This window comes from Actinacidiphila sp. bgisy167, from assembly GCF_057707665.1.
In genome coordinates, this window is sequence record NZ_JBYIQP010000023.1 from 1 (window position 1) to 57483 (window position 57483).

The window sequence follows — 57483 nt, forward strand, 5'->3', positions numbered from 1 at the left end:
GGGCGATCCACTCCTCCAGGTGCGGAGCCTCTTCGCCGATGGTGGTGCTGTCGCCGTGGCCCGTGCGCACGACCGTATCCGGCGGCAGGGTCAGCAGCCGGTCGCGGATGGAGTCGATGATGGTCGGGAAATGCGAGAAGGACCGCCCCGTGGCGCCCGGGCCGCCCTGGAAGAGGGTGTCGCCGGTGAAGACGGTGCCGAGGGCGGGCGCGTACAGGCAGACCGCTCCCGGAGCGTGGCCCGGGGTGTGCAGCACGGTGAGCTCGGTGCCCGCCACCGAGATGGCCTGCCCGTCCGTCAGCTCTCCGTCCGGAGCGTGTTCGGGGTGGGTCTGCTTCCACAGCGGCAGGTCGGCGCCGTGCAGCAGGATCGGCGCGCCGGTGCGCGCCGCGAGCGCGGGCGCGGCGTCGATGTGGTCGTTGTGGGCGTGGGTGCTGACGATCGCGACGAGGCGGCGGCCGCCGAGCGCGTCGGCGATGGCGTCGGCGTCGTGCGCCGCGTCGATGACGATCGCCTCGGTCTCGTCGCCCACGATCCACACGTTGTTGTCGACGTCCCAGGTGCCGCCGTCCAGCGAGAAGGTCCCCGAGGTGACGAGGTGGTCGATCCGGGCGGCCATCAGAACACCACCACCGAGCGCAGCACGTCGCCGTGGTGCATCCGCTCGAACGCCTTCTCCACCTCGTCCAGGGCGATGGTCTCGGTGACGAAGGTGTCCAGGTCCAGCCGGCCCTGCAGGTGGAGGTCGATGAGCATGGGGAAGTCGCGGGAGGGGAGGCAGTCGCCGTACCAGGAGGACTTCAGCGCGCCGCCGCGCCCGAACACGTCCAGCAGCGGCAGCTCCAGCTTCATCTCGGGAGTGGGCACACCGACCAGGACGACGGTGCCGGCCAGGTCGCGGGCGTAGAACGCCTGCTTGTACGTCTCGGGCCGGCCGACCGCGTCGATGACGACATCGGCGCCGAAGCCGCCGGTCAGCTCGCGGACCGCCTCGACCGGGTCGGTCTCCTTGGAGTTGACGGTGTGCGTGGCGCCCAGCTTCTTCGCCGTCTCCAGCTTCCGCGGGTCGATGTCCACCGCGATGATCTTCGCGGCGCCGGCCAGCCGGGCGCCGGCGATCGCGGCGTCGCCGACCCCGCCGCAGCCGATCACGGCGACGGAGTCGCCGCGGCCGACGTTGCCGGTGTTGATGGCCGCGCCGATGCCCGCCATGACGCCGCAGCCGAGCAGCCCGGCGACGGCCGGACTCACGGACGGGTCCACCTTGGTGCACTGCCCGGCGTGGACGAGGGTCTTCTCGGCGAAGGCCCCGATACCGAGGGCCGGGGAGAGCTCGGTGCCGTCCAGCAGGGTCATCTTCTGCTCGGCGTTGTGGGTGTTGAAGCAGTACCAGGGGCGTCCGCGCAGGCAGGCACGGCACTGACCGCACACGGCGCGCCAGTTGAGGATGACGAAGTCGCCGGGGGCCACGTCGGTGACGCCCTCGCCGACCGACTCCACGATGCCGGCGGCCTCGTGGCCGAGCAGGAAGGGGAAGTCGTCGTTGATGCCGCCCTCGCGGTAGTGCAGGTCGGTGTGGCAGACCCCGCAGGCCTGGATCCGTACCAGCGCCTCCCCCGGCCCGGGGTCGGGCACGACGATCGTTTCCAGACTGACGGGGGAACCCTTCTCCCGGGCGACGACGGCGCGGACCTGGTGGGCCATGGGTACTCCTCGGCTGGTGCGGATCTCTGAGGCGGGTACGTCTCATTACGGCACATTCCACACATGCCGTAACGCAAGCATCGGCGACGGCCGACGACACGGTCAAGGACCGCGCGGCCGGTCCGGCCTGCCTCATTCTTACCGATGATCACGCCCGCGACTCCGCCCTGCGGCGGGGGTGCCGGCGCAGCTCCTTCACGGCGTGTTGAGCAGCATCCGCGGATCGCGCCCTCGCCGCACGGGACGCCGGCACGACCACGAGTCGGTCGAACAGCCGACCGGAGGCCGAGGCCCCACCTCGACGCCCACCGCCGCAGCAGCCAGGACGACCGCCAGGACGACCAGGCCCACACCGGCGACACGACCGCCACCCCCGCCGCCGAGTCAGACCCGCAGCCGGGCAGGCCCGCGGGCGCGTGAACGCGCACACCGCATCCGACGGCCGCGCAGCCTGCGCCCCGAGCTCACGGCGCGTTGAGCAGCATCCGCGGATTGCGGTCCCCCGCGGCACGCGACGCCGGCACGACCGATGCGGCCACCGCCACCGCCACGCACGCACCCACGATCAGGAGGAGCACACCCGTCGGCGGGGACTGCGCGATACCCGCACCGACACCGCTGGACATCCCCTGCAGATCGATCAGCCAGTCGGAGGCGAACACCCCCGCGGTGACCCCCACCGCCGCCGCGGCAAGGACGACCAGACCGACACCGGTGACCACGGTCGCCACGCTCTGCTGCGGGGTCAGGCCCAGGGCACGGTAGGCGCGCATGTCGCGCGCGTGGTCGCGGATGCCGCTGCCGACGGCCGTCGACACCTCGGCCAGGGCGATCAGCGCGAGTACGGTGACCAGTCCGATGATCACCCCGCGCACCGGGGAGACTTCGGCGCCGGGTCCGGTGACCTCGCGCACCTCCAGCGCCCCGCGCGAGGCGTCGGTGAGGGCGCCGTGCACCGCCGCGCGGTCGGCGCCGGGACGCAGCACCAGGCTGTAGTACGAGGGCCTGACGGACGCGTCCTGGGCCTGCAGGACGTCCAGCGGGGCCGAGATGACACGTCCGCCGTGTCCCGTCTCGATGCTGCGGCCGACGATGTGCAGGATGTGCGGGGTGCCGCCGACGGTGACCCGGACCCACTGGCCGACCTCGGCGTGGAGCGCGTCGAGCAGGCCCTGTCCGGCGAGCGCCTCGTCGGGCCCGGAGGGACGCCGGCCCTCCGCTACGGCGAAGGGGTAGGGGTCGGCGGTGCCGCCGATCCCCCGCAGCGTGACGGACTGCGACTGGCCGGGGGCGAGTGCGGCGAGTTCGACTCCCGGGTGGATCGCGGCGATCTCGGGCCGCCCGGCGAGGAGTCGCCGGACGGCGTCGTCGGTGAGGCCGTTGGGGCGGGCTGTGAGCGCGCCCGCCTGGCCGAGTTGCTCCGGGTGGTCCTCGAAGCGGTCGAGGGTGGCCCAGGTCCCCAGCGCCACAGTGATCATGAGGATCGGCAGCGCGAGCCGGGCCACCGCTGCCACCGAACGGGCGGGCCGGTGGAGCACGCCGCGGCAGCCGAGCACCAGGGCGGGCGGGGTGCGCAGACGCAGGGCGGCCCGGGCCGCGCCGGACATCCTGCGGCGTCCCGCTACGCCTCCCCGGGCTGCCGGGATCGGCGGCACCCGGCCGGCCCGCCAGGCGGCGAGCACCGTGGCCACGGCGATGACCAGCACGGTCGCCGCGGCCGTGCCGGGCAGGGCCCAGGTGTGCTGCGGCAGTTGCCGCCACAGCCCCACGGCGTCCCCCATGGGCCCGGGGATGCCCGGCGCGAGCGTCTCCGCGGCCACCGCGCCGAGCAGCACCCCGGCGGTGGCCAGCACGGCGTGCTGCACGAGGAACATCCGGACCACCTGGGCCGGGGTGAAGCCGACCGCCTTCAGGATCGCGATGTCACGCACATACGCCAGGACGCGGGTGGCGATGCCCCCGGTCACCGCGATCGCGGCGGCCAGGAGCGCGGCCAGCCCGAACAGGCCGAGCAGCAGCCCGAGTACATGGTTGTCGCCCTCGGCGTCGGCGCGGGCCTCGCGCCAGGTGGCGACGCTGGTGACCCGGTCCGATCCGATGGCGGTGACGGCGCGCTGGACGACGAAGGCAGTGTCCGCAGGGTCCCTCAACCGCAGTCCCACGGTCTGCCCCGGCCCCGTGCGGCCCTCGGCGAGGCCGTTCACCAGCGCGGGCGACGCCCAGGCGACGCCGGGGTTGTCCCCCGGGGCGTAGCGGGGTTCGGCGGTCCCCGCGACGCCCACCACCCGGACGGTGCCGTGCCGTCCGCCACGGGTCACGCTGATCTCGTCACCCGGCTCGGCCCACAGCGCAGACGCCACCGACCGCTCCAGCACGATGCCGTCGCCGGCCCCGCCGTCCAGCCAACTCCCGCGGTCCATCAGCGGCCGGCCCACCGCGGGCGGGGTCGGGCCCGCCGCCCGCAGATCGAGGGCGGCCTTCTCCTGGCCGTGCTGAGCGGTGACGGTGAGGGTGCGGAAGGGGCCGGAGACGGCGGTGACGCCGTCGATGCGGGACAGGGCCGCGGTGTCGGCGCCGCCGTCGGCGCGCAGCCACACGTGGGCGCCCTCGGTGGCGGTGAACATGCGCTGCCAGGGGTTGGCCGCGTAGACCAGGAGGGCGGCGGAGAGCAGCAGGGCCGCGGTGATGCCCGCGGTGGCCAGGACGATGGACAGGGCCTGGCTTCGGTGCGTGCGCAGGTCGGCGAGGGCCCAGCGGACGGTGGCGCGCACGGCGGTCAGCCCTGCAGCTTCACGACGTCGGCGGCGGCACGGGAGGGGCGTGAGGCGTACGGCGCGGCGTCGAGGCTGACGTCGTCGACGACGGTCCCGTCGAAGAGGCTGATCACCCGGTCCGCCGCGCTGGCCACCTTGGCGTCGTGCGTGACGAGCAGGATGGTCTGGCCGCGTTCGTGGCAGCGGGTCAGCAACCGCAGCACCTCGCGGCTGCCCTTGCTGTCGAGGCTGCCGGTGGGCTCGTCGGCCAGCAGCAGGGCGGGGCGGTTGACCAGGGCCCGGGCGAGGGCGACCCGCTGCTGCTCTCCGCCCGACAGGTCCGCGGGGGTGCTGTCCTCCTTGCCCGTCAGTCCGAGTTCGGCCAGCAGTTCTTGGCGGGTGGCGCGCACCTGGCGGGGGGAGCGGCCGGCCAGCAGGGCGGGCAGTTCGATGTTGTCCGCGACGGTGAGGGTGGAGACGAGGTTGAAGAACTGGAAGACGATGCCGACGTCGCGCCGCCGCAGCACCGCCCAGCGTGCCTCGCTGAGCTGGTCGACCCGCTGACCGTTCAGCCATATCCTTCCCCGGTCGGGGCGTTCGAGGCCGCCGAGCAGGTGCAGCAGGGTCGACTTGCCGGCACCGGACGGGCCGGTGACGGCGACGAACTCGCCGGGTCGCACCTCGAGGTCGACCCCGCGTACGGCCCGGACCTCGCCGCCGTCCACGCGGTGCGTCTTGACCAGGCCCTCGACCCGGAGCATGTGCGGCGCCGCGAGGGGCGGCTCGGCCCTTCTCATTCCAGCTCCTCCTGGCAGCGTTCCAGCCAGTCGAGGTCCGCCTGCAGGTGCAGCGTCGCGCCCTCGATCAGCAGCTGCGCGATGGTGTCGTCCCGGTCCTCGCCGGCGGCGAGCCGGGACATGGCGCGCATGAGGTTGAGGTAGTGGCGGCGCTGCTTGTTGATCAGGGAGACCTGGTCGGCCATGCCGGTGGCCGGGGCGAGGGCGAGCTTCATGAAGAACTCGTCGCGCACCCGCGGCTCACTGGACGGCTCCTCGAACCAGGCGGCGACCGCCTCCCGCCCGGCGTCGGTGAGTTCGTAGATCCGCTTGTTGGGCCGGCCTGACTGCGTCACGTCCTCGCCCCGGATCAGTCCCGACTTCTCCAGGCGCGCCAGCGTCACATAGATCTGGCCGATGTTCGGCTGAGGATAAGCAGCGCCGAAGAGCTTCTCAAGGGCCGTCTTCAGTTCGTAACCGTGGGCGGGCCCCTTAGCGAGGAGTGCCATGAGAGGAAGGCGCACGCTCGTCCTTCCTCCTCCTCGGTCGCCTGCCGGTCAGGGGTCGCTCGCCAGTCCGGTCGTCCGTGGGCAGGCCGTCCTGCACCGATGGCTAGTATCCCGCATGTCCACCAGGTATACAGGTCCCTCCGGACGACGCCGCCGTCGCCGGGCGGGAGACCTGGAGGATCATATGCGCTGGGCTCGGGCCGCGGGCCGGACCCTGCTCGTCGCTGCCCTGCTGCTGGCCGGACACGCCTCCGCGGGCACCCGCCCCGCCGGCGGCCCGCCCGGCACGACGGGCCGGGGCCCGGTGACCCTGGCGACCGGGCGTGATCTGACCGGCTACCTCCAGCACGTGCTGGACGGCTGGAACCGTGCCCACCCCCAGGAGAAGGCGACGCTCGTCGAACTGCCCGAGGCGGCCGACGAGGTGCGCGCGCAGATGGCCGACAGCCTGCGCTCGGGCAGCGACCGCTTCGACGTGCTCAACATCGACGTGGCCTGGACCTCCGAGTTCGCCGGCGCGGGCTGGATCGCGCCGGTCGACCCGCGCGGCCTGCCGCTGGACCGGCTGCTGACGTCGGTGCAGGAGACCGCCACCTTCCGCGGACGGCTGTACGCGGTCCCCTATGTCACCAACGCCGGGCTGCTCTACTACCGCAAGGACATCCTCGACCGGGAGCACCTGGACCCGCCGCGCACCTGGGCGGAGCTGGAGCGGCAGGCGCGGACCCTCGCCCCGAAGTACCGGATCGGCGGCTACGCGGGGCAGTTCCTGCCCTACGAGGGCCTGACGGTCAATGTCACCGAGGCGGTGCAGTCGGCCGGCGGCGGTTTCCTCGGCGAGGAGGGCAGCCGGGTCACCGTGGACTCGGCCGCGGCCCGGGAGGGGCTGGGCTTCCTGGTGCGCGGGGTGCGCGCGGGCTGGATCCCGCGCGAGGCGCTGAGCTTCAAGGAGGAGGAGTCGCGGCGGGCCTTCGAGAACGGCCGACTGCTCTTCCTGCGCAACTGGCCCTACGTGTACGAGTCCGCCTCGGCTCCCGGCTCGCGGATCGCGGGCCGCTTCGGCGTGGTGCCGCTGCCCGGCCCCGACGGGCCGGGCGCGAGCGTGCTGGGCGGGTCCAACCTCGCGGTCAACGCCCATTCACGGCATCCCCGGACGGCCGCCGACCTCATGGCCTACATGACGGGTGAGGCCGTGCAGCGGCAGGTGCTCACGGAGGGCTCGCTGCCGCCGGTGTGGGCCGACCTCTACCGGGATCCGGCGCTGGTGCGCCGCTACCCGTATCTGCCGGTGCTGGAGCAGAGCCTCAGGGCGGCCAGACCGCGCCCCAAGAGCGCCCGTTACGAGCAGGTGAGCCTGGCGGTGGCGGCGGTGAGCCGGAACGCGCTGGCGCTGCACACCCCGCCGGATCAGGCCGTCGCGCGACTGGACCGCGAGTTGCGGGAGATCGTGCAGGACCGCTGACCCAGCGGATTCACCGTGAGCACGAAACCCTGCATACATAGATGCATGTTAGGTAGACGCATCGCTCATTGCCTACCGCTCGCTGACTTCACCTGGGAACATACCTCTGCAAAAGGCCGCAAAAGGGCGGCATTTCTACTGGATTCTTGCCAACTTCATTGACACCTCCCTGACATCGCTACTTAACATGCATGCATAACGAGCCACCAGCGTTGCCGGTGCAGAGTCATGCCGAGGCACGCCCGCAGTCAGGAATGGTGACGGGTGTTCACAGCCCCTCTGGAGGACGGTTCCTCCACCGCCGCCGCCCCCTCCCCCCTACTCGCCGCCGTACGCCCCTGGTGGCGCGACGCGGTGGTCTACCAGGTCTATGTGCGCAGCTTCCTGGACAGCACCGGCGACGGTGTCGGGGACCTGGCCGGCGTCCGGGCCGGCCTGCCCTATCTGCGCAGGCTGGGCGTCGACGGGCTCTGGCTGAGCCCCTTCTACCCGTCGCCGCAGCACGACCACGGCTACGACGTGGCCGACTACACGGCCGTCGACCCCCTCTACGGCGACCTCGCCGAGTTCGACCGCCTCGTCGCCGACGCGCGCCGGCTGGGGCTGCGCACCGTCGTCGACATCGTGCCCAACCACTGCTCCAGCGCCCATCCGTGGTTCCGCGAGGCGCTGGCGGAGGGCCCGGGCGGCTCCTCCCGGTCGCTGTTCCACTTCGCCGACGGACGCGGCGAGCACGGCGAACTGCCGCCCAACAACTGGCGGGCGATGTTCGGCGGCCCCGCCTGGTCCCGGGTGACCGAACCGGACGGCACCCCGGGACAGTGGTATCTGCACCTGTTCACCCCGGAGCAGCCCGACCTCAACTGGCGCGATCCGCGGGTGGGCGACCACTTCGAGCACGTGCTGCGCTTCTGGCTGGACCGAGGAGTCGACGGCTTCCGCATCGACGTGGCTGCCGGCCTGTTCAAGCACCCCGCCCTGCCCGACTCCCCCGACCCCGCGGCCGACGAGCGGACCCGTGACTCCGTCAACCCGCTGGCCTGGAACCGTCCCGAGGTGCACGGGGTGTGGCGGCGGTGGCGCGCGATCTGCGAGGAGTACACCGCCCGCGACGGACGCGAACGCCTGCTGGTCGGCGAGGTCTCCGTCCCCACCCCGGCCGAACAAGCCCGCTACGTCCGGCCCGACGAGCTCCACCAGGCCTTCTTCTTCCACCTGTTGAGCGCGCCCTGGAGCGCGACGGCGTTCCGCACGGCCATCGCCGAGGCGCTGCGCGACATCGCCGGGACGGGGTCCACCGTCACCTGGGTGCTCAACAACCACGACCAGGTCAGGACCGTCACCCGTTACGCGGGCGGCTCCGCCGGGCACTTCGGCGCCGCCCGGGCGCGCGCCGCGGCGCTGCTGATGCTGGCGCTGCCCGGGGCCGCGTACATCTACCAGGGCGAGGAGCTGGGGCTGCCCGAGGTCGTCGACCTGCCGGACGAGGTCCTCACCGACCCCATCTTCCGCCGCACCGGCAGCCGCCGATTCGTCCGGGACGGCTGCCGGGTGCCGCTGCCCTGGTCCGGTCACTCCTCGCCGTTCGGCTTCACCGCCGCGGGCAGCACGGCCCGGCCGTGGCTGCCGCAGCCGGAGTGGTTCGCCGAGCACAGCGCCGACCGCGCGCTGCTGGACACCGGTTCCTTCTGGCACCTGTACCGGGAGGCGCTCGACCTGCGGGCCCGGCTGCCGCAGCTGGGCGAGGGGACGCTGCGCTGGCTGGAGGCGCCGCCCGGGGTGCTCGCCTTCGTCCGCGGAGAGGGCCTGGTCTGCGCCGTGAACTTCGGCGACGAACCGGTCCCCTCCCCCGTGCCGGGAGCGCCGCTGCTGTCCAGCGCCCCCTGCCCACCCGGGGTCCTCCCCGGCAACGCCGCCGCCTGGTGGGTCCACGAGCCCACGCACATCTGACCCGTCCGACAGCCCTCGTACCGCCTCGATGAAGCGCACCACCAGAAAGGACACGACCTTGATGAAACGCACCCTTGTCGCGGTCACCGCCATATGCGGTCTGGCCCTCGCGACCACCGCCTGCGGCGGTGACACCAAGACGGCCTCCGACTCCGCCCCGGCGGCCGGCGGCCAGAAGCTCAAGGGCCAGACGGTGACCGTCGCGGCCGTCTGGACCGGCGTCGAGCAGCAGAACTTCCAGAAGGTCCTGGACGGCTTCACCGCCAAGACCGGGGCGAAGGTGGCCTACATCTCCACCGGCGACAACTTCGCGACCGTTCTGGGCAGCAAGATCGAGGGCGGCGACTCGCCCGACGTCGCGATGGTGCCGCAGCCGGGAGTGCTCAAGGAGTTCGCGGGCAAGGGCTGGCTCCAGCCCCTGTCGCAGGACGTGAAGAGTGCCGCGGAGAAGAACTACGCCAAGATCTGGCAGACCTTCGGCACCGTCGACGGCACCTACTACGGCCTGTACTTCAAGACGTCCGACAAGTCGACGGTCTGGTACAGCCCGAAGGCGCTGGAGACGGCCGGTGTGCAGCCGCCGAAGACCTTCGCGGAGATGCTGGACGTCGCCCGCGCCGTGTCCGACTCGGGCCTGCCCGCCTTCGCCGTAGGCGGCTCGGACGGCTGGACGCTCACCGACTGGTTCGAGAACGTCTACCTCTCCCAGGCGGGCCCCGAGAACTACGACAAGCTGACCCGGCACGAGATCCCCTGGAGCGACCCCACCGTCGTCAAGGCGCTCAGCACCCTGTCCCAGCTGTTCGGCGAGGACGACCTGCTCGCCGGCGGCCGCAAGGGCGCCCTGGCCACCAGCTTCCCGGACTCCGTGGCGCACGTCTTCGGCAAGACCCCCAAGGCCGGCCTGGTCTACGAGGGCGACTTCGTCGGCGGGGTCATCTCGGGCGACCTGGGCGGCAAGGTCGGCGAGGACGCGAAGTTCTTCCCCTTCCCCTCGGTCGACGGAGGCCCGGCACCGGTGGTCGGCGGCGGCGAGGCCGCCGTGGCGCTGAAGTCCGGCAAGAACAGCAAGGCCGCCATGGAGCTGATCGCCTACCTGGCCACCCCGGAGGCGGCGGAGATCTGGGCGAAGGCGGGGGGCTTCCTCTCCCCCAACACCAAGCTCGACCCGGCCTCCTACGCGGACGACACCCTGCGCACCGCCGCCAAGTCCCTGGTCGACGCGGGCGACACGGTGCGCTTCGACATGTCCGACCAGACCCCGCCCGCCTTCGGCGGCACGCCCGGCAAGGGCGAGTGGAAGATCCTCCAGGACTTCCTGCGCGACCCGTCGAACCCGAAGGCCACCGCGGCGAAGCTCGAGGCCGCGGCTGCCAAGGCCTACAAGGGCTGAGGCCGGGACATGTCCGCCACCAACCGCAAGGCGCCGTCCGCTCCGGCGGGCGGCGCCGCCCCGGCCGCCGTCCTGCGGCGTTCACGCCGGCCCCGGATCACGGCGATCGCGTTCGCGCTCCCGGCGCTCGTCCTGCTCGGCGCCCTCGTCGGCTACCCCATCCTCTACTCGATCGGCCGCAGCCTGTTCGACGCGAGCGGCGACCGCTTCGTGGGCCTGGACAACTACCAGGAGATGTTCAGCGACCCGGCCACCCTGAAGGCCGTCCGCAACACCGCGATCTGGGTCGTGGCCGCGCCGGCCCTGCTCACCGGCGTCGGCCTGGTGCTGGCCGTGCTCACCGAGAAGATCCGCTGGGCCACCGCCTTCAAGCTGCTGATCTTCATGCCGATGGCGGTCTCCTTCCTCGCCGCGGGCATCACCTTCCGCCTGGTCTACGACCAGGACCCGCAGCGCGGCGTCATGAACGCGGTCGCCGTCGCCGTGCACGACGCCTTCAACGATTCCTCCGCCTATCCCGGCGCCCGCCCCCGCGGGACAGAGGTGCTGAAGCAGTCGGGCGACGGCTACCAGGCGGTCGCGAGCGTCGAGCCGGGCAAGGCCGTCACCCTCGGCCTGGTCGGCCTGCCGCCCGCGTCCCTTCCCGAGCAGGCCCGCCCGGCCGCGCCCGCGCAGGCCGCCGAGGACGCCGTCACCGGTGTGGTCTACCTGGACTTCGTCCCGGGCGGCGGGGGCACGCCCGGCGCCGTGGACCCCGAGGAGCGCGGCCTGCCGCACATGGCCGTCGAGTTGACCAAGGACGATGCCGTCGTGGCCACCACGACCACCGGCGACGACGGTTCCTTCCGCTTCCCGGACGCGAAGGACGGCCCGTACGGCGTCCGGCTGCCCGGGAAGAACTTCGCGAAGCCGTACGCGGGCATCGACTGGCTCGGGCCGACGCTGGTCACCCCCGCGATCATCGGCGCCTACCTGTGGATCTGGACCGGCTTCTCGATGGTGCTGATCGGCGCCGGGCTGTCCTCGCTGCCGCGGGAGACCCTGGAGGCCGCCCGGATGGACGGCGCGAGCGAGTGGCAGATCTTCCGCAGGATCACCGTGCCGCTGCTGGCGCCGGTCCTGGGTGTCGTCTTCGTGACGCTGGTGATCAACGTGATGAAGGTCTTCGACCTCGTCTACATCATCGCGCCGGGCCCGGTGCAGGAGGAGGCCAACGTCCTGGCGCTGCAGATGTGGCTGGTCTCCTTCGGCGGCGGCAACAACCAGGGCCTGGGCAGCGCGATCGGCGTCGTCCTGCTGCTGCTGGTGCTGCCCGCCATGGCCCTCAACATCCGACGCTTCCGCAGGAGCAACCGATGACCGTGCAGACCGCCGCTCCGCACCCGGCTCCGCCCTCCCCGCCCCGCGGGCCGGCCGGCCGGGTCCCCGGGCGTCCCTCCATGGCGGCCCGGCTGGTCTCGGTGCTGCGCGGCGGGCTCGTCCAGATCCTGCTGACCGTCGTCGCGTTGATCTGGCTCACCCCGACGGCCGGACTGTTCATCTCCTCGCTGCGCAGCACCGACGACAACGCCGGTTCGGGATGGTGGACCGCGCTGGCCCACCCCGGTTCGCTGACCTTGGGCAACTACTCCGCCATCCTGGGAGACGGCGGGATGACCCAGGCGTTCTGGAACACCGTATTGATCTCGGTGCCCGCCACGGTCGTCGTCGTGATCCTGGCCGCGCTGGCCGCCTACGCCTTCGCCTGGCTGGAGTTCCCGGGGCGCGACTGGGTCTTCCTGGTGGTCGTGGCGATGCTCGTGGTGCCGGTGCAGATCGGACTGCTGCCGGTGGCCCGGCTGTTCGGCGCGGTCGGGCTGTTCGGCACGACCGCGGGCGTGGTCCTCTTCCACGTGGCGTACGGGCTGCCGTTCGCGATCTTCCTGCTGCGCAACTACTTCGCCGAGATCCCGCGGGAGATGCTGGAGGCCGCCCGCATGGACGGCGGGTCGGAGTGGATGATCTTCCGCAGACTGGTGCTGCCGGTGGGTCGTCCGGCGATCGCGAGCCTGGCCATCTTCCAGTTCCTGTGGGTGTGGAACGACATGCTGGTGGCGCTCATCTTCGCCGACAGCGGTTCACAGCCGCTCACGGTCGCCCTGCAGTCCCAGATGCGGCAGTTCGGCACCAACATCGACGTGCTCGCGCCCGGGGCCTTCCTGTCGCTCATCGTGCCGCTGGTGGTCTTCTTCGCGTTCCAGCGGCACTTCGTGGAGGGGGTCATGGCCGGGTCCGTGAAGTAGCGGGCGGAATCCAGCGAGGACGGGTGCGGCGGCACTCCGGAGGTCTTCCCCGACGGTCGTCCCGACGACCCAGCGGCCCAGCGGCCGGGACGGGGTACAGGGATTCCTGCGCTGTGTCGCCGCACCCGTCGTCGTCCTCAGCGGGCTCGGGTCACGGACGTCGTGCCGACCCGTCGTCACTTCTGCGTCGCGAGGCCGGCACCAGCACGGCCACCACGGCAACGGCCCAGGCGATGCCCAGTGTCCACACGACAGGGGCAGAGACGAACTGGACGGCGCCCAGGGGGAGGGTCAGAACTCCCAGGACGGTCAGCCCCGGCCGAAGCGCTCCACGGCGATGTCGTGGCCGAGACCGCGGCGGTTGACGCGCGTCCTGGTGCCGTCCGGCACACGGCGGCTGTTGAGTGCCCACCCCAGAGCCTGGTCGAGCAGGCCCCCGACGAGAAGGCCCACCGCCATGCCGCCGAGCGGTACTCCGCCGTGGTCGATGCCGCCGCCTCCCTGCGCGGCGAGGTCCCACATGAGGACGGTCCCCTCGACGGCGTTGCCGAGCAGGCAGAGCCCCATGACGGGAAGCGCGAGGATGCCCCACCCGTACCACCTGACCACCGAGATCCTCTCCTTGTCCCGCCGGGCGGCCCTCCGCCGTCAGCGATCCGCAGTTTCCGTCACCGGTGATCCACCGTTCCACAACACTTATGGCCCCGACGGCGGTTGACGACTCCTCCGACGAGGGGGCGCCGACGCCGCCGATCCACGACGACACACGCTCCTGCCGGGCTCTCACACCGCGACGGGCGACGGCAGCGGTCGCCGAGGCGCCCCGGAAGCGGGCGCTGCCAAGGCCTCGCCGGTGTGGAATCGTCTGGCACCGGATCAGGCGCCGCCTCCCGCCTCCTCGGCACGGTGCACGCGCTCGCGCACACGCGCCGGGTACCACTCGGTGAAGCGGATCGCGAGGACGAGAAGGACGATCGGGATCACCCAGTTCAGCCAGTCGGCGCCGGCGGCGACCCGCAGGGCGACCAGTCCCAGGACGGCGGTGACCGCGAAGACCAGACCCCACACCAGCGTCAGCACCTGGTTGGTGCGCCGGAACGCGGGAGTCCCCCAGACCTCACGGGGAGTGGACTCACGGGCGTACTGCTCGGTGAAGGGCACGACCGCGAGCGACCCCAGGGCGACAAGGGCGATCACCCCGTTGGCCAGGACCTGCGCGTAGGTCTCCAGCCAGATCACGTCGTTCCGGTCGAGGACCAGGCCCAACAGGGTGATGGCGGTGAAGAAGGCGATGCCGGTGACATCGAGCAGCTTCACCGAGCCGCGGGCCGCGTCCGGGACGGTCAGCGCCACCGAGGCGACGAGACCCACGACAGCGGCGAGTTCCCAGGTGCTGGGCCCGGCGACGATGTCGAAGGCGATCCACGGAACGAAGGCGAAGAACACGTTGCCGCGACCGCGCGGCCGCCCGGCCGAGGGTGGCGTCTCCATCGGCACCTCCGAACGTGGAGCGGTGGGTCCGGTTCCGGTGCCCCCCATGCTGCGCCAGGAGGACCCGGCCCGCATCAGGACCGCGCCCGCGCGGTGGTAGGAGCAGCGCGGGCACCGGTCCCGGCCCGGCCCCGGCGTCTCGGCGGCGGCGGTCCGGTCCGCGCGCGGCGCCGGCCGGCACCCGCCTCTTCTGCCTCGCTCCGGACGCGGCGCCGCCGGCTCAGGCCGTGGACACCCCTGAGGCCGAAGGACCCCCGCTCCATGGGTGCGGGGGTGCTGCGAGCGCGGTGGGTGGCCGGGCCGGGAGCCGGGTCCTCCGGTGGCCCGTCGCGTTCAGCGGCCCTCGGCCGTCACCGCCGCGTAGCCCGGCAGGACGACGTCGCGGATGATCGCGTTCCGCTCGTCGAAGGGCAGGAACGCGCTCTTGAGCGCGTTGACCGTGACCTCGCGCAGGTCCTCCGCTCCCCAGCCCGCCTCCGTGACGAGCAGTCCCATCTCCCGCGTCATGGTGGTCGCCGAGACCAGGCGGTTGTCGGTGTTGAGGGTGACCCGGAAGCCCAGGTCGCGCAGGAGCGTGATGGGGTGCGCGGCGATGGAGTCCGCGGCGCCCGTCTGGAGGTTGGACGTCGGGCAGACCTCCAGCGCGATGCGGCGGTCGCGTATCCAGCCCGCGAGGCGGCCGAGCTTGCCGTCCACAATGTCCTCGGTGAGCCGGACGCCGTGGCCGATCCGCAGCGCGCCGCAGACCTGTACGGCCTGGTGGATGCTGGGCAGGCCGTGGGCCTCGCCCGCGTGGATGGTGAAGGGCATGTTCTCGCGGCGCAGGTACGCGAAGGCGGCGAGGTGGTCGGCGGGCGGGAAGCCGTCCTCGGCCCCCGCGATGTCGAAGCCGACGACGCCCGCGTCGCGGTGGGCGACGGCGAGGCCGGCCACCTCGCGGCTGCGGTCGGTCATGCGCATCGCGCACAGCAGGGTCCCCACGCGGACGGGGGTGCCCGCGGCTGCGGCCTTCGCCATGCCGGCGGCCAGGCCCTCCTGCACGGTCCCGACGACCTCGGCGAGGGTGAGGCCGCGGTGCACCAGCAACTCGGGGGCGTAGCGCACCTCGCCGTAGACGACGCCGTCGGCGGCCAGGTCCAGCACGTACTCCTCGGCGACGCGCAGCAGCCCCTCGCGGGTGCCCATCACGGCGATCGTGTGCTCGAAGGTGGCGATGTAGCGGACCAGGTCGCCGGAGTTCGCCGCGTCGTAGTACCAGGCGGCCAACTTCTGCGGGTCGGTGGCGGGCAGGGGGTGGCCGATCTCCGCGGCCAGTTCGACCAGGGTGTCCGGGCGCAGGCCGCCGTCGAGGTGGTCGTGGAGGACGGCCTTGGGGAGCCGGCGTATCAGGTCGGTGTCGAGGGCGGTCACGCGCTGCGCTCCTGGTCGGCGGTGTCGGTGGCGGCGGGCTGGAGAAGGTCCCAGCGGTTGCCGTAGGGGTCCTGGAAGACGGCGACCGAGCCGTACGCCTCGTGGCGCGGCTCCTCCAGGAAGACCACGCCCGCGGCGCGCATCCGCGCGTGGTCGGCCGCGAAGTCCTCGGTGTGCAGGAAGAAGCCGACCCGGCCCCCGGTCTGGTCGCCGACCCGCGAGAGCTCCGCGTCGTTCTTGGCACGGGCGAGCAGCAAGCCACTGCCCTCAGCACAGCCCGGCGGGCGCACGACGACCCAGCGGCTCCCGCCGGGGCGCGGGGCGTCCTCGACGAGCTCGAAGCCGAGGGCGCCGGTGTAGAAGGCGATGGCCTCGTCGTAGTCGGGGACGACGAGGGTGACCAGGGCGATGCGGGACATGCGCCAACGTTATACGTAACACCACGCCGCGGGCAAGAAAGTCCCTCCGGGGCGGGGAGCGCCGGGCATGGGCCGGAGCGGGATGCGGTGGAAGGGGGCGCGCTGCGGGCCGCACATGGACGCCTCCAGGGCGGCCCGGGCGGCCGGTGGCCGGGGCGCGGTGGCCGGGGCGTGGTGGCCGGTGGCCGGGGCGCGGTGGCCCGGGCGCGGTGGCCGGGGCGTGGCCCGGGCGCGGTGGCCGGGGCGTGGCCCGGGCGCGGTGGCCGGATTCGATGCGGTCGGGGCCACACCGTGTGCGGGGAGACCGCGAGACCGGCCTTCGCGAAGGCCGCCGTCAGCCCCGTCGCGACGGCGGCCTCGCCGCTCCCCGAGGAGGGGCGGCGACGAGGAGCCGGGCTCCCCCCGCGACGCCCGCCCGCCCCGGCGGCTTCCGCCGCACTACCGCGTGCCGCACATCACACGGGGCGGCTGGCGGGCCGGCGGCATGCACACGGTGGTTTCCACACCGTGGCTCACGGCCCGTCCCGGCCGGCCCGCACGGCTCTCGGGCACGGGGCGCGGTGACCGGGGCGTTCACCGCGCCCGTGCCCGTGGGCGGAGCCGGTCGGCCCATGCCCAGGTCCGTTCAGTCGGTCCAGTCGGCTCAGGTCCGTTCAGTCGGTCCAGTCGGCTCAGTCGGTCACGACGTGGCCGTCGCGCAGTTCGAGGACGCGGTCGGCGAGGGCGATGAGCGTCGGGTCGTGGGTGGCGACGAGGGCGGTGACGCCTTCGCTGTGGACGACGGCGCGCAGGAGTTCCATCACGGCGCGCCCGGTGTCGGCGTCGAGCTGGCCGGTGGGTTCGTCGGCGATGATCAGGGCGGGGCGGTTGGCCAGGGCGCGGGCGATGGCGACGCGCTGCTGCTGGCCGCCGGACATCTCACCGGGGCGCTGCTCGGCGTGCCCCTCGAGGCCGACGAGGGAGAGCAGCAGGGCGACGCGTTCCTCGCGTTCGCGGCGAGGGGTGTTGCGCAGCCGCAGGGGGACGCCGACGTTCTCGGCGGCGGTGAGGATGGGCAGCAGGCCGAAGGACTGGAAGATGAAGCCCATGCGGTCGCGGCGCAGCGCGAGCAGTTCGCGTTCGCCCAGGCCGTCCAGGACGGTGCCGTCGACCGTGACCCGGCCGGAGTCGGGGCGGTCCAGGCCGCCGACGATGTTCAGCAAGCTCGTCTTGCCCGAGCCCGAGCGGCCCTTGAGCGCCACCAGCTCCCCCCGGCCCACGCTCAGGGACACGCCCCGCAGCGCGCGCACGGCCGTGTCCCCCGTGCCGAATGTGCGCACCAGGTCCTCGACCACGACCATCGCATCGGAGGCCGCACCGTCGCCCACAGGGCCTTCAGGTCGCTCCAGCAGTCCCTCGCTCATGGCGGTCAGCATAGACGGCACCCGACGGCACCATCGTTCACATACCCGTAATAAAGTCATGCTTAGATCGTGATCAACATCTGACCGTCTGCCCCCCGCACCCCGCCTTCGGGTGACAATGGGACATCCGCGCGAATGCCGCACGGCGCCGGGCGTAGGCTTCAGTTCTTTTTCACACCTCATCACTCCGCGGTGAGGTAGCCCAACACTCGCAACACATCGTTACGGGCGTCGAGAACGGGGGGCATGGTGCCGGGCTTCGTCTTGCTGCGCCTGCGCGCGCACCGGCTGCTACTCGCTGCCGCACTGCTGTCGATCCTTCTGACCACCTGTGCGGTGGCCTCATTGGCGGCGTTCAGCGGCGCGGTGGGGGACGCCGGACTCCGGCGGGCGCTGCAGGGACCATCGGCCGGCAGGACCCTGATCGACGTCACGTCGGACGTGTCGGGCAAGGACATCCAGCAGGTGGACTCCCGCGTGCGGGCGGCCGTCGCGCAGGGCTACGACGGCCTGCCGGTGCGCGTCTGGTCGAGCACCCGCTCGGCTTCGTACGGCTTGCCGACACATCTGCGCCCGGCAGGGGCCCCGCGGTCGGGCGACCCGGACCTCACTCTGCTCGCCAGCCTCGAGCGTTCACGGGTGACGCTGGTGGAAGGCGCCTTCCCGGACGCCCCGCGCCACGCAAACCCCGTGCCGGTGGCGCTGCCGGCGACCGCCGCCCGTTCCCTCGGCTTGCGGCCAGGGGACCAGATCACACTGGCCGACCGGCTCGGCGGACCGCCGCTACGGGTCCGGCTGACGGGTACGTACCGGCCCACCGACCCGAACGCCCTGTACTGGCGGCTCGACCCGCTGGCAGGGCGCGGCGTGCGGACGCTGTCCTTCACGACCTACGGTCCGCTGCTGGTAGACCCGAAGGCCTTCACCACGGGCGTCGTTCCGCCGGCCGAGATGGCGTGGATGGCCCGAGCCGACTTCGGGGCCATGACCACCGCCCGCATCGACCAGGTCGGTCAGGACGTCCGTCGGACGGTGAAGCAGCTGAGCGCCATGGACTCCGGTGCTGTCTCCGCCAGCAGTGAGTTGCCAGGCCTGCTCGCCGACGTGAAGGGAGGGCTCCTGGTCAGCCGGTCGACCCTGCTGATCAGCACGCTGCAGCTGGTGTTGCTCGCCACGCTGTCCCTGCTGCTCGTCGCGTCGCTGCTGGCAGGAGAACGGGCGGGCGAGATTGCGCAGTTGCGGGTCCGCGGCGGTTCGCGCGCCCTGACCACCGCCCTCTCCGCCGCCGAGGCGCTGCTCCTGGTGGTGCCCGCCGCGGTGGCGGGACCGCTCCTGGCGGGCTGGTTGGTGCGGCTGCTGGCCGGGCATGGCGCGCTGCCCCGGGCCGAGGTGCGTCTCCAGCCCTCCTTCACCACAGCCGCCTGGGTGGCCGTGCTGACAGCGCTGGCCTGCGCGCTCGTCGTGCTGGCGCCGTCGTTGCGGCGTTCGGGCCCGTATGCCCGGGAGCAGGCGGCCGCAACGAGGCGACGTGCGCTGCCGGCCGCCCTGCAGGCGGGCGCGGACCTCTCCCTGGTGGTTCTGGCTGCTCTGGCGTACTGGCAGCTCTCCGGCCGCGAAGCCGGGACGGGAGTGCTGAGCGCCGACACGTCGGGGAAGCTGGGGCTCGACCCGGTGCTGGTGGCAGCGCCCGCACTCTGCCTGCTGGCGGGAGCCGTCATGGCACTGCGTCTGCTGCCCCTGGCCGCGCGGCTGGGCGAGCGGCGGGCGGCCAGGAGCTCCGGGCTGTACGCCTCCCTGGTGGGCTGGCAGTTGTCGAGGCGCCCGGGACGCGGCGCCGGGTCGGCGCTGCTGCTGGTCTTCGCCGTCTCGCTCAGCATGTTCGCGATCGCCGAGAACAGCAGCTGGTCGCTATCCCAGCGAGATCAAGCCGACTTCGCCGTCGGCGCGGACATCCGCGTGGACGGCTCGTCGACGCCGCCATTCGGGCAGGGCGGCGTCTACGACCGCCTGCCGGGCATCAAGGCCGTCACCCCGGCCGGGCGCTCCACCGTCTCCTTGCCTCAGGACCGGAACGCGACCCTGCTGACCATGGACGCGCCGACTGCGGCCCGCGTGATGAGGTTGCGCGACGACTTGTCCACCACTTCCCTGACGGAGCTCACGAAGCCACTGCGCACGGACGAGGCCGAGGAGGGGAAGGACGGCTTCGCCCTGCCCGCCGACACGTCCCGGCTTCGCGTGACCGCCCGCGTCCAGGCGTCCCGCCCCGGCGGCCAGGGGCACTGGAGCGAGGTGACCGACGAGCTGTACGCGACCGTCGTCGACCGCTACGGCGTCCCCTACACCATCGCCCTGGGGCTCGTTCGCGCCGACGGGCGGCTCCGCACGCTGGAGGCGGACCTGAGCACCGAGGCAGGAAGGGCCGCCGGCGCGACGCCGGCCGGCCCACTGTGGGTCACCTCCTTCCGGGCCCGCTATCTGGTTCCGCCACGCAACGAAAACCACCGGCTCACTGTCACCCTCGTGGCCGGAGTGACTGCCGCCGGGAAGGTGGAAGCGGTTCCCGCTCCCACCGGTGCGACATGGACCGAGAACGCGGCGATGCAGGACCCCGACTTCCCGACGAACCCGGAGAACGGCTACGTCCCCTCCTCTGCCGAGCCGCCGCGCTCCGACGCGCGCACCCCGCTGGCCGTCGACTACCGGACCGGCGAGGCGCCCTATGAGTCTCGTGGCGGCGGGGCCGAGGCATCCGTCACGCTGCGCGCCGGTCCGCCACCACCGCAAGCACTCCCCGCGGTCGCCACGGACGCCTTCCTCCGGGCCGTCGACGCCGAAGTCGGCGCCGAGATGCCGCTGGAGGTGGCAGGCGTGCAGCTGAGGGTCAAGATCACCGGCGCGGTCCGCGCGCTCCCCACTACCGGGGACGGGTCCGCGGGCAACGGCGGAGGTGCGCTTCTCATGGACCTGGCAAGTATCGACCAGGCGCTGTCCTCCCAGAACGCAACGCCGCTGGAGCCGTCCGAGTGGTGGCTCGCGACGGAGCCGGGCGCCGCCGGGCAAGTGGCGAAGACGCTCCGCGACCGCGGGGACGTCACCTCCGTGCTGGTGCGCGAGGAGGCGCGGGCGGAGTTGGGCCGCGACCCGCTGGGCGCGGGTCCGCTGTCAGCGCTGCCGGCCACGGTGGTGGCCGCCACGGTGCTGGCGGCCGTCGGTTTCGCGGTGGCCTCGGTCGGCGCGGTCCGCGAGCGCTCCACGGAGTTCGCGGTGCTGCGGGCACTGGGCGTCAGGCAGCGATCGCTGGCCCGGGTGATCGCGGCGGAGCAGGGAATCGTGGTCGCGGTCGCGGTGGCGGTCGGCGTGGTGCTCGGCGGGTTCCTGACCCGGCTGATCGTTCCGTTGATCGTGCTGACCTCCGGGGCGCAGACGCCGGTCCCGGCCGTACGGGTGGAGTTGCCGGCCGGACCGCTCCTGCCGCTGATCGCCGCAGTGGCCGTGCTGCCATTGCTCGCAGTGGTCCTGACGGCGGTACGAGCGGAAGATCCGGCGCGGGCTCTGCGCCGGCAGGGAGGTGAGTGACGTGACCGCATCCCGAGTGCGCCGTCAGGAATCATGGACATGGGCCCGCCTGCGGGCCGCGCCCGGCGGGGCGCTCGCGCTGGCCGCGCTGGTGCTGGTCACCGCGTTCCTGGCTGCCGCGCTGCCGCGCACCGTCGACGCCTACGAGGACGCCGCGCTGCACGACATGCTCCGCCAGGCGTCCCTGCCCGACCGAAGCGTCAACGCCACCGTTGAGGTGCAGGTTCCCCCCGGGGTCGACGAGAACCCGTTCCCGGAGCGCGACCTGGCCGCCACGGAGAACGCGTTCGTCCACGCCGTGCGGCCGCCGCTGACGCTGGACGCCTCACAGGGGGTACACGGGGTCCGCAACGCCGACCCCGCGCGCGCCTCCGCCCCGGAACTGCCTCGTCCCAGCCGGAAGTACGACCCGCGCATGACGCTGGTGGCCCAGCCCCGCCTCCACGAAGCCGCGCGGCTCGTCTCCGGGCGTCTGCCGGGCACGGCGAAGCGTGCCGGAGACGTGGAGGCCGTGCTGACGGCGGACACCGCGAAGAGACTCGGTGTGCGTACGGGATCCACCATCCAGCTCCCGACGACCAACGGCGGCCTGCTCACCGTGCGGGTGACCGGGATCGTCGCCCCCCGTGACGCCGGCGCGGCCTTCTGGAACGCCGAGCCGGACCTGCGCTCCCCGACGCTCGTCACCGTCCCCGGGTCGTCGCGCAGCGACCCCGAGCACTACTGGCACTTCAGCGCGCTCATCTCGACGGACGCCTCGGCGAAGGTCCTCGAGCTGACCGGCGGTGCCCTGCTGTACTGGCACCAGCCGGTCGACGTCACCGAGCTCGCCGCCCACGACGTTCCGGCCCTGCTCGACCGCCTGACCTCCTTGACCGGCGGTCCCGACGCGCAACGGCTGCGCGACGTCACGGGGACACCGGGCTTCACCGTCGCGCCGGACGGCCTGGCCTCGCTACTGGCGCCGTTCGACCGCGAGCGGGCTGCGGCGTCCCCCCTGGTCCTGGTGGCCACATTGGGAGTCGGGTCCGTGGCGGGCGTGGTCCTGCTGATGGCAGGCGGCCTGATGGCGGCGCGCCGCCGCACCGAGGTCCAGCTGCTGCGGGTGCGGGGCGGCGGGCGCGCCGCGCTGGCCCTGCGTCTGCTCGGGGAGAACGCGCTGATCGTGCTGCCCTGCGCGGTCGCCGGGACGGCGCTCGCCCTGGTGCTGGTGCCCGCCGGCCGCTCCGGTATGGCGATCGCGGCAGGCGCGGTAGTAACAATGGTCGCCACACTCGCCTCGCCCGTAAGGACGATGGCGCTGTCCGGACGCTTCGGCCTTCCCGAGCGGGAGGACCTCGCCGAGGCACGCCCCTCACGCCGCCGTACGGTGGCCGAACTGACCATAGCTGTAATCGTGATCGCCACTGTGGTGGCGCTGCGACGCCGGGGCACAGCGGCCGGAGAAGCGGACCCGTTCACGGCAGCGGCGCCGGTTCTGGTGGCGGTGCTCGCCGCGCTGGTCCTGCTGCGTCTGTATCCGCTGCCGCTGCGGATGCTGGCCCGGCCGGCGGCCCGGCTGCGGGGTCCGGTGCTGCACTTGGGGCTGGCGCGAGCGGGCCGGACGTCCTCCTCGGCGGCGCTGCCGCTGCTGGCGCTGCTGGTGGCGCTCGCGGTGACGTCGTTCGGCGGCTCGGTGCTCGCCGGTGTGGAGGCCGGACGGGACCACGCCGCCATGCGGGCGGTCGGTGCCGACGCACGCATCGACTCGGTCAACGTCCTCCCGGCCGGCCTCGCGGAACGCGTGCGGAAGGTGAGGGGCGTGCGCCACATCACCTCGGTACGCGTCGAGACGGGGCTGTCGACGGTCCCGGCCGGCACGTCGTACTCTCTGGTCATCGTCGATCCCGTGGCATATGGCGAGCTTGTCTCTGCCACGGGGCTCGGCGCGCCCTTCCCGGCGAGGGCGCTCGCCGGTGGCGACGACGGGGTTCTGCCCGCTGTCGTCTCGCCCCGACTGGCAACGGAGTTCCGCAGAGCCGACGCGACGGTGCTCGCGTACGCGGGTGCGACAAAGGTTCGCGCGGTCGCTGTCCAGGACGAGACACCGGCCGTCTCCGGCGGCGAGTTCGTCATCGTCTCGGCGCCCGCCATGGCGCGGGCCCACGCGGACAAGCCCGCCGCTCTCCTGGACCCGACGACACTGTTCGCGACCGGACCGACGCTGGACGGGCGAGGCCTCAGCGCCCTCGCGCGGCAGAAGGACGCGGGGCTCACTGTGGCACTGCGGGCGCAGGAGCGGGCCCGGTTCGGCGGCTCGGCCCTGCAGTCCGGTGCGCGCGACGTCTACCTGGCAGCGGTGGCGGGCGCCGCCGGCTACAGCGTGCTCGCCCTTCTCCTGTCGCTGCTGCATCACGCGCCACAGCGCAAGGCGCTGCTGGCGCGCTTGCGGACCATGGGGATGACAGGCCCTGGACGGCAGTGGCTTGCGGTCCTGGACATGCTGCCGCAGGTTCTGCTGGGCGCGATCGGTGGCATCCTGGTCAGTCTGGCCACGGTGTCCCTGCTGCGTCCCTCCGTCGACCTGACCGCCCTGGCGTTCAACTCCCGCGCGACGAACGCGGACATATCGGGCGCGGTGCTGCGTATCGACACGGCCTCGCTACTGCTGCCGGCGGCCTTTTTGGTGCTGCTGGCCTGTGTGGTGCTGGCCGTTCAGGCCTGGCTGACGGGACGACGGGGAGAAGCCACCGAACTCCGGATAGGGGAACGATCATGAGTCAGGACACAACCGTGGGCGCCGAGCGCGACCGCGTCACGCTGGCGGAGCTGGAACGACGGGTCAACGAGAGCCGGGAGCAGCCCGCGTACGGGCACGACGCCCTGATCGTCTGCGACCGGCTGGTGCGGATCTTCACCGCGCAGGGCGTGGAGGTGCAGGCCCTGCAGGGACTGGACCTGCTGGTGCAGCAAGGCGAACTGATGGCCCTGGTCGGGGCGTCGGGCAGCGGGAAGTCCACCCTGCTGAACGTCCTGGCCGGGCTGGACACCCCCACCGCGGGGGCGGCCTCCGTGGCCGGCTTCGACCTGCTCGCCATGGACGCCCGCTCGCGCCTGCGCTACCAACGCGAGGTCGTCGGCTTTGTGTGGCAGCAGACCTCGCGCAACCTGCTGCCCTACCTGACGGCCCTGCAGAACGTCCTCCTGCCCATGCGTCTGTCCGGCCGGGTCAAGGGCCGCAAGGCACGCGTCGACCGCGCCACCGAACTGCTGGACATGATGGGCGTCGCCTACTGCGCCGACCGCCGCCCCCAGCAGATGTCCGGCGGCGAACAGCAGCGCACCGCCATCGCCGTCGCCCTGGCCAACCACCCGTCCCTGGTGCTGGCCGACGAGCCCACCGGGCAGCTGGACTCGGCCGCCTCCGAGCAGGTCTTCGGCGCGTTCCGCACCGCCAACAGGGAACTCGGCACCACGATCGTCGTCGTCACGCACGACCAGGCCGTGGCCGAGGCGGTCGACCGCACCGTCGCCATCCGCGACGGCCGCACCGCCTCCGAGGTCGTCCGCCGCACCAGCACCGACGATGAGGGCCGCACCACCGTGCACGCCAGCGAGTACGCCACCGTGGACCGCTCCGGCCGCCTCCAGCTGCCGCGCGACTTCACCCAGGCTCTCGAGATCCGCAACCGCGTCATGCTGGAGCTCGAACCCGACCACATCGCCGTCCGCCCCGACCGCCCCGTCGAGGACTGACGGTCCCCAGGGCGCCCACGCGTCCGGGGCCGCCCGCACCGCTCGCCGACCGCACCATGGTCTGCGGCGCCCGGGCGGCCCCGGACGCATATCCCGTTGCGCCCAGAGCGTGATCGCCCATGCCGGGCCGCGCGAGCGGGCACAGTGGCCGGTATGAGACTGCTGACGCTGGGTGGTACGGATTTCGTGGGACGCGCCGTCGTCGAGGCCGCACTCGAACGGGGCTGGGAGGTGACGGTGTTCCACCGCGGCAAGCACCAGGCTCCGCCCGGCGCCACCGCCCTGCTCGGGGAGCGCGGTGCCGAGGGCGGTCTCGCCGCCCTCGCGGACGGCGAGTGGGACGCCGTCGTGGACACCTGGTCGGGCGCACCCGCCGCCGTGCGGGAGACGGCCCGTCTGCTGGCCGGCCGTGCCCGGACGTACGCCTACATCTCCAGCCGCTCCGTGTACACCTATCCCGCGGCGGCCGGACTCGACGAGGACGGTCCCGTCGTGGACGCCTCCCCCGGCGACGGAGCCGACGTCGACTACGCCCGTGCCAAGCGCGGCGGCGAACTCGCGGCCGCCGAGTCCTTCGGCGAGCACGCCCTCCTGGTGCGCGCGGGCCTCATCCTGGGGCCCTACGAGAACATCGGCCGCCTGCCCTGGTGGCTCACCCGCATCGCCCGCGGCGGCCCCGTCCTCGCCCCCGGCCCGCGCGACCTGCCCCTGCAGTACATCGACGCCCGCGACCTGGCCGCCTGGGTCCTGGACGCCGCGCGGTCCGGCCTGGGCGGCCCCTACAACCTCGTCAGCCCGCCCGGGCACACCACCACCGGCGAACTCCTCGACGCCTGCGTCGCGGTGACCGGCTCGGACGCCGAACTGCGCTGGACCGCACCCGAGGCGGTGCTGTCCGCGGGAATCGAACCCTGGACCGAGCTTCCGGTGTGGCTCCCGCCGGGCGAGCTCCACGACACGCTGCACACCGGCGACGTCTCCCGCGCCCTGGCCACGGGCCTGCGCTGCCGGCCCGCCGCCGAGACCGTCGCCGACACGTGGGAGTGGATGCGTTCCCTGAACGGCGCGGCACCCCTGCGCCCCGACCGGCCGGCCGTCGGCCTCGACCCGGCGAAGGAGGCCGAGGCGCTCGGCCTGTGAGCGACGCCGGCCGGGGGGCGCCGGCCGGTCAGGGGCGCCGGCCGGTCAGGGGGCGGTCAGTCAGGAGCAGGTCGGTTCGGGGCGGGTCGGTCCGAGGCGGGTCTGGGCCGGGGCGACCAGGACTTCTTTCAGACGGGCGAGTTCGGCCGCCGTCAGGCCGCGGTCGCGCAACCAGCGGCCCGCGCCGCCGTGGGCGGTGTGAAGGGTGCTGAGGAAGCGGCGCATGACGCCCGGCTCGGAGGCCATGTAGGCATGCTCCACCGCGGGGAGGTCGCGATAGGAGGGGAAGCGGGTCAGGCGGGCCCGGAGGCGGACGACGCGCTGCGCGGTGAGCGCGTAGTCCGCGGCGATGGCCGTTGCGGAGACCCCCACCGCGTCGAGCAGCAGGGCCGCGAGCACGCCGGTGCGGTCCTTGCCCGCGGCGCAGTGGAAGACGACGGCGTGGTGGTCGGTGTCGGCGACGACGCGGGCCGCCGCGACCAGCGAATCGCCGCTGCCGTCGAGCAGTCCGAGGTAGAAGCCGGTCGTGTCGCCGTCGTCCTCGGTCATCGCGGGGACCGCGTCGGTCACCAGCGCCTGCACCCTGCTGACCGGCAGGTTCATCCGGCGCACAGCGGTGTCCGCCAGCAGGCCGTGCCCCTCGCAGGCGGCCTCGTCGGGGGCGCGCAGGTCGAGAACGGTACGCAACCCGTAGCGGCCGAGGAGTACTTCGACGTCCTGCGCCGTGGCCTCCTGGAGGGTACTGGCCCGGAAGACGACGCCGCGCCGGGTCGTGCCCCCGCCCCGCACGGGCAGACCGCCCAGATCACGGATGTTGTCGACCTCCGCCAGCTGAACCCAGCGCGGCAGCTCGTCGGTGACGTCGTCCTGCTCGGCCTCCACGGCGCCCTCCTCGTACGGTCCCTGGCACATCGTGCCGTGCGGCGGCCGCCCGGTCCACCGGCCGGACCCGCCGGCGTGGGGCGTGGCGGTATCGTCGGCTGGTCCCCGCGACCGCACGGGACGACCACCGACCGGAGGGTGCCCGCCATGGCCCGGCCCGAGCTGTCCGGGGAGCCGCCGGTGCGCACGGAGCGGCACGGCCGGGTGCTGCTCATCCGGATGTGCCGCGCGCACAAGCGCAACGCCGTGGACCGGCAGCTGGCCGGGGCGCTCGACACGGCGTTCAACACCCTGGAGGACGATCCGGAGCTATGGGCCGGTGTCCTCACCGGCTCCGGCGGCGTCTTCAGCGCGGGCAGCGACCTGGGCGCCATCGGCGACTACGTCACCGAGCGCGGCGGCGAGTACGGGCTGATCCGCCGTCACCGGCGCAAGCCGCTGCTGGCCGCCGTGGAGGGCGCCGCGCTGGGCGGCGGGATGGAACTGGTCCTCGCCTGCGACCTGGTGGTGGCCGCGTCGACCGCCCGCTTCGGGCTGCCGGAGGTGCGCCTCGGCCTCGTCCCCACCTGCGCGGGACTGTTCCGCGGCCCGCGCGCCCCGCCCGTCAACCTGGCCAGGGAGATGGTGCTGACCGGCGACTGTGTCGACGCCGCGCGAGCGCACGCCGCCGGCCTGGTCAACCGCGTCACCCCCGAGGGCGAGGCGCTCGAGGGCGCCCTCGCGCTCGCGGCGCGGATCTGCGAGAACGCCCCGGTCGCCGTCCAGGCGAGCCTGACGGCGATGGACGCCTGGCTGTCGGGATCCGACGAACTGGGCTGGCGGGCCACCGAGGAGGCGACCCGCACCGTGCTGGCCTCCGCGGACGCGCGCGAAGGCATCACCGCGTTCCGCGAGCGGCGCCCGCCCCGCTGGACCGGCCGATGAGCCACCGGTAACCGGCGGGTACACGCACCCGGGTGACTCCGGCGTGCGCCGCGCCGGGGGCCGGGCTTATCTGGAAGCCGTGACCGGTGTCGTCCGGAGCGGTCCGCCGCGCAGGAGGCGCCCCGAGTGAGGAGCTTCCTCTTGGCACGCAGGATTCCGCCGACCACCGCGGTCGCCGTGGTGTTCGTCGCCGCGCTGTTCATGGCGATCATGGACACCACCATCGTCAACGTCGCCGTGCCGGCCATCGGTGAGGACTTCGGCGTGCCCGCCTCGGGGCTGGGCGGCGTCAACATCGGCTATCTGGTCAGCCTGGCCGTGTTCATCCCCGTCGCCGGATGGCTCTCCGACCGGTACGGCACCCGCCGGGTGTTCCTGGCCGCGCTGGTCGCCTTCACCGGCGCGTCGGCGCTGTGCGCCATGTCGACCAGCCTGGAACAGCTCACCCTGTACCGGATCCTGCAGGGCGCCGGCGGCGGCCTGCTCGTCCCGGTCGGCCAGACGATGCTCTTCCGGGCCTACCCGCCCGCCGAGCGGATCAAGGCGCAGCGCGCGCTGATGGTGCCGACCGCGATCGCCCCGGCCGTCGGCCCGGTGCTGGGCGGCTGGCTGTGCGACGCCGTGTCCTGGCACTGGGTCTTCCTGGTCAACCTGCCCGTGGGGGCGGCGGCCGTCGTCTTCGGCCTCCTCTTCCTGCCGGACTACCGGCTGGACCGCCCCGGGCGCTTCGACCTCCTCGGCTTCCTGCTGGCCGGTGGCGGCCTCTCGCTGACGCTGTACGCGCTGGCCAACGGCGCCGGCGACGGCTGGGGCACGACGGGCATCCTCGTGCCGCTGCTCCTGGGCGTCGCGGCGCTGGGCGCCATGGTGCTGGTGGAACGGCGGATCCGCATGCCCATGCTCGACCTGGAGCTCTTCAGGGACCGGCTGTTCCGGGCCAACACCATCGTGATGTTCCCGCTCAGCGCCGTCTTCCTCGGCACGGTGTGGCTCTACCCGATGTTCCTTCAGGAGGCGCTGGGTTTTGACGCCTTCGAGAGCGGCCTGGCGACCTGGCCGGAGGCGGTGGGCGTGATGGCCGCCGCGCAGATCGCCCCGCGCCTGTACCGGCGGATCGGGCCGCGCTGGCTCATGGTGGGCGGTTCGGCCGGGATGGGCGTCTGCGTGGCGGTGATGACCGGGTTCACCACGGCCACGTCGCCCTGGGTGCTGCGCGGGGTGCTCTTCGTCCTCGGCTACTGCATCGGGCACGTCATGATGTCGGCGCAGAACGCCGCCTTCGCCACCATCCCCGGCCCCTCGACCGGCCGGGCCGCGACCGTGTTCAACATGCAGCGGCAACTGGGAGGTGCCTTCGGGACGGCCCTCATCGCCACGCTCCTCACGGCGGTCGGCACGACGACCGTGACGGCGGGCGCCACCACGGCCAACCTGAGCGCCTACTACGCCGGTTTCGTGCTCTGCACGGGCCTGGCCCTCGTCTCCGCGGTCGCCGCCCTCTTCGTCTCCGACAAGGACGCGCTGGGCGTCGAGAGGCCCGGCCGGGGCCGCCACGCCCGCACCGGCAAGGCCGCGGCCTCGCCCGCCTCGTGAGGAGCGACCGGTCCGGTTCACTTGCTCAGCAGGGACCGAGCGGTCTCCTCGACCTGCCGGGCCTGGTCGTCCGTCAGGGGTACAGCTCGGCGGGCAGCGCTGCAGCGTGGGCGGCCGCCCCGTCGGGCGGCGGGACATCGGACGGCGGCTCGGCACCGGTCAGGACGGCCAGGTCCACGACGGGGATGCCGAGCACGGCCGCGAACCCGCCGAGCGGTTTCCGGGGTCAGCTCCTCGCGTCCGTGCCCCACCGCACCGCTCGTGGACGCCGTGAGGCACAGGCCCTTTACTGATCGTTTCAGAATGAGGTTCAGCAGGCGGCGGAGCATGTGAGGGGCAGGCCAGTTCGAGCAGCACGTGGTGGAGGTCGACGCGTTGTTCGTAGCGGGTGCGGAGCCGTTTGAACTGGTGCAGCCAGGCGAAGGCGCGCTCGACCACCCAGCGCACCTTGCCCAGTCCTGAGCCGTGGACGACACCGCGTCGGGCGATCATGGGCTTGATGCCGCGCTTCCACAGCATGCGGCGGTACTTGTCGAAGTCGTAGCCCCGGTCGGCGTACATACGCCGGGGCTTGCGGCGGGGACGTCCGCGCAGACCCCGGATCGGTGGGACCGCGTCCCGCAGTGGCAGAAGCCCCCGGGACGCCGGCCCAGCGTCAGCGCCGGCCGCCGCGGCGCGGCCGTTTCGGGCGCCACGGGACCGCACTCGACGCCGCCGAGGCCGAGGCCGTGGTGGCGCATCAGCCGTGCCATCGGCGCGCCGACATGCGAGGGACCCGTCATACGGGCAGCCTCCGCGGCCTGCCATCGAGGCATGCCCCGACTCGAACGCCTCCGCCCCGACCACGCCCCCGCGCTCCTGAAGTTCGAAGAGGAGAACCGGGCGTACTTCGCCGCGTCGATACCCGACCGGGGCGACGCCTACTTCGCGCACTTCGACGAGCGGCACCGGGCGCTGCTCGCCGAGCAGGAGGCCGGGCTCTGCCACTTTCACGTCCTGGTTGACGCCGTAAGGCGACGGCGACGGCGACGGCGACGGCGACGGCGGGATCCTGGGCCGGGTCAACCTGGTCGACGTGGCGGACGGGGCGGCCGAACTGGGCTACCGGATCGCCGAGAGCGCGGCCGGACGGGGCCTCGCCACCCACGGGGTTCACGAGGTGTGCGCCCGAGCCGCCGGGGAGTACGGGCTGACCGCGCTGTGGGCGGCGGCCACGCTCGACAACGCCGACTCGCGCGCCGTGCTGACCCGTCCCGGGTTCGTCTCCGTCGGGACGGTCGAACTGGACGGCAGGCCCTGGCTCCGGTTCGTCCGCGATCTGGGCAGCGGGACGGCGCCCTCCGCCGCCGGCTGACAGCGGGAGGCCAGGGCGCGCAGGGCCGGAAGGGCCGGCACGGCGATGCCGGGGAGGCTCGAGACGAGGATGAGCACGCCGTACACGACGGCGGTCCGCAGGCCCTGTTCGGCGCCCAGGCCCGCGGCGCCGAACGCCAGCGTCGCCGCCGCCTCCCGAGGGCCCCAGCCACCGATGTTGACGGGGAGTCCCATCACCAGCAGAGCCAGGACCAGCGGCGGTACGAGCGCGTCGACCGGCGCCGACGAGCCCGCGACGCGGGCCGCGACGACGAACAGGGCGACGTGGCCGGCGAGTCCCGCCGCGGACAGCGTGAGGACGCCGGGCCAGGTGCCGCGGTCGAGCAGCGCGCAGCGGACGTCGGCGAGCCCGGCGGTCAGCGCCCGCCGCCCCTGGGCGCCGCGCCGCCACAGCAGCCACCCGCCGAGGACCGCCAGCACCGCGAGCGCGGCGGCCGCGGCCTTCGCGGCGTCCCAGCCCGGCATGAGGTCCCCGGCGACGGCCTCGAGCAGGGAGGTGTGGGTCAGCAGGACCACGCCGCCGACGGCCATGACGACGACCTGGCCGCCGGCCCGCTCCAGGACCACGGCCCGTACGCCGCGGCCGACGTCGCCGGAGTGCCGGCCGTGCCGGACGGCCCGCTCGACGTCGCCGAGCACACCCGCCGGGAGCACCGCGTTGAGCAGCAGCGCACGGTAGTAGTCGGCCACGGCCCTGGACAGGCGGAGCCGCAGGCCCAGTCGGCGGGCGACCAGGCACCAGCGCCAGGCGCTGCACACGGTGGTGAACAGGCCGATGGCGAGGGCCGCGAGCACGGCGGGGCCGTCCACGACCCGCAGGCCGTCGACGAACGCGCCGGCGCCGAGCCGCCACACGAGCGCGGCGAGGATGCCCGCGCCGGTCAGCAGCCGCAGCCAGGCCCACAGCCGCCGCTTCACCGGCCCTCCCCTGCGGGCAGGGCGAGCAGGTCGCCGTGGCGGACGACGGCGGTCAGCCGTCCGGCCGCGCAGTCCGCGAGCCGGCGGCGCAGGTAGGGCTCCGCGGCGCCGGCCAGGCCGGGCTCCTGCTCGACTGCGGCGCCGACCCAGCCGCGCAGCCACTGCGCGGTGAGTGCGGACCGGTCCGCGCCGAGCCGCCAGGGGCTGGGCCGGGTCGTGACGGCGGCGCCGTACCGGGTGAACGCCCGGGTGGCGGCGGCGAGGGCGTCGGGACCGAGCAGTGCCCGGCCGCCGGCGCTTCGCCGCTGGTGCGCGTTGAAGGCGGCGGCGATGGCCGCGTCAAGCGGGTCGGGCGGCCCGAGTTCCACCTCGCCGACCACGCTGAGGCCGAAGAGCACGGGGACCCCGGCGGCGGTGCAGGTCGCGGCGAGCGCGTCGACCTCGTCGGCGGTGAGCAGGTCCAGCAGCGCGGAGGCGGTGACGAGCGACGTCCCGGCCAGGTCGTCCGCCGTGAGCCTCGTGAGGTCGCCCTCGTGCGTCTCGGCCGTGACGGGACTTCCTCCCGCCGTGCGGCCGGTGAGGCTCGCCGCCGCCAGGGCGAGCAGAGCGGGGTCGTGGTCGTGGAGGATCCAGTGCTGCGGTCCGGGCAGCCGTCCGCTGAGCCAGCGGCCCATGGAGCCGGTGCCGCAGCCGAGGTCGCGCAGGACGAGCGGGCCGCTGCCGCGGGACGTGCCCGCGAGGTGCTCGCGCAGCGGCCCGAGGAGGTCCGCGGCACGCGCCGCGGCGTCGGCGCCCTCGCGCAGGGCGAGCCAGTGCGGAGGGAAGGCGGCGGTCTCGGACGGGGTCATCGGGTTCCCTCCCGCAGCAGTTCCAGCACCGTGGCCATCTCCCGAGCGGCATGCTCCCAGCCGCGCAGCGTCGCACGCCGCAGGCGTGCCGCCGCCCGCAACCGGCCGCGCGCCCCGGCGTCGTCCAGCCAGCGGCGCAGCGCCGCGGCGAGCGCGGCGGCGTCCCCCGGCGGGACGAGGACCCCGGGTGGTGTGCCGTCCGGCGCCAGGCCCAGAGCGTCGGGCACTCCCCCGGCGGTGGTGGCCAGGACCGGGGTGCCCCGCATCAGGGCCTCGGTGACGACCATGCCGTACGTCTCGGCGCGGGAGGGCAGGACGAGCAGGTCGGCGGCGGCGTACTCCGCCGCGAGGGACTCGCCGGTGAGCGGGCCGGTGAGGTGCACGCGGTCGCCGAGGCCGTACCGGCCGATCAGTTCGCGCACCCGGGCGAGGTGTTCGCCGCTCCGGCCGTACGGGCCCACGCAGCGGCAGGTCCAGGGCCGGTCGGCGACCGCGGCCAGGGCCTCGGCCAGGACGTCGTGCCCCTTGCGCGGGGTCAGCGAGGCGACGCACAGCAGCCGCGTCCCGCCGTCGGTGCCGGAGGCGAGCGGCGCGGGGTCGGTGCAGGGCACGACGGTGTGCACCCGGCCCGCCGGCAGCGCGTGCCGTTCGGCGATGCGCCGGGCCGCCCAGGGACTGGTGGTGACGACGGCGGCCGCGGCACGCAGGGTCCGGCGTTCCAGGGCGTCGAGTGCGCGGGCCGCCGCGGGGTCGAGGCCGGTCTCGTCGGCGAGCGGCAGGTGCACCAGGACGGCGGTGCGCAGCCGGTGCGTGTGCGGGACGACGACCTCGGGGACGCCGCAGGCCACGAGCCCGTCGAGGAGGACGGCGGCGCCGTCCGGCACCGCCGCGAGCGCCCTTGCCAGTGCCTGCCGTGACGCGCTGTCCGGATACGGCCACGCACCGCGCACGGCCAGTTCCCGCAGCGGCCGGCCCGCCGCGGCCAGGCTCTGGCTCAGGCGGCGGTCGTAGACGTTGCCGCCGCTGGGCGTGGTGGCGTCGTCGACGTCGCCCGGGAGAACGGCGTACGCGGGGGCGGCCCCCGCCGGAGCGGGGGCGGCCGGGCGTGCGGGGCCGCTCACAGGGAACGCTCGTAGCTCGCCCAGGCGACGTGCGACTCGTGCAGGGTGACGCTGATGCCGGTCAGGCCGTGTGCGCCCGCCCCGAGCCTGCCCGCGGCCACGCGGTCGGCCAGGCGGTCGGCGATGACCTTGGCGAGGAACTCGGTGGAGGTGTTGATCCCGGTGAAGTCCGGATCGTCGTCGAGGTTGCGGTAGTTGAGCGCGGCCAGGACCGCCTTCAGCTCCTGGGTCGCCAGGCCGATGTCCACGACGATGTTGTCGGCGTCGAGTTCCGGGCGGCGGAAGGTGGCGTCCACCAGGAAGGTGGCGCCGTGCAACCGCTGGGCGGGACCGAAGACCTCGCCTCGGAAGCTGTGGGCGATCATGACGTGGTCGCGGACGGTGAGACTGAACACGCGGGGACACCCTTCGCCGAAGGACTAACCGGTTCGGTAGGCAATACGGTGGCAGAGCCCGGAGCGTTCACCGCCCGCGATCCGCCGCATCAGCGCGGGCAGTTCCTCGAAGTCGCTCTCGTCTGTGACGAGGGCGTCGTAGAGCGGGTCGGCGAGCAGGCGCAGGGCCAGTGCCATCCGGTCCGCGTAGGTGCGCCGGGTGCGCCGCGAGGGTGAGACGGTGCCGACCTGGCTGCTGCGCACGACCAGGCGGCGGGAGTGGAAGGCCTCGCCCAGCGGCAGGCCGACCCGCCGGTCGCCGTACCAGCTGAGCTCGACGACGGTGCCCTCCGGTTCCAGCAGTTCCAGGCAGCGGGCGAGCCCCGCCTCGGTGGCGCTGGCGTGGACGACCAGGTCGCAGCCGCCCTCCGCCGTGTCGGGGTGGGCGAAGCCGACGCCGAGCGCCTCCGCGACGGCGGCACGGGAGGGGTCGACGTCCACGAGCTGCACGCGCGCGCCGGGCACGCCCGCGAGGACGGCGGCGACGCTGGAGCCGACCATGCCGGCGCCGACCACGGCGATCCGGTCCCCGATCTGCGGCGCCGCGTCCCAGACCGCGTTGACCGCGGTCTCCACGGTGCCGGCCAGCACCGCGCGGCCCGCCGGGACGTCGCCGGGCACGGGCGTCACGGCGGTGGCCGGGACGACGTAGCGGGTCTGGTGCGGGTAGAGGCAGAACACGGTGCGGCCGAACAGCGCGGGCGGCCCCTGCTCGACCACCCCCACGTTGAGGTAGCCGTACTTCACCGGCCCCGGGAACTCGCCTTCCTGGAACGGCGCCCGCATCGCCCGGCGCTGACTCACGGGCACCCCGCCGCGGAAGACCAGGGTCTCGGTGCCGCGGCTCACCCCGGAGTACAGGGTGCGCACCAGCACCTCCTCCGGGCCGGGCTGCGCCAGGGCGACCTCCCGGATCTCGCCCTCACCCGGTTCGCGAAGCCAGAACGCACGCGCCGAACGCTCCACCGCTTTCCTCCGTACTCCATGCCGGGCGATTGGTACCCGCCGTCCGGGTGGGCCGGGCCCGTACCGTACGCGGCTGTGCCGCCCGGGCGACAGGTAGGGACGTCTCATGGCCCTGATGACCGTTGGATCGCAGTTCCGCGGGGGCACCGCCGGCCGGGGGCAGGCCGGGGCGGCGGCGGCGCAGCTGGCGCTGCTCGCGGCGCTGTGGGCCGCCGTGGGCCTGGACGCCGCCGGGTGGCTCGCCGGGATGGGCTGCGCGGCGGGCACCTTCGCGCTGCTGACCGCGGGCCTGCGGCGGGCGGGACGGCGCTCGCTGGGCCCGGCCGACCAGGTCACCCTGACCCGTGCCGTCCTCGTCGGTGGTGTGACAGCCATGGTGGCGGGAGGTGTGCCGGACGGCGCGCCGCTGCTCACCGGGCTGACCGCGGTGGCGCTGGCGCTCGACGCGGTGGACGGCAAGGTCGCCCGGCGCACGGGCACGGCTTCCGCCCTGGGCGCGCGCTTCGACATGGAGGTCGACGCCTTCCTGATCCTCGTGCTCAGCGCACGGCTCGCCCTCACGCTGGGCCCGTGGGTGCTGGTGATCGGTGCGATGCGCTACGCCTTCGTCGCGGCGGCGTGGGTGCTGCCGTGGCTCGGGGCGCCCCTGCCGCCGAGCCTCGCGCGCAAGACGGTGGCGGCGCTGCAGGGCGTCGTCCTGCTCGTGGCCTGCTCGGGGCTCGTGCCCGGCGGCGTCTCGGCGGCCCTGACGGTGCTCGCGCTGGCCTCGCTGATGTGGTCGTTCGGCCGCGACGTGTGCTGGCTGCGGCGCCACCGCCCGGGCCCGCGGTGCGCCGAGGGCGGCACTGCGGCCGCGGCCGGCGGCGCGGCGGAGGAGCCTCGTGCGCCGGCGCCCTCGTCCACGGGCGGCCGGGACCCCCGCCGACCTGGCCACCGCCGTCAGGCTTCCTGCCGCGGCAGGTAGCGCAGCAGCACCACATCGCCGATCTGCCGGGTCTCGGCGAGCGTCATCCGCCGCCGGGGGTTCTGCGGGAAGGCCGCGGGGTGCACCATGCGCGGGGCGCCGGCCTGGCCGACGAAGAACGGCGCGTACACCAGGTGCAGTTCGTCGACGACTCCGGCGCTGAGGAACATGGTGTGGACGACTCCCCCGCCCTCGACCATGAGCCGCTCGACGCCGCGCCGGGCGAGGTCCGCGAGCAGGATCCGGACGTCCAGCGGCTCGCCGGCGCCGACGACGGTGCAGACGCGGCCCAGGCGTCCGCTCACGCGGTCGCGCGCGCCGGAGGTCGTGTAGACGACCTTCTCGCACTCCCCCGTGGTGAAGAACCGGGCGCCCGGGTCCAGCTTGCCGCTCTGCGTGACCGTGGCCTTGACCGGTGTCGGTGACAGTCCCGCGCGGACCCGCCGCCGGCGGCGCTCGGCGGAGCAGACCAGGAGCCTCGGGTCGTCCGACCGTATGGTGTTGGCCCCCACGAGGATGGCGTCCACTCCCGCGCGCACCTCGTCGATGCGGTCGAAGTCCTCGGCGTTGGAGAGCAGCAGCCGGGTCGTGCTCGTGTCGTCCAGGTATCCGTCCAGCGAGGAGGCCGCGGACAGCAGTACGTACGGGCGCGATCGCATGGGACCACAGTGCCGCACAAATGCGTTCGCGGAATCCGGAGGTTCCGTAAGTCGCACGGTGGCTTCCGGATCGGCGAAGGGTCCCGCCGGTCATCGTGCGGCCTGGCCGGTCGGCCGTCGGCCCCGTCGGTTCGTCACACCACCGAGGGGCCGTCGGAGCCGTCGGACGTCGTCTCCGGCCGAGGGCGAGGTCGTCGGCCCGCGGGCACGCACACGGTCGGGAGCCCCGTCCTCACCCGCCGGCGGCCGGGGCCGGGCCGGCCGCCTCGGCGAGCCGCGGGGGCGCGGCCTGCTGCCAGGAGTCGGCGACGATGTCCCGCAGCTCGTCCATGTCGTCGAGGGTGGCGAGCCGGACCCGCACCCAGTTCGACCCGGCCTCGTGCGGCGGCACCCAGAACTTCTCCGGTTCGGCCGCGATCAGCTCGCCCCGCTCGTGCGCGGGGCAGCGCACCGCGAAGGACGACTCGTCGTCGGGCAGCGTCAGGAACATCTTCCCGGCGACCCGGAACGTGGGCATGCTCCAGGCCTCCTTCTCCACCGTCTCGGGCAGCGAGAGGGCGATGCGTCGGACGTCTTCGGAATCGGGCATGCGCCTACGGTAACCACCGCCTCCGACAACGGCCGGGGCGCTCCTCTCCTGGGCGGAGGGCTGGATAGTAAGAGGAAACCTAGGTGTACACTGTCCTTCCGCCACGACGCGGACGCAGCGACGTGGCCCAGCGGTGAGCGCATCGTTCAGGAGGTGGTGAGCGGACATGGCACGCCAGGTGTCCGGCCCCGAGGAGGACCAGCCGGCCTGCTCCATCGAACGAAGCCTGCAGGTCCTCGGTGAGCGCTGGTCCCTGCTGGTGCTGCGCGAGATCTTCGCCGGACGGCACCGCTTCGCCGAGATCCAGGCCTCACTCGGGATCGCGCCCAACCTCCTCAGCACCCGGCTCAAACTCCTCGTCGAGGCCGATGTGCTGTGCACCCGCACGTACCAGGAGCCGGGCAGCCGGCAGCGGCAGAGCTACCACCTGACGGACGCGGGGCGGGAACTCGACATCGTCATGGCCTCCCTGCAGCAGTGGGGCGACCGGCACCGGCCGCGTCCGTCCGGCCCGTCCGTGCGCCGGCGTACGCACTCCACCGGTCAGGCCGTCCGTGTCGGCTTCCTCACCGACGACGGGCGCGAGGTGCCCCGCTCGGACGTGCTCGTGACCGCGATGCGGCCCTCCGGGGCCGCCTGACCGGCTGGTGCTGCACGGGTGACCGGCGGGCCCGGTCACCCGGCTTGGTTCCCCGGCCTGGTTCAGCGCAGGTCGGCCCGTTCGGCTGTGTCGTCGAGGAAGCCGCCCGACTGGTGCTGCCACAGCTTGGCGTAGGCGCCGTCCACCGCGAGCAGCTCCTGGTGGGTGCCCTGCTCGACGATGCGCCCGCGGTCCAGGACCACCAGTCGGTCCATGCCGGCGACGGTGCTCAGCCGGTGCGCCACCACGAGTGCCGTGCGCCCCTCCATCAGCCGCCACAGCGCCTCCTGGACGAGGATCTCGCTCTCCGAGTCCAAGGCGCTGGTCGCCTCGTCAAGCAGCAGGACCGGCGCGTCGCGCAGGATCGCCCGGGCGAGCGCGACCCTCTGCCGCTGTCCGCCCGAGAGCTTGATCCCGCGCTCGCCGACCATGGTGTCGAAGCCTTCGGGCAGCGCGTCGGCGAACTCCGTGACGTGGGCGGCCTGGGCCGCGCGGCGGATCTCGCCCTCGGTGGCGTCCGGGCGGGCGAAGGCGATGTTGTCCCGCAGTGAGCGGTGGAACATCGCCGGGTCCTGCGGTACGTAGGAGATCAGGCTCCGCAGATCGGCCTGGCGCAGTCGGCTGATGTCCTGCCCGCCGATCAGGATCCGGCCGCCGTCGATGTCGTTCATCCGCAGGAGCAGCCGAGTGAGCGTGGTCTTGCCACCGCCCGACCGGCCCACCAGCCCGACCCTGGCGCCGCTGGGCACGGACAGGTCGAGCTTCTCGAAGAGCGGCTCCGCGCCGCCGTGGGCGAAGGTCACGTGCTCGAAGCGGATGTCGGCGCTCCCGGACCGCAGCGGCTCCGGGGCAGGCGGGTCGAGCACGGTGGGCGGCTCCAGCAGCAGCTCGGTGAACTGCGCGGCCTCCGTCATCGAGCTCTCCAGACGGCGGTAGATCTGGTTGAACTCGAACATGATCCGCGTCGCGTTGGAGTAGTAGGTGAAGGCGACCACGACCGCCTCGACACCGTGTGTGCCCGCGCCGAGAGTGACGGCGAGCAGCAGGCCGAGCGCGTTGGTGAGCACGGACAGCGGCGCGACCAGGGTGTCGATGCGGAGGTTGCCGTAGTCCCACGACGTGAGCGTGAGCCTGCGCGACTCGGCGACACGCGAGCGGTGCTCGGCGGCCTCGCGATCCTCCGCGGCGAACGCCCGGACGGTGTCCATGTTCATCAGGCTGTCGGCGACGTGCCCGGACACCCGGGCGATCGCCTCCTCGCGCCGGCGGACGAGCGCCTGACGCCGGCGGATGAGAGGCGCCACGCACAGCGCGGTCACCGCGATCATCGCCAAGAGGCCGACCACCAGCAGCGGTTCGTAGGCCCACAGCACGACCGACCCGAAAAGCAGGGGGACGAAGCTGCCCAGGACGTTGAAGGTCAACGTGTCGACGAACTCCTCGAAGCGCGAGGCGAAACTCAGCACCCGCTTGGTGAGGGACCCGGCGAAGTTGTCGTGGAAGAACGCCGCGTCCTTGGCGAAGAGCTCGTCCATGCCGACGACGTACAGGTGCTCGATGCCGAGGGCGTCGACGCGGTTGAGACAGTGCAGGCCGATCCGCCACAGCGTCTCGGCGACCAGCAGGACGCCCGCGAAGGCCAGGACGTAGGGCAGGGTCGAACCCAGTCCGGGGGCGGTGCCGTCGACGAAGCCGCCGACGAGCTTCGCGACGACCAGCGGCGCGAGGTAGTTGATGCCGATGTTGCCGAGGGCCGGCAGCAGCATCGCCGGCAGCGTCAGCCACCGCAGCCGGGCCAGCTCCCTCCCGTAGTGGCGAAGTGCCAGGAGCACCGGGCCCCTGGGCGACCGGAACCTGCGAGTTTCAGGCGATCCCATGTCCACCCTGCGCGGTCGTGCGGCGCACTGCCGCGAACGTCTCGGAAACGGCCGCTGCCGCCCTCCGCGGCGCGGCGCCGTGTCGGGCCGGCTGCCCTCGCGGCTCTCGACGGCGCCGGCGTGCGGTGAGCGGGCGGTCCGAAGCTCGCAGTGTCCCGCGTCCGCGCGCACCGAGTCCAAGCGTTTTCCGGTCGGACGGCACGGCGCACAGGGGCTTGTCCGGCGCACGGGCCAGGCCCTCGGCGGGCGGCGGAGGTGGTGCGGCAGCGCCCGGGGCGGCCGGTCGGCGCGGACAGGCCCGCCCGCGCCCCTCATGGGGCCTCGACGGCACAAACGCAACCGGCGGGTTTGTCCTCATAGGACAAACCCGCCGGTCAGCACCGTCGGGACGACAGGATTTGAACCTGCGACCCCTTGACCCCCAGTCAAGTGCGCTACCAAGCTGCGCCACGTCCCGGTGCCGGATCGTCCCGGGCTTGTCACCCGGCCGACCGCGCACGAGAACAATACCGCACGTCGCCGGGTGCTCGCTCGCACCCTTTCTCCCCGCGCGAGCCTCCTCCGCCGGGGGTGCCCCGGACCGGGATGAGTAGCCGTACTCATGTGGCAGCGGAGACGACAGGCGATGCTTCGGGACATGGCGAATCCGATCCAGCAGCAGACCACCGCGGCCTACTCCGCACAGGCCGCCCTATCGTTCGCCGTCGCCCTCGGGGCGATGGTCGCGGGCATCGCCTACCTGCCGGTCGGCCCGTGGGTGCGGGCCTTCCTGGCGGTGGGGCTGCTCTACGTCGTGACCTCCGCGTTCACACTCGCCAAGGTCATCCGCGACCGGCAGGAGGCCGGCCAGATGACCAGCCGGGTCGACCAGGCCCGACTCGACAAGCTGCTCGCCGAACACGACCCCTTCAAGGTCGACGGGACATAGCCGACCCGCCGCCCCACACCGCGCCCTCGGGGCGATGGTCGCGGGCATCGTCCACCCGCCGGTCGGCCCGTGGGTGCGGGCCTTCCTGGCGGTGGGGCTGCTCTACGTCGTGACCTCCGCGTTCACACTCGCCAAGGTCATCCGCGACCGGCAGGAGGCCGGCCAGATGACCAGCCGGGTCGACCAGGCCCGACTCGACAAGCTGCTCGCCGAACACGACCCCTTCAAGGTCGACGGGACATAGCCGACCCGCCGCCCATCAGGTAGCGCGCGCCGGGGCCCTGCGCCGCAGCGGTGTCGTCCGGGTTGTACAGCGTGCACTTGCGCAAGGACAGGCAGCCGCAGCCGATGCAGCCGGTGAGATTGCCCTTGAGTCGTTCCAGCTCCGCGATCCGCTCGTCGATGCGGCGGGTCCAGGTGCGGGCAACGGCGCTCCACTCGGCCGCGCTGGGGGCGCGGTCCCCGGGCAGCCGGGCGAGGGCCGCACCGGCCTCCTCCAGCGACAGGCCGACGCGCTGGGCCGCCCGGATGAAGGCGACGCGGCGCAGCGTGGCGCGGGCGTAGCGGCGCTGCCCGCCGGCGGTGCGCTCGGAGCTGATCAGGCCCAGTTCCTCGTAGTAGCGCAGGGCCGAGGCGGCGACGCCGCTGCGGGCGGCGAGCTCGCCGATGGCCAGACGGTCGCGGCGCGGTACGGGGTCGCTCATGAGCCCGAGAGTACCGCTTGACTTCAAGTCGGCTTGAGGTCGCACCCTCGACACCATGACTGCGACCAGCACGGACATCGCGTACACGTACGAAGATCTCGGGCGGCTGCTGTCGCTCATGACCGGCGACGAGAAGCACGGCCCCGCCGCCACCTCCACCCTCGACGTGCTGTGGGTGCTCTACGACCGGGTGTTGCGGGTCTCCCCCGAGACGGCGGAGGACCCCGGCCGGGACCGCTTCCTGCTCTCCAAGGGCCACGGGCCGATGGCCTACTACGCGGTGCTCGCCGCCAAGGGCTTCGTCCCGCCCGAGTGGCTGCCGGACTTCGGCTCCTTCGGCTCGCCGCTGGGTCACCACCCGGACCGCGTGCTCGTGCCGGGCGCCGAGATCGGCTCGGGTTCGCTCGGCCACGGACTGCCGATCGCGGTGGGCAGCGCCCTGGGACTGCGGGCGCAGGGCCTGACCGACGCGCGGGTGTGGGTGCTGGTCGGCGACGCCGAACTGGACGAGGGCAGCAACCATGAGGCCGTCGCCTTCGCCGCAGCCGTCGGCCTGGAGAGCCTGCACGTCGTCGCCGTCGACAACGCCTCGGCGACCTACCGGCGCCCCGGGGGCCCCGCCTCGCTCTTCGCGGGCGAGGGATGGTCCGCGACGGACGTCGACGGCCGCGACCACGAGGCGCTGTACGCGGCGTTCACCGCACCGCACCCAGGACGGCCGCACGCCGTCGTCGCCCGCGTCGAGCCCGCATTCTGACCACCGCCCTGACGAGCCGAGGAGAACCCCCTCATGGACACCATGCGTGACCGCTTCACCGCCGTCGCCTCCCGCCTGCTGGACGAGGACCCCCGGCTGGCCGTCGTGCTGGCGGTCATCTCCGGGGAGCGCTTCGCGGACGCGGCCCGCGACCACCCCGACCGGGTGATCGACGTGGGCATCCGCGAGCAGTTGCTGGTCAGCGTGGCCGGCGGGCTGGCGCTGACCGGGCTGCGGCCGATCGTCCACACGTTCGCCGGCTTCCTCGTGGAGCGCCCCTTCGAGCAGATCAAGCTGGACCTCGGCCACCAGGACACCGGCGCGGTGCTCGTCAGCTCGGGCGCCTCGTATGACATCGCCGCGGGCGGCCGCACCCACCAGGCCCCAGGTGACGTCGCCCTGCTGGACACCCTCGACGGGTGGACCGTGCATGTGCCGGGCCACCCCGACGAGGCCGAGGCCCTGCTCCGGCACGCCGCGGCCGACGACGACCACCGGGTCTACGTACGGCTCAGCGAGCAGTGCAACCGTACCGCGCACCTGGTCTCACCGGGCCGGTTCCAAGTGCTGCGCGAGGGCCGCGCGGGCGTGGTCGTCGCCGTGGGCCCGTTGCTGGACGCCGCGCTGGCGGCGGTCGCGGACATGGACGTGACGGTGCTGTATGCCTCCACGGTGCGCCCCTTCGACGCGGCCGGGCTGCGGGCCGCCGTCGAGGGCACGGACGCGGCCGATGTGGTGCTCGTCGAGCCGTACCTGGCGGGCGCCTCGGCGCCCTTCGCCGCCGAGGCGCTGGTCGACCTGCCGCACCGCGTCCTCGCCCTGGGCACCGCCCGCCAGGAGCTGCGCCGCTACGGCACCTGGCAGGAGCACGTGGCGGCGCACGGTCTGGACGCCCCGGCACTACGCGCCCGCATCGGCGCCTTCCTGACAAGCTCCCTCCATCCGGCCGGCGCCGTCGGCTCGGGCGTCCGTTAGAGGAGTCATGACGATCTTGGCCGAGGGGCTGTCCGGCCGCGGGCGATGTCCGGGGACGGCCCCTCGGCCTGTGCCGCGGCCCGGAACGGCCGTTCGACGGTCAGAAGTCCCGCGGGAGGTGTCGGCGCGGCGGGACGCCGTCCCGCACCCCCGATGTCGCGCGAACGCTCGCGACCTGGCACGCCGTCGGCGGCACACCGGGCGGGGACGGCCTGCCGCGTGGGCGCTCGCCGGCACGTGGCGCACCGGACGACGGCTCAAGGCGAGGTGTTCGCTGATCCGCCAGGACGGATGCAAAGTACGGTCGACGTGCCTCCGCCCGGCGGCGAGCCGGGCGGAGGCCCCTGCGTGCGGTCCGTGTGCCTCAGAGGCCGCGCGGATAGGCGGGCCGGCGTCGCGGGTCGATGGCTCTCGCCTGGCGGCGTTGTCGTCGGTCGCCGCAGCTCCGCTGCGTCTCCCTTCTCCGCCTTGCCGGACTCGGCCCTCGACCCGCTCCTTTCTTATCCGCGCGACCTCTCAGCCGTCGTTCTCCGCCGACGGGATGTAGGCGCCCGGTACGTCGTCCGGAGCGAAGAGCTGCTCCTCGCCGGGGTACGGCTTCGTCCATCCGTGCGTCTGGTACCAGGTGAAGTGGTTCATCTGGGCGGGGTTGGCGAAGTCCGGCCTGGCGTCGGGGCCGGTCAAGCGCTGCTTGGACCGCCAGTCCTCCCACTTCGCCGCGAGAGTCCTCTGGCCCGCCGGAACCTTCGTGGACGGGACGGTCGCGGCGCTCGGGTCCTGCGGGGCCGGAGTGTCAAGGCCGCAGGCGGGCGCGGTCTTGAGGCCGTCGGTGAGCGGGATGCGGTTGGGCAGCGCGGCGAACGGCGTGTAGTCGGCCTTCTCGGTGAACGCGCCGAACATCGGGGTGGCCGCGCTGTCCTTCTGGTTCATCGGGTGGATTCCGAGGATCTGCTCAATGGTGCGGATCATCGTGATCTGCGAGTAGTAGCGGCTGTCGACGGTGCCGTGCCGGGCCCAGGGGCTGATGATCTGGATCGGGGCACGGTGGCCGTCGACGTGGTCGAGGCCGGCCTGAGAGTCGTCCTCGACCACGAAGATCGCGGAGTCCTTCCAGTACCTGCTGTGCGAGATCTCGTCGACGATCCGGCCGACGGCGAGGTCGTTGTCGGCGACCTGGGCGGCGGGGCCCGCCGTTCCGCCGGTGTGGTCGCTGGAGAGCCAGAACATGTTCAGGTTCGCCGGACCGTTCTTCTCGAAGTCCCGCTTCCAGATCTCGGCGCGGTAGACGTCGGGGACGCTGGTGTCGAACTTCGGGAAGCCGGGCACCGAGACGCTGTTCAGTGAGGGGATCGGCGACGACGACACCAGGTCGTAGGCGGTGTCCTGCCCGGTGGCCCGCATGTTCCTGGCGTCGCAGTACAGGTTCTGCCAGGTCGCGCCGGACGGCTTGGTCAGGAACTGGTGGAACTCGCCGAAGTTCCGCACGCTCTTGCCCGAGGCCTGCGCGCCGCTCCAGATGAAACCGGTGCGCTGGTGGCCGAGGGCGTCGTCCTCGGTGTCGTAGCTGCGCGCGTACTCACCGGCCGAGGACTCGGTGTACTCCGGGTTGTCGGCCTGCATCAGCCAGTTGTGGCCCTCGGCGGAGTTCGTGCCGATGTCGTACGTGTTGTCGTACAGACCGAACTGCCGGGTGAGCGCGTGCTGGTTCGGCGTCACGTTCTCGCCGAACTCCGCGAGGGACGGGTCGCCGTTGCCCTGCGCGATGTCACCGAAGAGCTGGTCGTAGGTCCGGTTCTCCTTGACGATCAGGAAGACGTGCTTGATCACGGAGGGGTCGCCGAGCCGCTGCGGGACGGCCACCGGCTCCTTGTGGCCCTTGCCCTTGTCGTCCTTCGCGAGCTTGACCGAGCCCTTGGTCCACCCGTTCTGCTGGAAGACCTCGGCCGTCTCCGACTTGATGACCTTCTCGCTCGGCAGCGTGAACCGCTGCACGCTCGAGGTGGTGTCGTGCGTGCCGTGCGCGGTGCCGGCGGTGGAACGGCGGGCGTCGACACCTCGGGTGTTGGAGACCACGACCTGCTTGCCGACGGAGGCGATCTCGGCGGGGAAGTAGTCCGTCGGAAGGAGGCCGACGTAGCTGACCGGCTCCTGCGGGGACGTGTAGCGGTAGACGGCGACCGCGTTGGCGCGGCCCAGCGTCACCAGCAGGTGGCCGTCGTCGGTGAGCGTGACGGCGTTGGGCTCGTACCCCACCGTCGACTCCGGCCACGGCTGGGTGGCGATGGTCTGCACGACCTTGTTCTTGCGGGTGTCGATGACGGAGACGTCGTCGGTGGCGGTGTCCGTGACGAACAGCGCCCCGTTCTTGGCATACAGGGCGGTCGGGTGCAGACCCACGTCGATGCTCGCGACGGCGGCCGCCGGGTCCGCCAGATCGATGACGCTGACCGTGCCGGTGGTGGTGGCACCGGTCTTCGGGTCGGCCGGCACCTGCGTGCCGTAGGAGTTGATCGTGGTCTCGCCGGGCTTCGCCGGCCGTCCGCCCTCGTTGCTGACGTACAGCTTGGAGCCGACGACCACCATGTCGCGCGGGGCGTTGCCCACGGCCCAGCTCTGCTTGAGGGTCCCGGTCGCCGTGTCGATGGCCACCACGCGGTTCTGGCCGTTGACGGCGGCGTACGCGGTCGAGCCGTCGGCGGAGAACACCGGCTCGCCCACCAGGGCGTGCTTGGAGCCGTCCGCCGGGATGGTGACGGACGTCGGGTCGGCCAGGCTGCCGTCGGGGTTCACCGTGAACCGGGTGTAGCCGTCGGTCTGGCCCAGCCACAGCTGCGAACCGTCGGGCGAGTACGTGGGCCCCTCCTGCCCCACGCTGTTGCTGCTGATGCGCAGGTCGGCGGACGCGGAGTTGCCGACGAGCTGCTGGACCTTCCAGTCCTTCAGGTTCACCACGGCCAGCGCCACGCCGCCGTCGGTGACCGAGGCCGCCAAGTGGGAGCCGTCCGGGCTGACCGAGGACGACATGATCTTGCCGTTGTCGATGACGAGGCGCTCACCGTACGGGGCGATGTACTGGTCGCTGGAGACGACCTGGCCCCGGCCGGTGACCTGGCCGACCTGCTCGTGGCCGAACTGGGTGGTCTGGGCGAAGCCGATCCCGGTGCCGGTGGCGAGGACGACGGCGGTCGCGGCAGCCAGCGTGAGGCTTCTGCGGCTGCCGAACCGACTGCCGAGGAGGGCATGGGCCCGCCTCCGGGCGATCGCGCGGCGGCGACGTGTGACCTGCATGGTGAGTTATCCCTTCGGGGAGGTGGCGAGCAGTTCGACGTTGCCGTCGAACTGCCAGAGCGGGTTCGGCGCGTCCCCCACCGGGGTCCGCACCAGGAAGTAGCCGTTGACTTCCTTCGGCCCGTCGCCGTCGGCGACGTACCGCCCGTCCGGAGTGATGTCGAGCTGGTATATGGCCTGGCCCGTGGTCGCGACGCCGGGGAGGTGCCAGGAGACGACGCAGCGCCAGTCGTTGCCGGGGCCCTCGGCGTGGTCCGGGACACCGCCCTTGGTGCACGCCGCCGTGGCCGCGAGCTGTGCCTCGGCGACGGCGGGGCGGTTGAGCTGGTCGGTCTGCATGCGGTACAGATGGGCGAAGGCCACGGCCACCGAGCGCTGCACCTTGTCCTGCTCGATCCCGGAGCCCGTGGCCGTGGTCGTCGCGGTGAGGACGGCCACCGTCGCGGCGAGCAGCCCGGCCAGCGGCAGGGCGCCGGCGATGAGTGCGCGGCGCGGCGAACTGTCGTCGGTCAGGTTGGTGAAGTCCCGCCGCAGGAAGAGCAGACGGGCCAGGACCGTCGCGGTGACGGCCCACACCAGGCTGACCGCGATGCCGATGAGCAGTGGTGCGAGCTGCTGGGGGCCGGTGAAGAGCCCGTTCCAGGAGATGAAGGCGTAGCCGGGCAGGGCCACGCGCACGGGAACGGGGAGCGGCATCAGCTGCGCGAGCTGCATCGCGAGTGCGACCAGTGCGGGCAGCAGCAGCCCCATCGGGGACCGCCCGAGGGCGACGGAGCCGAGCAGGCCGATCCCCGCCAGGGCCAGGGTCGGGGCGAGTGCGCAGGCCCAGGCGAGGAAGACCTGCCCGGCGGCGTCGGACGGCGTCAGCAGGTGGCCGTCGAGACCGACCAGCGGCTGGTTGCCGACCGCCAGGACCCCGCCGACCGCGCTCGAGCAGGCCATCCCGGCCATGAGCAGCAGCAGGACGGTGAGGCTGGCCAGCGCCTTCGCCGCGAAGATGCACCGGGGGGAGCGGACCGCCACCAGCAGGTGGCGCCAGGTGCCCAGCCGGTCCTCCGAGGCGAACACGTCGCCCGCGACCAGCGAGGTCAGCAGCGGAAGTGCCCAGGTGCCCGCGAAGCCGAGCACCACCAGGGGCCCGGCCCACCCGGTGGCGTGCATCCAGCGGCCGAAGAGGGTGTCGACGGGGAGCGTGCCCTGCCCGCTGACCGCGGCGACGAAGAGCGCCGGTGCGATCCAGCAGGCCAGGACCAGCAGGCGGATCCGCCACTGCGAGACCAGCTTGACCAGCTCGAAACGGTAGGCGCGCGACACCGGGACGCGGTGGACGGGGACAACGTTGTCGACGACGAGGGTCGCGGCGCTCATCGGCCGGCCTCCTGCTGCTGGGTGAGGGCGAGGAACGCCGCCTCGAGCGGGGAGACGACGGGTGCGAGTTCGCGCAGCGCGATGCCCGCCCGTACGAGGCCCACCACGAGTTCGTCGAGGGCGGGCACCGGCGCGCGCACGACGAGCACATCGGTGTCGCTCCGCGGGCCGGCGTCGTCGACGATGCGGACGCGGTCCGTGGAGAGGGCCAGTCGGCGGGCGGCGTGCACGTCGGAGGTGATCAACCGGTAGTCGAGTTCACGGTTCTCGGCGGCCAGTTCGGCCAGCGGGCCCGAGAAGACGACCCGCCCGGTGGCGAGGATGGTGACTTCGGAGCACAGCGCCTCGAGGTCGTCCATGCGGTGACTCGACAGCACGACGGCGGTCCCCTCGTCCGCGAGCCGGGTGAGGACCGCGTGCACGTGATTCTTGCCCATCGGGTCCAGGCCGTTGGAGGGTTCGTCGAGCACCAGCAGCCGGGGCCTGGTGAGCAGGGCGGCGGCGAGCCCGAGCCGCTGGCGCATGCCGAGGGAGAATCCACGGGCCCGGTCGTCGGCGACGTCCGTGAGTCCCACCTGGGCCAACGCGTCGTCGATCCCAGCCGCCCGGGCGTCCTGCCCGCGCACCGCGGCGAGCGCGGCGAGGTTCTGCCGGGCGGTGAGCGACGGGTAGAGGCCGGGGCCGTCCACGAAGCCGGCGACGCCGCCGGGCGCGTCGAGGGCCCGCGCGACCGGCGTGCCCAGAATCTCGAGGTCACCGTCGTCGGCGCCGGCCAGGCCCAGGAGGAGGCCGAGCAACGTCGTCTTGCCGGCGCCGTTCGGTCCTACCAGACCGTGGATCTGTCCCTGCGTCACGTCCAGGTCGACACCGTCGAGTGCGACGACGTCCCTGAAGCACTTGGTGATTCCGCGAGCACGGACTGCGAGGAGTGTATCCATGAGTCCCTTCTTCCTTGGCACTCGCGGACCTTACGGAGAGCACACAGACCCGCCAGGGACGCCCAATTGAATGGCCGTGGAACGTATCGTCAAGACGTGGGCAAGTCCGGATGCTCGAAGCGGGCTTCATCAGGCGGGACTTGGGCAGAACCGGGCGCAAGGTGGGGGCGGCTGGCGGCGTCTCGCCGGCCGGGGCCTGAGGGCCTCTCCCGCCGGCCGTCCTCCCGGGGACCTTGCTGATCGGTCAGCCTGTGGACGAGACGCTGATCGGTGTCCTGCCCGGCCGCTCCGCAGGGGTGACGGCCACCGATCGAAGGCTCGCGCTGGAGGGTGATGGCGCGGCGCATGAAGTATTCGTCGTCACGTCCCGCGGCCGTGGGCTTCCCGCAGGCAGGCGGCGAGTTTCCGGAGGGACCAGCGGTGCAGGGCCGGCCCAGTCGGCCGGGCGGGGGTGGCCGTCTGGGATGACGAAGTCCTCGTCCTCAGGGCTGAGCAGGCGGGGACGGCCTCCCGCCCACGGAGGGTCCAGGCAGGGCAGGCCGATCTCGTCGAACCGGTGGCTCACATCCCGGACGGTGTCCTCGTCGGCCGGGACCAGCCGCGCGCTCGCGGCATCCGCCGCCGAAGCCGGCAGCGACATCGCGCGCCGGTGGCGCACCGAACGGGTACGGCCCCCGGCGCGCGATCTACTGCAGCTTCTGCCCCTCCTGATCGATCAGTCTGCGCACCCACGCAGCCTCGGTCTCCGCAACTCCGGCAGTCGGCTCGACCGCGAGCCGGTGGGGCCCCGGCGACGCGGGCGCCGGGCGACCAGGCGAGGCAGCCCAGCACCTGCGCGGCGCAGGCCTCGTGCGGCTCGATGCCGGCGAGGCCGCCGCAGCCCTCGCCTGCCTTGCGCCTGGCCGGTGCCTTGCCGATCGCGGACGCGCCGGCGATCCGACTGGTGACGGCGGCGGGCGGCCTCCCGGCAGGCCGCCGCACTAGCTCCACGGCAGTCGCGAGCGGTGCCGCCAGTACGCCGGGGCCGGTTCCGCCAGGGCGGTGAGCCGTGCCAGCTGCTCCGCGTCGAGCGCGACGGAGGCGGCCCGGGCGTTGGCGGTGACCTGGCCGGTCGTGGCGGCGCCGGAGAGCACGATGCCGGCCCAGGGGCGGCGCAGGACCGCGGCGAGGGCCACCGCGTCGGGCGTGGCGCCGGTCAGGTCGGCCACCTCGGCGAGGGGGGACTCCCGATCGGCCGTCGCCAGGCGGCCGTTGGCCATGGCCTCCTTGACGATCACGGTCAGCCCCGCCTCGTGCGCCTCCGCCAGGGCGGGCCCGGCGGAGGGCTCCAGCAGGTTGTAGGTGGCCTGCACGCAGGAGAACAGCCGCCGCCCGTCCACTGTCGCCTTCAGCGCCGCGCGGATCGCCTCGGCCTGCAGAGGACCGCTGGTGGACAGGCCCACGGCCACCCCGTCGGCCGCCAGCCGGGCGAGCCGTGCGTGCAGCTCCCGGTCGGTGAGAGCCGGGCTGTCCGGGGTGACGGAGTGGATCTGGTAGACGTCGAGCCGGTCGCCGAGCAGTGCGCGGGACTCGGCGATCTGGCGGTCGTACGTGGCGGTGCCGTGGTCCTTGACCTCGTGCACCGTGGCGTCGACCCGCCAGTCCGCCGTGTAGGTGTAGCCCCACTTGCTGCCGACAACCACGTCGGTGGCCTCGGGGTGGGCGTCCAGCCAGCTCGCGAGGAACTCCTCGGCCCGGCCGTAGGAGCGGGCCGCGTCGATATAGCGGATGCCGACCGCGTAGGCGGCGTCGAGGACCGCGTGGGCGCGGTCCCGCATCGCCTCGACGCTGCGTTCGGCGGGCAGGTCGGCGGCACGGCCGAGGTCGATGTAGGCGGGACGGCCGACGGCGGCCAGGCCGATGCCCAGCCGGGGCAGGGGCGCGGTGAGAAGTCGTTCGAAGGGCACGGTCGCCACCGTACTCCCGGTGGAGTACGCCGATCCGGTGCCTGAGGCGGACGTCGCGGGTGATCACCGGAATGCATAGTGGGATCGTCACGCCCATCGTCCCCGTCCGAGGATCACGTATGCGATTCGCCCTACCCGGGAAATGGCGCTCAAGGCGGCGGCTCGCGGCCGGCGCGGCCGCCATCGCCCTGCTCGCCGGAGGCGGCGCCGTCACCCTCGCGACGGCCGACTCACCCGCACCCGTGCGACGCCAGGACCGGGTCTTCTCGCTGCCCGAGGCTCCGGGGAGCACCGCGACGGTGCGCATCGACACCTCCTACTTCACCTCCGGCGGCTCGGCGCCGCGCCCGGCGGTGCTGCTCGCGCACGGATTCGGCGGCAGCAAGGACGACATGAGGGCTCAGGCGGAGTCCCTCGCCCGCAGCGGCTACGCCGTGCTGACCTGGTCCGCGCGGGGCTTCGGAGCCTCCGGCGGCCGGATCGGGCTCAACAGCCCCGACGCCGAGGTCGCCGACGTCTCGCGCCTCGTCGACTGGCTGGGCCGCCGGCCGGAGGTGCTGCGCGACGGCCGGGACGACCCGCGGGTCGGCATCGCGGGGTCCTCCTACGGTGGGGCCATCTCGCTGCTCGCCGCCGGCCACGACCGGCGCGTGGACGCCATCGCGCCCGCGATCACCTGGTGGGATCTGGGCCAGGCGCTCTTCCCGCAGGGCGTGTTCAAGAAGCTGTGGGCGGGGGTCTTCTTCTCCACGGGCTCGCGCGGCGCCGCGTGCCGCTTCACCGCCGAGCTGTGCGCGATGTACGACCGGTCGGCGGTCGCCGGCCGCCCGGACGCCGCGACGCTGCGGCTGCTGACGCGCTCCAGTCCCTCGTCGGTGGCCGGGCGCATCAAGGTGCCGACCCTGGTGGTGCAGGGCCAGAACGACTCCCTCTTCCCGCTCGACCAGGGCGACGCCATCGCGCGCGCCGTCGCCGCGAACGGCGCGCCCGTGGCCGTCGACTGGTTCTCCGGCGGGCACGACGGCGGCGACCAGGAGACGTCCCGGATCCAGGCGCGCACGACGGCCTGGTTCGACCGCTGGCTGAAGCGCGACCGGAGTGCCGACACCGGACCCGCGTTCCGCGTCACCCGGACCGGCGGCGTCGACTCCACCGACGGCCGGGCGGTACGGCGGGGCGCGGAGGCCGGTGCCTACCCGGGGCTGGAGGGCACCCGTACCCAGACGGTCCCGCTCGGCGGGCGCGCGCAGACGGTGGCCAATCCCGCGGGCGGCAGCCCGCCCGCGATCTCGGCGGTGCCCGGTGTGGGCGGCGCGCTCTCCCAGCTCTCGGACCTCGGCCAGGGGCTGTCGCTGGACTTCCCCGGTCAGCGCGCAGCGTTCGACTCGGTGCCGCTGACCTCGGCGCTGCGGCTGACGGGCGCGCCGAGCACACGGATCACCGTCACCACCGAAGCGGCGGCCGGCGCGGTGCTCTTCGCGAAGCTGTACGACGTCGCCCCGGACGGCAAGGAGACGCTGCCGCACCAACTGGTCGCACCGCTGCGGGTCGCGCAGGACGGCACGGTCCCCGTGCGGCTGCCCGCCGTGGACCACGAGTTCGCCGCCGGCCACCGGCTGCGGCTGGTGCTGTCCACCACCGACCTCGGCTACGCCTCCCCGGTCTCGGCCGCCACCTATCGGGTGTCGCTGCCGCAGGGCGCCGCGCTGACCGTGCCGACGGACCCCGGACTGACTCTGGGCCAGGGCGCGACGCCCGCCTGGGTGTGGCTGCTTCCGGTCGGCGCGCTCGCGCTGGCGGCGGCGCTGCTGCTGACCGGCCGCCGCCGGTCGGGCGCGGTGCGGCAGGCGCCCGACCCGGACCTCGCGGACGTCCCCCTGGAGATCTCCGGGCTGTCCAAGCGCTACCACGGCGCGGCGGACCGCTACGCCGTGCGGGAGCTGTCGTTCCGGGTGGAGCGTGGACAGGTCCTGGGCCTGCTCGGCCCCAACGGGGCGGGCAAAACGACGACGATGCGCATGATGATGGGCCTCATCCGGCCCGACACGGGCGGCATCCGCGTGTTCGGCCACCCGATCCGGCCGGGTGCGGCCGTGCTGTCCCGGGTGGGGGCCTTCGTGGAGGGCGCGGGCTTCCTTCCGCACCTGACGGGGCGGGCCAATCTGGAGCTGTACTGGCGGGCCACGGGCCGGCCGGCGACCGACGCCCACATCGAGGAGGCCCTGGAGATCGCGGGCCTCGGCGAAGCGCTGCAGCGCCCCGTCCGCACGTACTCGCAGGGCATGCGGCAGCGGCTCGCCATCGCGCAGGCCATGCTCGGCCTGCCCGACCTGCTCATCCTCGACGAGCCGACCAACGGGCTCGACCCACCGCAGATCCGGGAGATGCGCGACGTGGTGCGCCGCTACGCGGCCGCCGGGCGTACCGTCCTCGTCTCCAGCCACCTTCTGTCGGAGGTCGAGCAGAGCTGCACGCACCTGGTCGTGATGGACAAGGGGCGGCTCGTCGCGGCCGGTCCCGTCGGTGAGATCGCCGGCAGCGGACAGACCCTCTTCGTCGGCGCGCCGGGCATGGCCGACGAGGCCCGGGAGGCGGTCGCCGCGAAGCTGTCGGCGCTGCCGGGCGTCGAGGCGGCGGAGCCCGCGGACGGCGGGCTGCTGGTGCGGCCCGGCGTGATGAGCGTGCCCGAGCTGCTGTCCGAGCTCCTGCGGCTGGACGTTCCGGTGGAGCGCGTCGGCCCGCACCGCCGGCTGGAGGACGCCTTCCTGACCCTGATCGGAGGTCCCGCGTGACCGAGACCCTGGAACCGGCCGCGGGGTACCGCCCGGGCCGCACCCTGCCGCTGCGGGTCGAGGCGGTACGGCAGTTGCTGCGGCGCCGTACGCTCGTCGCGTTCGGCGTCGTGCTCGGCCTGCCCGTGGTCGTGTGGGCCGCCTTCGCCGTCGGCGGCACCCCCGGGGGGCGGGACTCCCGACCGTCGATGATGGACGTGGCGACCGCTTCCGGCGTCAACTTCTCGCTCGCGGTGCTCTTCGTCTCCTCCGGCTTCCTGCTGACGATCCCGGTCGCGCTCTTCTTCGGCGACACGGTCGCCTCGGAGGCCAACTGGTCCTCCCTGCGCTACCTGCTGGCCGCCCCGGTGCCCCGTGCCAGGCTGCTCGCCTCCAAGGCGCTGGTGTCCCTGGTCTTCAGCGCCGCCGCCGTGCTGGCGCTGCCGACGGTCGCGCTCGGCGTCGGCACGCTCGCCTACGGCTGGGGGGATCTGGAGCTCACCACGGCGGGCTCGCTGCCCCCGGCCACCGCGACCGGCCGGCTCGCGATCGCGGCCCTCTACGTCTTCGTGGGCCAACTGGCCGTCGCGGGCTTCGCCTTCTGGCTCTCCACGCTCACCGACGCGCCGCTGGGGGCGGTCGGCGGCGCCGTGGGCGTCGCGATCCTCTCCAACATCCTGGACGCGATCACGGCACTGGGCTCGTTGCGGGACGTCCTTCCGACGCACTGGCAGTTCGCCTGGATCGACGCGCTGCAGCCCCGCCCGGAGTGGGCTGGCATGCTCAAGGGCACCTCGGTGTCGCTGTCCCTCGCGGTGGTGTTCTTCGCGCTGGCCTTCCGCGGCTTCCGGGGGAAGGACATCGTGTCCTGAGGGGCGCGGAGCGGGAGCAGGGGCGGCAAGGGGAGCCGGGGTACGGCGTGCTGCTCGCCAGGGCCGTGCGGGGAGGCGGACCGCAGAGTGCCGGGCGGCCGGGTTCCCGACAGGGGCTCCGGGCCGGGCAGGCCGACGCGCCGCTCGCCCTGCCCACCTGACCCGGCCCTCTTCGGCGCGATCCGCCCCGTGCATCGCGCAAAGCCGCGCCATCGAGGAGTTGGCGAATCGTCACGCCCGTCCGCGCTTGACGATCTCCGGTCGCGGAATTCTCCTTGAGAGCACACGAATGGGATGCGGCGAGGTGGCTGGGCACGCTGGGCCGGTTGTGGGGCGGGCCCGACTGGGGGCTGCGCCGCCTGCTCTGTGCCGACCACCGTGCCGGCGCTGACCACGCCGGCGGGGGCGCCCCCCGCCGGGCGCGCATCGCCGGGTCCGCGCCCCGTCACCGCGGTTCCAACCGGGCCGCCGCCAGATATTTCGTGAACTACAACGCCGCCTGCTTCCTCAGCCTGGCGCCGGCGGCGCGGCCCCCCGTCGGTTCCGCCGCCTGGACGGACGACGCATGGCGCGAGGACTGTGCCCGGGCGGCCGTCGTCCAGCTCAACACCAGTCTCCGGGCGACCCGCAGCCAGTCCTCCGCGGCGTGGGCGGAACGCGACACCGACCTGCTCCCGCCTTTCACCGGCCGCCTGGGCGGCGGTCCGGTGGCGGCTGGGGCGAGATCGGCCGCAACTGGGCCCGGGTCACGGGCATCGACGTGGCCGAGGAGGCGACCGCCGCGCACCGCTGAGGCACCCGCCGCGGCGCGGACGGCGGTGCGGCGGGCTCCGCCGTCGCCCGCGCCGTGCTCCCGGACACCGTGGGCCGCAGGTTGCGAGAGCGAGCGGCGGCGCGGCGCCCGGTGCACACGGAGAGCACACGCTTCCCGGGGCGGAGTGGAAAGGGGCGGGCGCTGGGCGCGCCCGCCCCCCGCCCGCTCACGCCGGGGCGCTGTCGGGCTGTGTCGCGGCCGACCGCGCGTCGTCGCTGAGGGTGGGCCAGGTGCGCGCGGCGGCACCGTGCGCGATCGGCCGCCACCAGGGGACGAGCGGCAACCCGTTCGCGGGCTCGAAGGGCTCGCCGGGTCGCGGCACGGCGATGCGGGCGCCGGCGGCGAGCGCCGCGGTGGCGGTGCCCTCCGCGGGCTCCTCCCACGGGTGCGGGGCGAGGTTGAACGTGCCCCAGTGGATGGGGAGCATGACCTCGCCGCGCAGGTCCTGGTGGGCGCGGACGCCCTCCTCGGGGGTCATGTGGATGTCCGGCCAGAATTCGCTGTAGGCCCCGATCTGCACCATGGTGGCGTCGAACGGGCCGTACGCCTCGCCGATCTCGGCGAATCCGGGGAAGTAGCCGGTGTCGCCGCTGTGGTAGACGCGGTGCTCCGGTCCCGCGACGACCCAGGACGCCCACAGGGTGTGCTGGGTGTTGCGGATCGCCCGGCCGCAGAAGTGCCGCGCGGGGGTCGCGGTGAGGGTGAGGCCCGCGACCCGCGTCGACTCGTGCCAGTCCAGCTCGGTCATACGGTCCGCGGGGACGCCCCAGCGTTCCAGGTGGGCTCCGACGCCCAGCGGCACGACGAACCGGGTGCCCGAACCGGCCAGGGCCTTGATCGTGGGCATGTCGAGGTGGTCGTAGTGGTCGTGGGAGATGACGACCACATCGGCCTCGCCCGCGTCCTTCAGCGCGACCGGGGGCCGGTGGAGGCGCTTGGGCCCGACGAAGGAGAAGGGGGAGCACCGCTCGCCCCACACGGGGTCGAACAGGACGCGGCGGCCGTCGATCTCGCCCAGGACGGTGGAGTGGCCCATCCAGGTGAGCCGCAGTCCCGAGATCGGTGGAACGGTCAGCTCGGCGAGGGTCGCGGTGTGCAGCGGGATCTCCCCGGCCGGGGCCCTGCGCAACCGCGCCTCCTTGCGGAAGTACGTCCGGGCGAACCGCAGCATCGAGCCGGAGGGCGCCGTACGCGCGCCGACGGGGTTGGTGAAGACCCCGTCGGCGAAGTTCGGCGACCGCCGGATGCGCTCCATCCTCTCCCCGGAGGGGTTGTCCCCGAAAGCGGGGATGAGGCTGGAGAGCAGGGAACGCCTCGGACTGGGGCCGGACACGGTTCCTCCCGTTGGTCGGCGGTCACGAACGTGCCGTGAGCCGTCCGGCCCCGGCAGAACCAGTATGTACAGCGACAACTCCTACACCGGTCATTCCGGTTCCGCGCTCCTTCGCCGAATTCGGCGGCCGCGCCTGCGGCACGTCGCTGACCAGCCTGTTCGCATGGGCGACGGTGGCGCCGACCTGCGTTCTCGATGGTGCCACCGTCGCGGGCCGGTCGCCGCCCGCCCCTGCCCGGCGCGCGGCCGGGACCGCCCGCGCCGGGCTACGCGGGGCGGGGCTGGCCGTACACGCGTTCGACGTTGAACTTCAGCACGAGGCGCTTGTCCTCGACCATGGCGCGGCGGTAGTCCTCCCAGTCGGGGTGCTCGCCCTGGATGGCCCGGTACAGGTCGATGAGCTCCTCGACGGTGGCGTCGCCGCGCTCCGCGGCGACGGGGGTGAGCTCGGCCGTGCCCTCCGCGACGGTCCAGGCCCAGCGGTCGGGCGTGGTCACGTGGTAGCTCGCCCGGGGGTCGCGGCGCAGATTGCGGGTCTTGGCCCGGTCGTCGGTGAGGGAGACCCGCAGCACCCTCGTGTCCGGGTCGTAGTGGTGGTTGACGTTGGACAGCTGGGGGCGGCCGTCGCGCTTGAGGGTGACGAGCACGCCGTCGCGGGTGTCGGCGAGCAGCCGGAGGAGGGCTTCGTTGTCGCTCATGACTGCCTCAACGACCGCCGGGGAGCCAGGATTCCGGGAACGCCTCGTGGCGGGCACTGCCGCGTGGGACGCGGGGCGGCCCTTCCGCGTTGCGCGCGAGCGGCCCTCGGTCGCCTCGCCGGGCCGCACGCGCCGCGGGCGCCTGCGCACGGCGCACCCGCGCGGCACGTCCGCTTGTTCCCGGCGCCGCGAGCCGGCCGGCCTCGATGCCTCCGGCCTCCGCACCGGAACCACGCGGCGCCCCGCCCTCCGGCTCCGTCCCCGACGTCCCTCTTGCGCCCCCGGGACCCGGCGGA

General features: G+C 73.5%; 44 protein-coding genes, 1 tRNA gene and 3 pseudogenes. 20 read left to right on the forward strand and 28 right to left on the reverse strand.

The annotated features are described in order from the left end of the window. From AC3ET4_RS11830 to AC3ET4_RS11850, 5 genes are all read right to left on the reverse strand, one after another. On the reverse strand, positions 1–619 hold a 619-nt coding region (locus tag AC3ET4_RS11830), incomplete at its 3' end, for an MBL fold metallo-hydrolase (protein WP_431948660.1). Next, positions 619–1704, reverse strand: a complete 1086-nt coding sequence (locus tag AC3ET4_RS11835) for an S-(hydroxymethyl)mycothiol dehydrogenase (RefSeq protein WP_431948661.1) — start codon at positions 1702–1704, stop codon at positions 619–621. The genes AC3ET4_RS11835 and AC3ET4_RS11830, both read right to left, overlap by 1 nt. A 464-nt stretch (positions 1705–2168) precedes the next feature. Further along, positions 2169–4475 carry an ABC transporter permease gene (locus AC3ET4_RS11840; protein ID WP_431948662.1) on the reverse strand — a complete coding sequence of 769 codons (2307 nt, stop codon included), beginning with the start codon at positions 4473–4475 and terminating at the stop codon, positions 2169–2171. Positions 4476–4480: 5 nt separating this feature from the next. Continuing rightward, a complete protein-coding gene (locus tag AC3ET4_RS11845) occupies positions 4481–5254 on the reverse strand; it encodes an ABC transporter ATP-binding protein (protein ID WP_431948663.1) in 774 nt (257 codons plus the stop codon). Next, complete coding sequence (locus tag AC3ET4_RS11850) at positions 5251–5757, reverse strand: PadR family transcriptional regulator (protein ID WP_392616999.1); 507 nt, start codon at positions 5755–5757, stop codon at positions 5251–5253. Before AC3ET4_RS11850 ends, AC3ET4_RS11845 begins: the two co-directional genes overlap by 4 nt. A 169-nt stretch (positions 5758–5926) precedes the next feature. On the opposite strand from AC3ET4_RS11850, the gene AC3ET4_RS11855 reads away from it, so the two are divergent. The 5 genes from AC3ET4_RS11855 (at position 5927) to AC3ET4_RS11875 (ending at position 12829) form a co-directional block, all read left to right on the forward strand. Continuing rightward, positions 5927–7204: an ABC transporter substrate-binding protein gene (locus AC3ET4_RS11855; RefSeq protein ID WP_431948664.1), complete on the forward strand. Its 1278-nt coding sequence runs from the start codon at positions 5927–5929 to the stop codon at positions 7202–7204. A 279-nt stretch (positions 7205–7483) separates the two neighbouring features. Next, positions 7484–9154 (forward strand): glycoside hydrolase family 13 protein, encoded by a 1671-nt coding sequence (locus tag AC3ET4_RS11860; protein WP_431948730.1) that lies wholly within the window; start codon positions 7484–7486, stop codon positions 9152–9154. Positions 9155–9215: 61 nt separating this feature from the next. Continuing rightward, positions 9216–10547 (forward strand): ABC transporter substrate-binding protein, encoded by a 1332-nt coding sequence (locus tag AC3ET4_RS11865; protein WP_431948665.1) that lies wholly within the window; start codon positions 9216–9218, stop codon positions 10545–10547. A 9-nt stretch (positions 10548–10556) separates the two neighbouring features. After that, positions 10557–11906, forward strand: a complete 1350-nt coding sequence (locus tag AC3ET4_RS11870; RefSeq protein ID WP_431948666.1) for an ABC transporter permease subunit — start codon at positions 10557–10559, stop codon at positions 11904–11906. Between the two features lie 92 nt (positions 11907–11998). After that, positions 11999–12829, forward strand: coding sequence for a carbohydrate ABC transporter permease (locus tag AC3ET4_RS11875; protein ID WP_431948731.1), 831 nt, complete (start codon positions 11999–12001; stop codon positions 12827–12829). A 309-nt stretch (positions 12830–13138) separates the two neighbouring features. On the opposite strand, the gene AC3ET4_RS11880 is transcribed toward AC3ET4_RS11875, so the two are convergent. The 5 genes from AC3ET4_RS11880 to AC3ET4_RS11900 all read right to left on the reverse strand — a co-directional run bounded on the left by AC3ET4_RS11880 (position 13139) and on the right by AC3ET4_RS11900 (position 17489). Then, on the reverse strand, positions 13139–13438 hold the full coding sequence (locus AC3ET4_RS11880; RefSeq protein ID WP_431948667.1) for a hypothetical protein: 300 nt from the start codon (positions 13436–13438) through the stop codon (positions 13139–13141). A gap of 267 nt (positions 13439–13705) precedes the next feature. Further along, positions 13706–14320, reverse strand: a complete 615-nt coding sequence (locus tag AC3ET4_RS11885) for a DUF3159 domain-containing protein (protein WP_431948668.1) — start codon at positions 14318–14320, stop codon at positions 13706–13708. Between the two features lie 333 nt (positions 14321–14653). Further along, the gene (locus AC3ET4_RS11890) at positions 14654–15730 is read right to left on the reverse strand and encodes an adenosine deaminase (RefSeq protein ID WP_431948669.1); all 1077 of its coding nucleotides are present in this window, start codon (positions 15728–15730) and stop codon (positions 14654–14656) included. Continuing rightward, complete coding sequence (locus tag AC3ET4_RS11895; RefSeq protein ID WP_431948670.1) at positions 15727–16149, reverse strand: VOC family protein; 423 nt, start codon at positions 16147–16149, stop codon at positions 15727–15729. Before AC3ET4_RS11895 ends, AC3ET4_RS11890 begins: the two co-directional genes overlap by 4 nt. Before the next feature lie 671 nt (positions 16150–16820). Beyond that, complete coding sequence (locus AC3ET4_RS11900; protein ID WP_431948732.1) at positions 16821–17489, reverse strand: ABC transporter ATP-binding protein; 669 nt, start codon at positions 17487–17489, stop codon at positions 16821–16823. Between the two features lie 309 nt (positions 17490–17798). Between AC3ET4_RS11900 and AC3ET4_RS11905 the strand changes: the two genes are divergently transcribed. The 4 genes from AC3ET4_RS11905 (at position 17799) to AC3ET4_RS11920 (ending at position 26006) form a co-directional block, all read left to right on the forward strand. Further along, entirely contained in the window at positions 17799–21131 is a 3333-nt protein-coding gene (locus AC3ET4_RS11905; protein ID WP_431948671.1) for an FtsX-like permease family protein, read from the forward strand. 1 nt (position 21132) lies between these two features. Further along, positions 21133–23889 carry an ABC transporter permease gene (locus AC3ET4_RS11910; protein WP_431948672.1) on the forward strand — a complete coding sequence of 919 codons (2757 nt, stop codon included), beginning with the start codon at positions 21133–21135 and terminating at the stop codon, positions 23887–23889. Continuing rightward, on the forward strand, positions 23886–24866 hold the full coding sequence (locus AC3ET4_RS11915) for an ATP-binding cassette domain-containing protein (protein ID WP_431948673.1): 981 nt from the start codon (positions 23886–23888) through the stop codon (positions 24864–24866). Before AC3ET4_RS11910 ends, AC3ET4_RS11915 begins: the two co-directional genes overlap by 4 nt. Positions 24867–25019: 153 nt before the next feature. Continuing rightward, entirely contained in the window at positions 25020–26006 is a 987-nt protein-coding gene (locus AC3ET4_RS11920) for an NAD-dependent epimerase/dehydratase family protein (RefSeq protein ID WP_431948674.1), read from the forward strand. Positions 26007–26066: 60 nt separating this feature from the next. Here AC3ET4_RS11920 and AC3ET4_RS11925 read toward each other — a convergent pair whose 3' ends face one another. Then, positions 26067–26888: a tyrosine-protein phosphatase gene (locus AC3ET4_RS11925; RefSeq protein ID WP_431948675.1), complete on the reverse strand. Its 822-nt coding sequence runs from the start codon at positions 26886–26888 to the stop codon at positions 26067–26069. A gap of 147 nt (positions 26889–27035) precedes the next feature. On the opposite strand from AC3ET4_RS11925, the gene AC3ET4_RS11930 reads away from it, so the two are divergent. After that, a complete protein-coding gene (locus tag AC3ET4_RS11930; protein ID WP_431948676.1) occupies positions 27036–27812 on the forward strand; it encodes an enoyl-CoA hydratase-related protein in 777 nt (258 codons plus the stop codon). A gap of 141 nt (positions 27813–27953) precedes the next feature. Then, positions 27954–29405, forward strand: a complete 1452-nt coding sequence (locus AC3ET4_RS11935) for an MDR family MFS transporter (protein WP_431948677.1) — start codon at positions 27954–27956, stop codon at positions 29403–29405. Positions 29406–29744: 339 nt separating this feature from the next. On the opposite strand, the pseudogene AC3ET4_RS11940 reads toward AC3ET4_RS11935, so the two are convergent. After that, positions 29745–30038, reverse strand: a pseudogene (locus AC3ET4_RS11940) (transposase); the annotation flags it as partial. 442 nt (positions 30039–30480) lie between these two features. Between AC3ET4_RS11940 and AC3ET4_RS11945 the strand changes: the two are divergent. After that, a pseudogene (locus tag AC3ET4_RS11945) lies at positions 30481–30609 on the forward strand (GNAT family N-acetyltransferase); the annotation flags it as partial. Here the strand turns inward: AC3ET4_RS11945 and AC3ET4_RS11950 are convergent. From AC3ET4_RS11950 to AC3ET4_RS11970, 5 genes are read right to left on the reverse strand one after another with little or no spacing between them, the layout of a single operon-like run. After that, positions 30558–31697, reverse strand: a complete 1140-nt coding sequence (locus tag AC3ET4_RS11950; RefSeq protein ID WP_431948678.1) for a lysylphosphatidylglycerol synthase transmembrane domain-containing protein — start codon at positions 31695–31697, stop codon at positions 30558–30560. The pseudogene AC3ET4_RS11945 and the gene AC3ET4_RS11950 sit on opposite strands and share 52 nt — an antisense overlap. Continuing rightward, positions 31694–32545, reverse strand: a complete 852-nt coding sequence (locus AC3ET4_RS11955) for an SAM-dependent methyltransferase (RefSeq protein ID WP_431948679.1) — start codon at positions 32543–32545, stop codon at positions 31694–31696. The genes AC3ET4_RS11950 and AC3ET4_RS11955 overlap by 4 nt, the downstream gene beginning before the upstream one ends. Continuing rightward, positions 32542–33666: a glycosyltransferase family 4 protein gene (locus AC3ET4_RS11960; protein ID WP_431948680.1), complete on the reverse strand. Its 1125-nt coding sequence runs from the start codon at positions 33664–33666 to the stop codon at positions 32542–32544. Before AC3ET4_RS11960 ends, AC3ET4_RS11955 begins: the two co-directional genes overlap by 4 nt. Continuing rightward, entirely contained in the window at positions 33663–34061 is a 399-nt protein-coding gene (locus tag AC3ET4_RS11965; RefSeq protein WP_431948681.1) for a 6-pyruvoyl trahydropterin synthase family protein, read from the reverse strand. Before AC3ET4_RS11965 ends, AC3ET4_RS11960 begins: the two co-directional genes overlap by 4 nt. A 24-nt stretch (positions 34062–34085) precedes the next feature. Then, positions 34086–35066: a zinc-dependent alcohol dehydrogenase gene (locus AC3ET4_RS11970; RefSeq protein WP_431948682.1), complete on the reverse strand. Its 981-nt coding sequence runs from the start codon at positions 35064–35066 to the stop codon at positions 34086–34088. 115 nt (positions 35067–35181) lie between these two features. On the opposite strand from AC3ET4_RS11970, the gene AC3ET4_RS11975 reads away from it, so the two are divergent. After that, a complete protein-coding gene (locus tag AC3ET4_RS11975) occupies positions 35182–36030 on the forward strand; it encodes a CDP-alcohol phosphatidyltransferase family protein (RefSeq protein ID WP_431948683.1) in 849 nt (282 codons plus the stop codon). On the opposite strand, the gene AC3ET4_RS11980 is transcribed toward AC3ET4_RS11975, so the two are convergent. Both AC3ET4_RS11980 and AC3ET4_RS11985 read right to left on the reverse strand, forming a co-directional pair. Beyond that, positions 36006–36689: a RibD family protein gene (locus tag AC3ET4_RS11980; RefSeq protein ID WP_431948684.1), complete on the reverse strand. Its 684-nt coding sequence runs from the start codon at positions 36687–36689 to the stop codon at positions 36006–36008. The two genes, AC3ET4_RS11975 and AC3ET4_RS11980, sit on opposite strands and share 25 nt — an antisense overlap. Positions 36690–36921: 232 nt before the next feature. Further along, positions 36922–37278, reverse strand: a complete 357-nt coding sequence (locus tag AC3ET4_RS11985; RefSeq protein WP_431948685.1) for an MmcQ/YjbR family DNA-binding protein — start codon at positions 37276–37278, stop codon at positions 36922–36924. A 166-nt stretch (positions 37279–37444) separates the two neighbouring features. On the opposite strand from AC3ET4_RS11985, the gene AC3ET4_RS11990 reads away from it, so the two are divergent. Beyond that, the gene (locus AC3ET4_RS11990; RefSeq protein WP_431948686.1) at positions 37445–37918 is read left to right on the forward strand and encodes a winged helix-turn-helix transcriptional regulator; all 474 of its coding nucleotides are present in this window, start codon (positions 37445–37447) and stop codon (positions 37916–37918) included. Positions 37919–37980: 62 nt separating this feature from the next. Here AC3ET4_RS11990 and AC3ET4_RS11995 read toward each other — a convergent pair whose 3' ends face one another. Together AC3ET4_RS11995 and AC3ET4_RS12000 are read right to left on the reverse strand one after the other, a co-directional pair. Next, positions 37981–39750, reverse strand: coding sequence for an ABC transporter ATP-binding protein (locus AC3ET4_RS11995; RefSeq protein WP_431948687.1), 1770 nt, complete (start codon positions 39748–39750; stop codon positions 37981–37983). A 428-nt stretch (positions 39751–40178) separates the two neighbouring features. Further along, a tRNA-Pro gene (locus AC3ET4_RS12000) sits at positions 40179–40252 on the reverse strand. 180 nt (positions 40253–40432) lie between these two features. Here AC3ET4_RS12000 and AC3ET4_RS12005 point away from each other — a divergent pair. Next, complete coding sequence (locus tag AC3ET4_RS12005; RefSeq protein WP_431948688.1) at positions 40433–40723, forward strand: YiaA/YiaB family inner membrane protein; 291 nt, start codon at positions 40433–40435, stop codon at positions 40721–40723. A 22-nt stretch (positions 40724–40745) separates the two neighbouring features. Continuing rightward, a pseudogene (locus AC3ET4_RS12010) lies at positions 40746–40967 on the forward strand (YiaA/YiaB family inner membrane protein); the annotation flags it as partial. Here AC3ET4_RS12010 and soxR read toward each other — a convergent pair. After that, positions 40948–41427 (reverse strand): redox-sensitive transcriptional activator SoxR, encoded by a 480-nt coding sequence (gene soxR / locus AC3ET4_RS12015; protein WP_431948689.1) that lies wholly within the window; start codon positions 41425–41427, stop codon positions 40948–40950. The pseudogene AC3ET4_RS12010 and the gene soxR overlap by 20 nt on opposite strands. Before the next feature lie 55 nt (positions 41428–41482). Here soxR and AC3ET4_RS12020 point away from each other — a divergent pair, with 55 nt between their 5' ends. Further along, the gene (locus tag AC3ET4_RS12020) at positions 41483–42184 is read left to right on the forward strand and encodes a transketolase (protein ID WP_431948690.1); all 702 of its coding nucleotides are present in this window, start codon (positions 41483–41485) and stop codon (positions 42182–42184) included. 33 nt (positions 42185–42217) lie between these two features. Beyond that, entirely contained in the window at positions 42218–43159 is a 942-nt protein-coding gene (locus tag AC3ET4_RS12025) for a transketolase family protein (protein WP_431948691.1), read from the forward strand. A 516-nt stretch (positions 43160–43675) separates the two neighbouring features. Here the strand turns inward: AC3ET4_RS12025 and AC3ET4_RS12030 are convergent. The 4 genes from AC3ET4_RS12030 to AC3ET4_RS12045 form a co-directional block, all read right to left on the reverse strand. After that, positions 43676–46447 (reverse strand): bifunctional YncE family protein/alkaline phosphatase family protein, encoded by a 2772-nt coding sequence (locus AC3ET4_RS12030; RefSeq protein WP_431948692.1) that lies wholly within the window; start codon positions 46445–46447, stop codon positions 43676–43678. Between the two features lie 6 nt (positions 46448–46453). Further along, on the reverse strand, positions 46454–47815 hold the full coding sequence (locus AC3ET4_RS12035; protein ID WP_431948693.1) for an ABC transporter permease: 1362 nt from the start codon (positions 47813–47815) through the stop codon (positions 46454–46456). Next, positions 47812–48753: an ABC transporter ATP-binding protein gene (locus AC3ET4_RS12040; RefSeq protein ID WP_431948694.1), complete on the reverse strand. Its 942-nt coding sequence runs from the start codon at positions 48751–48753 to the stop codon at positions 47812–47814. The genes AC3ET4_RS12035 and AC3ET4_RS12040 overlap by 4 nt, the downstream gene beginning before the upstream one ends. A 980-nt stretch (positions 48754–49733) precedes the next feature. Further along, entirely contained in the window at positions 49734–50699 is a 966-nt protein-coding gene (locus tag AC3ET4_RS12045; protein WP_431948695.1) for an aldo/keto reductase, read from the reverse strand. Between the two features lie 119 nt (positions 50700–50818). On the opposite strand from AC3ET4_RS12045, the gene AC3ET4_RS12050 reads away from it, so the two are divergent. Together AC3ET4_RS12050 and AC3ET4_RS12055 are read left to right on the forward strand one after the other, a co-directional pair. Then, complete coding sequence (locus tag AC3ET4_RS12050) at positions 50819–53491, forward strand: alpha/beta fold hydrolase (RefSeq protein ID WP_431948696.1); 2673 nt, start codon at positions 50819–50821, stop codon at positions 53489–53491. Beyond that, the gene (locus AC3ET4_RS12055; protein WP_431948697.1) at positions 53488–54342 is read left to right on the forward strand and encodes an ABC transporter permease; all 855 of its coding nucleotides are present in this window, start codon (positions 53488–53490) and stop codon (positions 54340–54342) included. The genes AC3ET4_RS12050 and AC3ET4_RS12055 overlap by 4 nt, the downstream gene beginning before the upstream one ends. A 980-nt stretch (positions 54343–55322) precedes the next feature. Here AC3ET4_RS12055 and AC3ET4_RS12060 read toward each other — a convergent pair. Next, a complete protein-coding gene (locus tag AC3ET4_RS12060) occupies positions 55323–56489 on the reverse strand; it encodes an MBL fold metallo-hydrolase (RefSeq protein WP_431948698.1) in 1167 nt (388 codons plus the stop codon). A gap of 266 nt (positions 56490–56755) precedes the next feature. Beyond that, on the reverse strand, positions 56756–57187 hold the full coding sequence (locus AC3ET4_RS12065) for a PPOX class F420-dependent oxidoreductase (RefSeq protein ID WP_431948699.1): 432 nt from the start codon (positions 57185–57187) through the stop codon (positions 56756–56758). Positions 57188–57483 lie beyond the last annotated feature (296 nt).

Excerpts from the sequence above, each read along its gene's own strand:
- AC3ET4_RS11865 (WP_431948665.1), top strand. The coding sequence starts at position 9,216 with ATGAAACGCACCCTTGTCGCGGTCACCGCCATATGCGGTCTGGCCCTC.
- AC3ET4_RS12040 (WP_431948694.1), bottom strand. The coding sequence starts at position 48,753 with ATGGATACACTCCTCGCAGTCCGTGCTCGCGGAATCACCAAGTGCTTC.
- AC3ET4_RS11895 (WP_431948670.1), bottom strand. The coding sequence starts at position 16,149 with ATGTCCCGCATCGCCCTGGTCACCCTCGTCGTCCCCGACTACGACGAG.
- AC3ET4_RS11885 (WP_431948668.1), bottom strand. The coding sequence starts at position 14,320 with ATGGAGACGCCACCCTCGGCCGGGCGGCCGCGCGGTCGCGGCAACGTG.
- AC3ET4_RS11985 (WP_431948685.1), bottom strand. The coding sequence starts at position 37,278 with ATGCCCGATTCCGAAGACGTCCGACGCATCGCCCTCTCGCTGCCCGAG.
- AC3ET4_RS11915 (WP_431948673.1), top strand. The coding sequence starts at position 23,886 with ATGAGTCAGGACACAACCGTGGGCGCCGAGCGCGACCGCGTCACGCTG.
- AC3ET4_RS11905 (WP_431948671.1), top strand. The coding sequence starts at position 17,799 with ATGGTGCCGGGCTTCGTCTTGCTGCGCCTGCGCGCGCACCGGCTGCTA.
- AC3ET4_RS12005 (WP_431948688.1), top strand. The coding sequence starts at position 40,433 with ATGGCGAATCCGATCCAGCAGCAGACCACCGCGGCCTACTCCGCACAG.
- AC3ET4_RS12035 (WP_431948693.1), bottom strand. The coding sequence starts at position 47,815 with ATGAGCGCCGCGACCCTCGTCGTCGACAACGTTGTCCCCGTCCACCGC.
- AC3ET4_RS11920 (WP_431948674.1), top strand. The coding sequence starts at position 25,020 with ATGAGACTGCTGACGCTGGGTGGTACGGATTTCGTGGGACGCGCCGTC.
- AC3ET4_RS11955 (WP_431948679.1), bottom strand. The coding sequence starts at position 32,545 with ATGACCCCGTCCGAGACCGCCGCCTTCCCTCCGCACTGGCTCGCCCTG.
- AC3ET4_RS12050 (WP_431948696.1), top strand. The coding sequence starts at position 50,819 with ATGCGATTCGCCCTACCCGGGAAATGGCGCTCAAGGCGGCGGCTCGCG.
- AC3ET4_RS12030 (WP_431948692.1), bottom strand. The coding sequence starts at position 46,447 with ATGCAGGTCACACGTCGCCGCCGCGCGATCGCCCGGAGGCGGGCCCAT.
- AC3ET4_RS12020 (WP_431948690.1), top strand. The coding sequence starts at position 41,483 with ATGACTGCGACCAGCACGGACATCGCGTACACGTACGAAGATCTCGGG.
- AC3ET4_RS11855 (WP_431948664.1), top strand. The coding sequence starts at position 5,927 with ATGCGCTGGGCTCGGGCCGCGGGCCGGACCCTGCTCGTCGCTGCCCTG.
- AC3ET4_RS12025 (WP_431948691.1), top strand. The coding sequence starts at position 42,218 with ATGGACACCATGCGTGACCGCTTCACCGCCGTCGCCTCCCGCCTGCTG.
- AC3ET4_RS11845 (WP_431948663.1), bottom strand. The coding sequence starts at position 5,254 with ATGAGAAGGGCCGAGCCGCCCCTCGCGGCGCCGCACATGCTCCGGGTC.
- AC3ET4_RS11980 (WP_431948684.1), bottom strand. The coding sequence starts at position 36,689 with ATGCGATCGCGCCCGTACGTACTGCTGTCCGCGGCCTCCTCGCTGGAC.
- AC3ET4_RS11900 (WP_431948732.1), bottom strand. The coding sequence starts at position 17,489 with ATGGTCGTGGTCGAGGACCTGGTGCGCACATTCGGCACGGGGGACACG.
- AC3ET4_RS11930 (WP_431948676.1), top strand. The coding sequence starts at position 27,036 with ATGGCCCGGCCCGAGCTGTCCGGGGAGCCGCCGGTGCGCACGGAGCGG.
- AC3ET4_RS11990 (WP_431948686.1), top strand. The coding sequence starts at position 37,445 with ATGGCACGCCAGGTGTCCGGCCCCGAGGAGGACCAGCCGGCCTGCTCC.
- soxR (WP_431948689.1), bottom strand. The coding sequence starts at position 41,427 with ATGAGCGACCCCGTACCGCGCCGCGACCGTCTGGCCATCGGCGAGCTC.
- AC3ET4_RS11975 (WP_431948683.1), top strand. The coding sequence starts at position 35,182 with ATGACCGTTGGATCGCAGTTCCGCGGGGGCACCGCCGGCCGGGGGCAG.
- AC3ET4_RS11870 (WP_431948666.1), top strand. The coding sequence starts at position 10,557 with ATGTCCGCCACCAACCGCAAGGCGCCGTCCGCTCCGGCGGGCGGCGCC.
- AC3ET4_RS11835 (WP_431948661.1), bottom strand. The coding sequence starts at position 1,704 with ATGGCCCACCAGGTCCGCGCCGTCGTCGCCCGGGAGAAGGGTTCCCCC.
- AC3ET4_RS12065 (WP_431948699.1), bottom strand. The coding sequence starts at position 57,187 with ATGAGCGACAACGAAGCCCTCCTCCGGCTGCTCGCCGACACCCGCGAC.